This window comes from Synechococcus sp. BIOS-E4-1 (assembly GCF_014279995.1).
Lineage (GTDB): Bacteria > Cyanobacteriota > Cyanobacteriia > PCC-6307 > Cyanobiaceae > Synechococcus_C.
Genome location: NZ_CP047935.1, coordinates 1,073,370 through 1,126,199, shown reverse-complemented (window position 1 = coordinate 1,126,199; position 52,830 = coordinate 1,073,370). Strand labels below are relative to the sequence as shown.

General features: G+C 55.4%; 62 protein-coding genes, 4 pseudogenes and 1 riboswitch (2 of these 67 running past the window's edge). Of the genes and pseudogenes, 33 read left to right on the top strand and 33 right to left on the bottom strand.

Annotated elements, in window-relative coordinates; translation table 11 throughout:
* Window positions 1-178, top strand: partial view of a hypothetical protein gene (locus tag SynBIOSE41_RS05695; RefSeq protein WP_066907954.1) — the 3' portion only. It extends 17 nt beyond the left edge of the window; only the last 178 of its 195 coding nucleotides appear in the window; its start codon lies off the left edge, out of view; it ends in the stop codon at window positions 176-178.
* Window positions 179-249: 71 nt separating this feature from the next.
* Here the strand turns inward: SynBIOSE41_RS05695 and SynBIOSE41_RS05690 are convergent, their stop codons facing one another.
* Window positions 250-672, bottom strand: a complete 423-nt coding sequence (locus tag SynBIOSE41_RS05690) for a DoxX family protein (protein WP_186539963.1) — start codon at window positions 670-672, stop codon at window positions 250-252.
* Window positions 673-741: 69 nt separating this feature from the next.
* On the opposite strand from SynBIOSE41_RS05690, the gene SynBIOSE41_RS05685 reads away from it, so the two are divergent.
* On the top strand, window positions 742-1,218 hold the full coding sequence (locus tag SynBIOSE41_RS05685; RefSeq protein WP_222930581.1) for a cupin domain-containing protein: 477 nt from the start codon (window positions 742-744) through the stop codon (window positions 1,216-1,218).
* Window positions 1,219-1,330: 112 nt separating this feature from the next.
* Window positions 1,331-1,648 carry a hypothetical protein gene (locus tag SynBIOSE41_RS05680; protein WP_186539961.1) on the top strand — a complete coding sequence of 106 codons (318 nt, stop codon included), beginning with the start codon at window positions 1,331-1,333 and terminating at the stop codon, window positions 1,646-1,648.
* 51 nt (window positions 1,649-1,699) lie between these two features.
* Here the strand turns inward: SynBIOSE41_RS05680 and SynBIOSE41_RS05675 are convergent, their stop codons facing one another.
* Complete coding sequence (locus SynBIOSE41_RS05675; RefSeq protein WP_186539960.1) at window positions 1,700-2,218, bottom strand: cupin domain-containing protein; 519 nt, start codon at window positions 2,216-2,218, stop codon at window positions 1,700-1,702.
* A gap of 96 nt (window positions 2,219-2,314) precedes the next feature.
* Between SynBIOSE41_RS05675 and SynBIOSE41_RS05670 the strand changes: the two genes are divergently transcribed.
* Window positions 2,315-2,704 (top strand): putative quinol monooxygenase, encoded by a 390-nt coding sequence (locus SynBIOSE41_RS05670; protein ID WP_186539959.1) that lies wholly within the window; start codon window positions 2,315-2,317, stop codon window positions 2,702-2,704.
* A 490-nt stretch (window positions 2,705-3,194) separates the two neighbouring features.
* The gene (locus SynBIOSE41_RS05665) at window positions 3,195-3,959 is read left to right on the top strand and encodes a GAF domain-containing protein (protein WP_186539958.1); all 765 of its coding nucleotides are present in this window, start codon (window positions 3,195-3,197) and stop codon (window positions 3,957-3,959) included.
* Here the strand turns inward: SynBIOSE41_RS05665 and SynBIOSE41_RS05660 are convergent, their stop codons facing one another.
* The 4 genes from SynBIOSE41_RS05660 to SynBIOSE41_RS05645 form a co-directional block, all read right to left on the bottom strand.
* On the bottom strand, window positions 3,960-5,165 hold the full coding sequence (locus SynBIOSE41_RS05660) for a glycosyltransferase family 2 protein (RefSeq protein ID WP_186540858.1): 1,206 nt from the start codon (window positions 5,163-5,165) through the stop codon (window positions 3,960-3,962).
* 101 nt (window positions 5,166-5,266) lie between these two features.
* A complete protein-coding gene (locus SynBIOSE41_RS05655) occupies window positions 5,267-5,449 on the bottom strand; it encodes a hypothetical protein (RefSeq protein WP_186539957.1) in 183 nt (60 codons plus the stop codon).
* A 103-nt stretch (window positions 5,450-5,552) separates the two neighbouring features.
* Window positions 5,553-5,720: a hypothetical protein gene (locus SynBIOSE41_RS05650; RefSeq protein WP_186539956.1), complete on the bottom strand. Its 168-nt coding sequence runs from the start codon at window positions 5,718-5,720 to the stop codon at window positions 5,553-5,555.
* Between the two features lie 289 nt (window positions 5,721-6,009).
* Complete coding sequence (locus tag SynBIOSE41_RS05645) at window positions 6,010-6,465, bottom strand: hypothetical protein (protein WP_066907997.1); 456 nt, start codon at window positions 6,463-6,465, stop codon at window positions 6,010-6,012.
* A 245-nt stretch (window positions 6,466-6,710) separates the two neighbouring features.
* Here SynBIOSE41_RS05645 and SynBIOSE41_RS05640 point away from each other — a divergent pair, with 245 nt between their 5' ends.
* Window positions 6,711-7,055: a hypothetical protein gene (locus tag SynBIOSE41_RS05640; RefSeq protein ID WP_186539955.1), complete on the top strand. Its 345-nt coding sequence runs from the start codon at window positions 6,711-6,713 to the stop codon at window positions 7,053-7,055.
* A 64-nt stretch (window positions 7,056-7,119) separates the two neighbouring features.
* On the opposite strand, the gene SynBIOSE41_RS05635 is transcribed toward SynBIOSE41_RS05640, so the two are convergent.
* From SynBIOSE41_RS05635 to SynBIOSE41_RS05620, 4 genes and pseudogenes are all read right to left on the bottom strand, one after another.
* Window positions 7,120-7,359 (bottom strand): hypothetical protein, encoded by a 240-nt coding sequence (locus tag SynBIOSE41_RS05635; RefSeq protein WP_186539954.1) that lies wholly within the window; start codon window positions 7,357-7,359, stop codon window positions 7,120-7,122.
* A 52-nt stretch (window positions 7,360-7,411) separates the two neighbouring features.
* The gene (locus SynBIOSE41_RS05630) at window positions 7,412-8,221 is read right to left on the bottom strand and encodes a VanW family protein (protein WP_186539953.1); all 810 of its coding nucleotides are present in this window, start codon (window positions 8,219-8,221) and stop codon (window positions 7,412-7,414) included.
* 25 nt (window positions 8,222-8,246) lie between these two features.
* Window positions 8,247-9,296 (bottom strand): WD40 repeat domain-containing protein, encoded by a 1,050-nt coding sequence (locus SynBIOSE41_RS05625; protein WP_186539952.1) that lies wholly within the window; start codon window positions 9,294-9,296, stop codon window positions 8,247-8,249.
* Window positions 9,284-10,108 (bottom strand): annotated as a pseudogene (locus SynBIOSE41_RS05620) (GTP-binding protein); the annotation flags it as partial. The pseudogene SynBIOSE41_RS05620 and the gene SynBIOSE41_RS05625, both read right to left, overlap by 13 nt.
* 58 nt (window positions 10,109-10,166) lie before the next feature.
* On the opposite strand from SynBIOSE41_RS05620, the gene SynBIOSE41_RS05615 reads away from it, so the two are divergent.
* Window positions 10,167-12,026, top strand: coding sequence for a recombinase family protein (locus tag SynBIOSE41_RS05615; RefSeq protein WP_186539950.1), 1,860 nt, complete (start codon window positions 10,167-10,169; stop codon window positions 12,024-12,026).
* A gap of 155 nt (window positions 12,027-12,181) precedes the next feature.
* Here the strand turns inward: SynBIOSE41_RS05615 and SynBIOSE41_RS05610 are convergent, their stop codons facing one another.
* Window positions 12,182-14,893, bottom strand: coding sequence for a DUF3854 domain-containing protein (locus SynBIOSE41_RS05610; protein ID WP_186539949.1), 2,712 nt, complete (start codon window positions 14,891-14,893; stop codon window positions 12,182-12,184).
* A 541-nt stretch (window positions 14,894-15,434) separates the two neighbouring features.
* On the opposite strand from SynBIOSE41_RS05610, the gene SynBIOSE41_RS05605 reads away from it, so the two are divergent.
* Entirely contained in the window at window positions 15,435-15,920 is a 486-nt protein-coding gene (locus tag SynBIOSE41_RS05605; RefSeq protein ID WP_186539948.1) for a hypothetical protein, read from the top strand.
* A 134-nt stretch (window positions 15,921-16,054) separates the two neighbouring features.
* Here the strand turns inward: SynBIOSE41_RS05605 and SynBIOSE41_RS05600 are convergent.
* Window positions 16,055-17,621, bottom strand: a pseudogene (locus tag SynBIOSE41_RS05600) (iron uptake porin).
* Window positions 17,622-17,688: 67 nt separating this feature from the next.
* Window positions 17,689-18,324 carry a HupE/UreJ family protein gene (locus SynBIOSE41_RS05595; protein ID WP_186539947.1) on the bottom strand — a complete coding sequence of 212 codons (636 nt, stop codon included), beginning with the start codon at window positions 18,322-18,324 and terminating at the stop codon, window positions 17,689-17,691.
* A 6-nt stretch (window positions 18,325-18,330) separates the two neighbouring features.
* A riboswitch (cobalamin riboswitch) is annotated at window positions 18,331-18,480 on the bottom strand.
* A gap of 131 nt (window positions 18,481-18,611) precedes the next feature.
* Between SynBIOSE41_RS05595 and SynBIOSE41_RS05590 the strand changes: the two genes are divergently transcribed.
* A complete protein-coding gene (locus tag SynBIOSE41_RS05590; RefSeq protein ID WP_370594225.1) occupies window positions 18,612-19,499 on the top strand; it encodes a metal ABC transporter substrate-binding protein in 888 nt (295 codons plus the stop codon).
* 652 nt (window positions 19,500-20,151) lie between these two features.
* A complete protein-coding gene (locus SynBIOSE41_RS05580; protein WP_370594224.1) occupies window positions 20,152-20,904 on the top strand; it encodes a recombinase family protein in 753 nt (250 codons plus the stop codon).
* A gap of 182 nt (window positions 20,905-21,086) precedes the next feature.
* Here SynBIOSE41_RS05580 and SynBIOSE41_RS05575 read toward each other — a convergent pair.
* Window positions 21,087-21,584, bottom strand: a pseudogene (locus SynBIOSE41_RS05575) (GTP-binding protein); the annotation flags it as partial.
* 152 nt (window positions 21,585-21,736) lie between these two features.
* Between SynBIOSE41_RS05575 and SynBIOSE41_RS05570 the strand changes: the two are divergent.
* The 6 genes from SynBIOSE41_RS05570 (at window position 21,737) to SynBIOSE41_RS05545 (ending at window position 27,981) form a co-directional block, all read left to right on the top strand.
* Window positions 21,737-22,768, top strand: a complete 1,032-nt coding sequence (locus tag SynBIOSE41_RS05570) for a metal ABC transporter solute-binding protein, Zn/Mn family (RefSeq protein ID WP_186539944.1) — start codon at window positions 21,737-21,739, stop codon at window positions 22,766-22,768.
* Window positions 22,769-22,774: 6 nt separating this feature from the next.
* Window positions 22,775-23,545 carry a metal ABC transporter ATP-binding protein gene (locus SynBIOSE41_RS05565; RefSeq protein WP_066908019.1) on the top strand — a complete coding sequence of 257 codons (771 nt, stop codon included), beginning with the start codon at window positions 22,775-22,777 and terminating at the stop codon, window positions 23,543-23,545.
* A complete protein-coding gene (locus tag SynBIOSE41_RS05560; RefSeq protein WP_186539943.1) occupies window positions 23,538-24,395 on the top strand; it encodes a metal ABC transporter permease in 858 nt (285 codons plus the stop codon). Before SynBIOSE41_RS05565 ends, SynBIOSE41_RS05560 begins: the two co-directional genes overlap by 8 nt.
* A 39-nt stretch (window positions 24,396-24,434) precedes the next feature.
* The gene (locus SynBIOSE41_RS05555) at window positions 24,435-25,697 is read left to right on the top strand and encodes a cytochrome P450 (protein ID WP_186539942.1); all 1,263 of its coding nucleotides are present in this window, start codon (window positions 24,435-24,437) and stop codon (window positions 25,695-25,697) included.
* Between the two features lie 385 nt (window positions 25,698-26,082).
* Entirely contained in the window at window positions 26,083-27,069 is a 987-nt protein-coding gene (locus tag SynBIOSE41_RS05550; protein ID WP_186539941.1) for a GRP family sugar transporter, read from the top strand.
* A 9-nt stretch (window positions 27,070-27,078) separates the two neighbouring features.
* A complete protein-coding gene (locus SynBIOSE41_RS05545; protein ID WP_186539940.1) occupies window positions 27,079-27,981 on the top strand; it encodes a ribokinase in 903 nt (300 codons plus the stop codon).
* A gap of 61 nt (window positions 27,982-28,042) precedes the next feature.
* Here SynBIOSE41_RS05545 and SynBIOSE41_RS05540 read toward each other — a convergent pair whose 3' ends face one another.
* Window positions 28,043-28,267 carry a hypothetical protein gene (locus SynBIOSE41_RS05540; protein WP_186539939.1) on the bottom strand — a complete coding sequence of 75 codons (225 nt, stop codon included), beginning with the start codon at window positions 28,265-28,267 and terminating at the stop codon, window positions 28,043-28,045.
* A gap of 1,266 nt (window positions 28,268-29,533) precedes the next feature.
* Between SynBIOSE41_RS05540 and SynBIOSE41_RS05535 the strand changes: the two genes are divergently transcribed.
* Entirely contained in the window at window positions 29,534-29,833 is a 300-nt protein-coding gene (locus tag SynBIOSE41_RS05535) for a Nif11-like leader peptide family RiPP precursor (protein ID WP_186539938.1), read from the top strand.
* Between the two features lie 208 nt (window positions 29,834-30,041).
* On the opposite strand, the pseudogene SynBIOSE41_RS05530 reads toward SynBIOSE41_RS05535, so the two are convergent.
* The 5 genes and pseudogenes from SynBIOSE41_RS05530 to SynBIOSE41_RS05510 all read right to left on the bottom strand — a co-directional run.
* Window positions 30,042-30,119, bottom strand: a pseudogene (locus tag SynBIOSE41_RS05530) (Nif11-like leader peptide family RiPP precursor); the annotation flags it as partial.
* A 178-nt stretch (window positions 30,120-30,297) separates the two neighbouring features.
* Window positions 30,298-30,540, bottom strand: coding sequence for a Nif11-like leader peptide family natural product precursor (locus SynBIOSE41_RS05525; protein WP_186539936.1), 243 nt, complete (start codon window positions 30,538-30,540; stop codon window positions 30,298-30,300).
* A 206-nt stretch (window positions 30,541-30,746) separates the two neighbouring features.
* The gene (locus tag SynBIOSE41_RS05520) at window positions 30,747-31,022 is read right to left on the bottom strand and encodes a Nif11-like leader peptide family natural product precursor (RefSeq protein ID WP_186539935.1); all 276 of its coding nucleotides are present in this window, start codon (window positions 31,020-31,022) and stop codon (window positions 30,747-30,749) included.
* Window positions 31,023-31,075: 53 nt separating this feature from the next.
* Window positions 31,076-32,182 carry a carbamoyl-phosphate synthase gene (locus tag SynBIOSE41_RS05515; RefSeq protein WP_186539934.1) on the bottom strand — a complete coding sequence of 369 codons (1,107 nt, stop codon included), beginning with the start codon at window positions 32,180-32,182 and terminating at the stop codon, window positions 31,076-31,078.
* Window positions 32,183-32,526: 344 nt separating this feature from the next.
* Window positions 32,527-32,790, bottom strand: coding sequence for a Nif11-like leader peptide family RiPP precursor (locus tag SynBIOSE41_RS05510; protein ID WP_186539933.1), 264 nt, complete (start codon window positions 32,788-32,790; stop codon window positions 32,527-32,529).
* Between the two features lie 1,446 nt (window positions 32,791-34,236).
* Between SynBIOSE41_RS05510 and SynBIOSE41_RS05505 the strand changes: the two genes are divergently transcribed.
* Both SynBIOSE41_RS05505 and SynBIOSE41_RS05500 read left to right on the top strand, forming a co-directional pair.
* Complete coding sequence (locus SynBIOSE41_RS05505) at window positions 34,237-35,490, top strand: alpha-hydroxy acid oxidase (RefSeq protein ID WP_186539932.1); 1,254 nt, start codon at window positions 34,237-34,239, stop codon at window positions 35,488-35,490.
* A gap of 62 nt (window positions 35,491-35,552) precedes the next feature.
* Window positions 35,553-36,173 carry a DUF3598 family protein gene (locus SynBIOSE41_RS05500; protein ID WP_186540856.1) on the top strand — a complete coding sequence of 207 codons (621 nt, stop codon included), beginning with the start codon at window positions 35,553-35,555 and terminating at the stop codon, window positions 36,171-36,173.
* Window positions 36,174-36,194: 21 nt separating this feature from the next.
* Here SynBIOSE41_RS05500 and SynBIOSE41_RS05495 read toward each other — a convergent pair whose 3' ends face one another.
* Window positions 36,195-36,575: a hypothetical protein gene (locus tag SynBIOSE41_RS05495; protein ID WP_186539931.1), complete on the bottom strand. Its 381-nt coding sequence runs from the start codon at window positions 36,573-36,575 to the stop codon at window positions 36,195-36,197.
* A gap of 11 nt (window positions 36,576-36,586) precedes the next feature.
* Window positions 36,587-36,778 (bottom strand): hypothetical protein, encoded by a 192-nt coding sequence (locus SynBIOSE41_RS05490; protein WP_186539930.1) that lies wholly within the window; start codon window positions 36,776-36,778, stop codon window positions 36,587-36,589.
* Window positions 36,779-37,082: 304 nt separating this feature from the next.
* On the opposite strand from SynBIOSE41_RS05490, the gene SynBIOSE41_RS05485 reads away from it, so the two are divergent.
* Together SynBIOSE41_RS05485 and SynBIOSE41_RS05480 are read left to right on the top strand one after the other, a co-directional pair.
* Window positions 37,083-37,283 carry a chlorophyll a/b-binding protein gene (locus SynBIOSE41_RS05485; RefSeq protein WP_186539929.1) on the top strand — a complete coding sequence of 67 codons (201 nt, stop codon included), beginning with the start codon at window positions 37,083-37,085 and terminating at the stop codon, window positions 37,281-37,283.
* Between the two features lie 144 nt (window positions 37,284-37,427).
* A complete protein-coding gene (locus SynBIOSE41_RS05480; RefSeq protein ID WP_186539928.1) occupies window positions 37,428-39,353 on the top strand; it encodes a DUF4114 domain-containing protein in 1,926 nt (641 codons plus the stop codon).
* Window positions 39,354-39,373: 20 nt separating this feature from the next.
* Here SynBIOSE41_RS05480 and SynBIOSE41_RS05475 read toward each other — a convergent pair whose 3' ends face one another.
* Window positions 39,374-39,577: a hypothetical protein gene (locus tag SynBIOSE41_RS05475; RefSeq protein ID WP_066908056.1), complete on the bottom strand. Its 204-nt coding sequence runs from the start codon at window positions 39,575-39,577 to the stop codon at window positions 39,374-39,376.
* Between the two features lie 123 nt (window positions 39,578-39,700).
* Between SynBIOSE41_RS05475 and SynBIOSE41_RS05470 the strand changes: the two genes are divergently transcribed.
* From SynBIOSE41_RS05470 to SynBIOSE41_RS05460, 3 genes are all read left to right on the top strand, one after another.
* Entirely contained in the window at window positions 39,701-39,889 is a 189-nt protein-coding gene (locus SynBIOSE41_RS05470; RefSeq protein ID WP_186539927.1) for a hypothetical protein, read from the top strand.
* A gap of 153 nt (window positions 39,890-40,042) precedes the next feature.
* The gene (locus SynBIOSE41_RS05465) at window positions 40,043-40,144 is read left to right on the top strand and encodes a DUF4278 domain-containing protein (RefSeq protein ID WP_186539926.1); all 102 of its coding nucleotides are present in this window, start codon (window positions 40,043-40,045) and stop codon (window positions 40,142-40,144) included.
* Window positions 40,145-40,192: 48 nt separating this feature from the next.
* The gene (locus SynBIOSE41_RS05460) at window positions 40,193-40,516 is read left to right on the top strand and encodes a hypothetical protein (protein WP_186539925.1); all 324 of its coding nucleotides are present in this window, start codon (window positions 40,193-40,195) and stop codon (window positions 40,514-40,516) included.
* 43 nt (window positions 40,517-40,559) lie between these two features.
* Here the strand turns inward: SynBIOSE41_RS05460 and SynBIOSE41_RS05455 are convergent, their stop codons facing one another.
* The 3 genes from SynBIOSE41_RS05455 to SynBIOSE41_RS05445 all read right to left on the bottom strand — a co-directional run bounded on the left by SynBIOSE41_RS05455 (window position 40,560) and on the right by SynBIOSE41_RS05445 (window position 42,827).
* Window positions 40,560-41,621, bottom strand: coding sequence for an NAD(P)/FAD-dependent oxidoreductase (locus SynBIOSE41_RS05455; RefSeq protein WP_186539924.1), 1,062 nt, complete (start codon window positions 41,619-41,621; stop codon window positions 40,560-40,562).
* A gap of 5 nt (window positions 41,622-41,626) precedes the next feature.
* On the bottom strand, window positions 41,627-41,884 hold the full coding sequence (locus tag SynBIOSE41_RS05450; protein WP_255475968.1) for a Nif11-like leader peptide family RiPP precursor: 258 nt from the start codon (window positions 41,882-41,884) through the stop codon (window positions 41,627-41,629).
* A 112-nt stretch (window positions 41,885-41,996) separates the two neighbouring features.
* Complete coding sequence (locus SynBIOSE41_RS05445) at window positions 41,997-42,827, bottom strand: J domain-containing protein (RefSeq protein ID WP_186539922.1); 831 nt, start codon at window positions 42,825-42,827, stop codon at window positions 41,997-41,999.
* A gap of 119 nt (window positions 42,828-42,946) precedes the next feature.
* Here SynBIOSE41_RS05445 and SynBIOSE41_RS05440 point away from each other — a divergent pair, with 119 nt between their 5' ends.
* On the top strand, window positions 42,947-43,612 hold the full coding sequence (locus SynBIOSE41_RS05440; protein ID WP_186539921.1) for an SDR family oxidoreductase: 666 nt from the start codon (window positions 42,947-42,949) through the stop codon (window positions 43,610-43,612).
* Window positions 43,613-43,696: 84 nt separating this feature from the next.
* Here the strand turns inward: SynBIOSE41_RS05440 and SynBIOSE41_RS05435 are convergent, their stop codons facing one another.
* Together SynBIOSE41_RS05435 and SynBIOSE41_RS05430 are read right to left on the bottom strand one after the other, a co-directional pair.
* Window positions 43,697-43,858 carry a hypothetical protein gene (locus tag SynBIOSE41_RS05435; RefSeq protein ID WP_156486629.1) on the bottom strand — a complete coding sequence of 54 codons (162 nt, stop codon included), beginning with the start codon at window positions 43,856-43,858 and terminating at the stop codon, window positions 43,697-43,699.
* Window positions 43,855-43,992, bottom strand: coding sequence for a high light inducible protein (locus SynBIOSE41_RS05430; protein ID WP_186539920.1), 138 nt, complete (start codon window positions 43,990-43,992; stop codon window positions 43,855-43,857). The genes SynBIOSE41_RS05435 and SynBIOSE41_RS05430 overlap by 4 nt, the downstream gene beginning before the upstream one ends.
* Before the next feature lie 179 nt (window positions 43,993-44,171).
* Here SynBIOSE41_RS05430 and SynBIOSE41_RS05425 point away from each other — a divergent pair, with 179 nt between their 5' ends.
* Window positions 44,172-44,378 carry a hypothetical protein gene (locus SynBIOSE41_RS05425; RefSeq protein ID WP_186539919.1) on the top strand — a complete coding sequence of 69 codons (207 nt, stop codon included), beginning with the start codon at window positions 44,172-44,174 and terminating at the stop codon, window positions 44,376-44,378.
* 7 nt (window positions 44,379-44,385) lie between these two features.
* Window positions 44,386-45,222, top strand: coding sequence for a PhzF family phenazine biosynthesis protein (locus SynBIOSE41_RS05420; RefSeq protein WP_186539918.1), 837 nt, complete (start codon window positions 44,386-44,388; stop codon window positions 45,220-45,222).
* Window positions 45,223-45,245: 23 nt separating this feature from the next.
* Here SynBIOSE41_RS05420 and SynBIOSE41_RS05415 read toward each other — a convergent pair whose 3' ends face one another.
* From SynBIOSE41_RS05415 to SynBIOSE41_RS05400, 4 genes are all read right to left on the bottom strand, one after another.
* Entirely contained in the window at window positions 45,246-45,422 is a 177-nt protein-coding gene (locus SynBIOSE41_RS05415) for a hypothetical protein (protein ID WP_186539917.1), read from the bottom strand.
* 71 nt (window positions 45,423-45,493) lie between these two features.
* Entirely contained in the window at window positions 45,494-46,318 is an 825-nt protein-coding gene (locus SynBIOSE41_RS05410) for an N-acetylmuramoyl-L-alanine amidase (RefSeq protein WP_255475967.1), read from the bottom strand.
* A gap of 233 nt (window positions 46,319-46,551) precedes the next feature.
* On the bottom strand, window positions 46,552-47,223 hold the full coding sequence (locus tag SynBIOSE41_RS05405) for an N-acetylmuramoyl-L-alanine amidase-like domain-containing protein (RefSeq protein ID WP_186539915.1): 672 nt from the start codon (window positions 47,221-47,223) through the stop codon (window positions 46,552-46,554).
* Window positions 47,224-47,513: 290 nt separating this feature from the next.
* Window positions 47,514-47,768, bottom strand: a complete 255-nt coding sequence (locus tag SynBIOSE41_RS05400; RefSeq protein WP_066908087.1) for a hypothetical protein — start codon at window positions 47,766-47,768, stop codon at window positions 47,514-47,516.
* A 137-nt stretch (window positions 47,769-47,905) separates the two neighbouring features.
* On the opposite strand from SynBIOSE41_RS05400, the gene SynBIOSE41_RS05395 reads away from it, so the two are divergent.
* Together SynBIOSE41_RS05395 and SynBIOSE41_RS05390 are read left to right on the top strand one after the other, a co-directional pair.
* Entirely contained in the window at window positions 47,906-48,064 is a 159-nt protein-coding gene (locus SynBIOSE41_RS05395) for a hypothetical protein (RefSeq protein ID WP_186539914.1), read from the top strand.
* A 213-nt stretch (window positions 48,065-48,277) separates the two neighbouring features.
* On the top strand, window positions 48,278-48,538 hold the full coding sequence (locus SynBIOSE41_RS05390; RefSeq protein ID WP_186539913.1) for a hypothetical protein: 261 nt from the start codon (window positions 48,278-48,280) through the stop codon (window positions 48,536-48,538).
* 44 nt (window positions 48,539-48,582) lie between these two features.
* Here the strand turns inward: SynBIOSE41_RS05390 and SynBIOSE41_RS05385 are convergent, their stop codons facing one another.
* On the bottom strand, window positions 48,583-49,074 hold the full coding sequence (locus SynBIOSE41_RS05385; RefSeq protein ID WP_222930580.1) for a hypothetical protein: 492 nt from the start codon (window positions 49,072-49,074) through the stop codon (window positions 48,583-48,585).
* 726 nt (window positions 49,075-49,800) lie between these two features.
* Between SynBIOSE41_RS05385 and SynBIOSE41_RS05380 the strand changes: the two genes are divergently transcribed.
* From SynBIOSE41_RS05380 to SynBIOSE41_RS05365, 4 genes are all read left to right on the top strand, one after another.
* Window positions 49,801-51,252, top strand: coding sequence for a glycosyl hydrolase family 57 (locus SynBIOSE41_RS05380; protein WP_186539911.1), 1,452 nt, complete (start codon window positions 49,801-49,803; stop codon window positions 51,250-51,252).
* A gap of 825 nt (window positions 51,253-52,077) precedes the next feature.
* Window positions 52,078-52,263: a hypothetical protein gene (locus tag SynBIOSE41_RS05375; protein ID WP_186539910.1), complete on the top strand. Its 186-nt coding sequence runs from the start codon at window positions 52,078-52,080 to the stop codon at window positions 52,261-52,263.
* A gap of 24 nt (window positions 52,264-52,287) precedes the next feature.
* A complete protein-coding gene (locus tag SynBIOSE41_RS18320) occupies window positions 52,288-52,617 on the top strand; it encodes a Nif11-like leader peptide family natural product precursor (protein WP_186540854.1) in 330 nt (109 codons plus the stop codon).
* 58 nt (window positions 52,618-52,675) lie between these two features.
* Window positions 52,676-52,830 carry the 5' portion of a Nif11-like leader peptide family natural product precursor gene (locus SynBIOSE41_RS05365; RefSeq protein ID WP_186539909.1) on the top strand. 94 nt of this gene lie beyond the right edge of the window, so 155 of the gene's 249 nt are visible here — the first part of the coding sequence; it begins with the start codon at window positions 52,676-52,678; its stop codon lies off the right edge, out of view.

The following is a 52,830-nucleotide window of genomic DNA, read 5'->3' as shown; positions in this document are numbered from 1 at the left end:
CAAGTTCGAGGAGTATGAGCTCCCTTACGGAACCAACGAGAAGCACTCATCCGAAGAGTTCGACCCCAAAAAGGATGCGGGTGTGAACAACCCCGACAGCCGCCACCGCGACAAGGTGCTCGACGAGATCTGCGACACCCATCCCGGCTCACCGATGTGCAAAGTCTTCGACGAGTGAGCATCTGAACACCCATGGCGACCCCCACCCTCGGGTGGGGTTTTTTTCATGGCCTGGAGCTCAGAGCAAATTCAGCGGATGCTGTCGAAGGCTCTGGCGCGCACCCTGCGGAAGCTTGGCGCGGCATTGGCCGTTGAGCGGGTGATCGCCAGGATCAGAGCGCCGATCAGCGCCAGATTCATCAGAAACGGGATCGTCTCAAACGGGAAGGCGTGGAAGATCAGGGTGGTGGGCACCAGGAACACCAGAAGCAGCGACGCCCCGAGAATTGTGTCAGCGCCGAACACCAGCAGGATCGAGCCGGCGATCAGCACCAGGATCGCAGCGAGCAGCAGGATGTTCGCCAGCGGCTCGGGAATGCCTTTGGAGGCAATGCGTGCGGCGTTGCCGGCGAAATCGGTGATCTTGCCCGGCGCTGCATTCACAAACACGGCCGCAAGACAAACGCGGCCCAGAAAATCCAGAACCCAGGCGGGCTTGACGGGGGTGCTCATAACGATCAAGCGGTGACAGGCACCGCTTTGGTAGTGGTTGGAACAATAGTGACCAATTCCGGTGCGGCCATGCGAGCTCCTGTCCTGTCGCTGATCACTCTCGCCGGCCTGCTGTTTCCGGGCGCAGCGGCTCTGGCGCACGGGAGCCACAGCCCCCAGACCGTGACACCCGCCAGCGAACAGCGCAGCGCTCCCCGTGATGCACCGTCCAGAACAGAGAAGGTGAGCGTGGAACCGCTGGGCAGCCTCGATCTCTCCAGGGAATTCGCAGCACTGCAAGGTCGAGTGCTGCGCACCCGACGGATCACCATTGCCCCCGGTGGGTCGGTGGCCTGGCATCAGCATCAGCAACGGCCCGGTGTCGCCTACCTGATCAACGGCTCCCTGATCGAGATCCGCGATGACGGATCCGGGCCACGTGCTCTCCGACGCAAGGCCGGAGATGCCGTGTTCGAATCCAGCGGTGTGCTGCATGGCTGGAGAAACGACTCGGATCAACCCGCCACCGCCGTGGTGATCGATCTGGTGCCGCAAACCCAACCATGAATGCCCTGATCACAGCATTGATTGGCTGTAAGCCCGCCGATTCGGCAGCCTGAGCAACGATCAGGGACATGCCGCCGACGATCAGACAGCCAAACGACCGGGAGGTTGGTTGGTGGCCCTCAACAACAAACCGGAGGATCGCCCCTCGAACTTCGAGGCAGGTCGACCCTACGGAGACAGCAAGAGCATCGATGGCCTTCTGCTGGAGGGAGCGGCGATCCATGACCGCTTCGCGCTGGAGGACGGCGGCGTCTTCGAACTCACCGACTGCTACATCAGCCGCGAGCTGATGCAGGACTGCGGCCTGCAACAGGTGCGCTGGCCGCAGCCGGTTCTGGCTGCAGAAGGGGTGGAGGCGCTGGGAGCCGTCTGCTGGACAGCCATCATGGCCACACCTCCGTTCTGCCTGATCGAAGCCACCCGGGCCTGAACGCCTCGTGGCGAACAGCAGGTGGCGAACACACCAAGTGGTGTCAGCGCATCATTGACCCCACTCCGTGGTGGGCATGCCCTCCACCGAGGCCACCATCACCCACACGATCGTGGGCTTGTCGCTGTTGTTCTGCACGAAATGGGGCTCTGAAGAGCCCTCGATGAAGCTTTCGCCGGGCTTGAACACGCTGCTCACCTCGGTGCCATCCGCCTGAACCCGGGTGTTGAGCAAATCCCCGGACTCGAAGTCCTGCACATGCACCAGCATCGGAGCGGGGTGGGTGTGCATGGGGATCTTGCCGCCCACGGGAATCTCTACCCTGTAGAGGCGGAGCTCAGGATTGCCCTCCGGATAGCTCAGAGCGGTGCCGTTGAGGGTCTTCGAACCGCTGAACACCTCTTCAACCTTGACCTCCGTCTTGTCCTCTGTTTTGACTTCCGTTGAAGCGGCCTCGGCGGTGGCAGGCGCGGCGGCCTTGGTGGTTTCGCTGTCGCGGTTCGTGCAACCGACAACACCCGCCATCAGAACGGAGGCTGCCGCCAGGGCGGGGAAAACAATCTTGCGCATGGATACGGAAGCCAGATCAGACACCTCGGTCAGTGTGACCTTGCTTCAGCCGCCAGTCTTGATTCAGGCCAGAATCAGTCTTCACTCTGGAAAGCGATGGCAAAATTCGATGCATCCACCCCGTTCATGTTGCTGGGGCGCATTCATGTGAAACCGGGCTGCGTGGATGACTATCTGAAGCTCGCCGAAGCCACCGATGCGGCAGTTCAGGCCAGTGAGCCGGGCATGCTTCATCACACCTTTGATCAGGATCCAGATGATCCGCTGGCCTTCGTCTGGTCCGAGGTCTATGCCAACGATGCAGCCTTCGCAGTGCATGTGAGCAACCCAACGGTTCAGGAGTACCTGCAGAAACATGCCGAACTGGGGGATGGCTTCAGCGTTGAGGTCTACGGCACCGTCGAAGCCGAATGCCGCACCCTGATGGAGTCGTTCGGACTGCCGCTGAAGATCTTTGAAAGCCGACTGGGCTACAGCCGTTTCTGAGCACCACCTTCAAACCGTTCAGACCTTCAACAGCTGCAGAGCTGAGGTCGCAGATTCTCTGAAATCGAGATGTTTTCACACCTCCAAGAGTGAGTGCTTGATGGATTGTTTTCATCCGCTTTCAGAGATGCAATTGAAAACTGCGACCGAACAACCCTCAGAACCTGACACTGATCAGGGGATGCAGCAAGAACGGATTAACCGTCGCATCAAAAGGCCAGAAGCCTGAGTGAAATTCTGAAGATTGAGTGCTGGAAAAACATCGGGTGCTGCCGAACAGAGGCTGAATCAATCCACAAAAACCCGAACGATTTCAACGTCGCCATACAACGCTTTCTCGCCATCAGGAATTCGGAGTTGGGCGAGAAAGCTCATCAATCAATCATTCATATTGAAACTTCACAGATGCATTGCAAAGGCGTGAACTTCCATTGCTGCATCAGCACGATTACGGAACAACACATACCTTGGGGGCCAACTGGACCAGGCGATGAAAACCGCTCTCATCCCTGAATTCGAACAGGAGCGCCTCAAGGCCCTGAGTGAATACAGGATTCTCGGTACGCGCCCTGAGCAGTCGTACGACGACATCACACACATCGCCTCACTGGTGTGTGAAACACCGATTGCACTGCTGAGCCTGGTGGACAGTGACAGGCAGTGGTTCAAGTCGAAGGTGGGCATCGAGGACGAGGAGACCCCCAGAGACTGGTCGTTCTGCGCCCATGCCATCCACACCAACCAGCCCCTGATCGTGAACGATGCGCTTCAGGATGAGCGGTTCGTCGATAACCCGCTCGTCTGTGGTGATCCCAAGATCAGGTTCTATGCCGGCTTTCCGCTCAACAACGAAACAGAGCACCGAATCGGCACCTTGTGCGTGATTGACCGCACGCCCAACCAGCTTTCAGCCAATCAGCTGCAGATCATGGAAGCCCTCTCCCGCCAGGTGGTGGCGTTCCTGGATCTGAGAAAACGGTCGATGAATCTGCTTGATTCGTTCTGCCTGGAAAGCAAGCCTTCGGGAATCATCTCCACGTGCAGCTACTGCCGCAAAGCCAAGGACGAGCGGGGCGACTGGGTGCATCTCGATCAGTATCTGGCCAAACGCAGCACACTGAGCTTCTCCCATGGCATCTGCGACAGCTGCATCGAAGAGCACTTCCCTGAAGTCCTGGAGGCCTGGCAGGCAGAGAGCCGCGAGTCCGGACAACCCGTTCAGAAACCAGCGCAGGTGCTCAGTGATGAGGTCTGATCAAGCCAGCTGACGACCTTTCCAGGTCCAGCCGCGGCCGGTGAGCGTGCGCCACACCGACACCGGTCCGATCGCTCCCAGCAGCAGGCCGCCGGCACCCATCAGCCACCAGTAGGTGAGCGGCACATCAAAGCGCCTTCGCTGCCAGAAACGCAGGGCCAGCTGCTGCCCGATCCCCAGCAACGACAACCCCAGCAACAGCAGCCACCAGACCGACAACTGCGGCAACAGCCAGAGCAGCACTAGCGCCGAGGGCAGCAGCAGCCAGGGAACACTGAACATCAGCACAACCACGCCTGCGGCACCGAGAGCCTTGCCCACATTGCGATCAAGTCCGATCAACCAGTTTTTGGTCCACCCCTCCCAGAGTGATGGCAGATCGGCATACATACGCAGATCAACAGCATCCAGACCAAGCAGGTAACGCAAGCGGAAGCCACCGGCCTTGATGCCCCTGGCCAGGGCCAGATCCTCCACCACCTCGGAAGCGAGGGCGCGATGTCCGCCGATGGCCTCATAGGCACTGCGGCGGAAAAGCATGAACGGCCCTGCCGCGAAGGCCACCGCCGAATCAGGGTCATTGGTGGCCTCGATCGGAAAGCCCAGACCCAGCAGGCTGGCCATGATCGGCTGCACCATCCATTCGGCCAGGCAGCCGCAGCTAAGCCGCGGCGCCAGGCTGAACAGATCCGCCTCCTCCCGGATCGCCTGAGCGAGAGCTCGGCGCAAGGCTTGCGGCTGCAGACGCACATCGGCATCGATGAACAGCACCCAGTGGCTGCGCACCTGTTCCATGGCTTGAGTGCAGGCCCAGTTCTTACCGACCCAGCGCTCACCGACAGGGCGCGGACCGGCCCGGAGCAGCTCAAACGGAGGATCGTCAGCGTTGCGACCGGACGCTTCGAGCATGGCTCTTTCGGCGGTGACATCCGTGGAGTCGTCATCCACCACCAGCACCTGCCACTCATTGCAAGGAGGATCACTGTTGAGCACACTGCTCAAGCAAGGAGCGATGTTCTCGGCTTCGTTGTAGGCGGGGATGACGACGCACAGCGAAGTGTCCGGCAAATCAATCTCCGGAGCTGCCTCGAGGCAAGGGGCGATCGAAAAGACCCGCTGCAATCCGAGCAGGGCAATCAACAGACCAGAGCAGGAAGCAAAAGCGATGGCCACCAGCAACAGAGCTGCGATCAGCAGAGCTGCGATCAGCAGAGGGTCCAAGGCAAGATCCGGATCGGTCACTCCAGGAAATCACCCTGTGCTTCTGGACGACCGACGCGAGTCCACAGGCAGCGCCATCCAATGATTCAGTTCAACAGCACTGCACCTGTCGCCAGCAGATCACGGCGGTAGCGACCGAGGCTGGAGCGACTCACATGGGCGACCTGAGAGCAGCCATTCATCCAGAACCGGACGCAAACCGACTCCTCCGCAGCGCTGTTGATGGATGAGCCGGAGGAGGAGTTTTGAGGTCTGGGGACTGAACCCATGAATCGGCTGCAGGTGGTGGCATGACACCGCAACTGAACACAAGCTGATGTGTGATCGCTCACAGATCAGAGACGAAGAACCAATGGCTGTGAATCACTGGTATCAACTGCCACGAATCACAGATGTTGTCCAGGCCGCCAGTGGATTCAGCAAGCTGTCAAGGGTCCACAACGTGAACGGGATTGATGATTTTTTCTGTGAAAGGATTTCGCCCGTTTTGACCTGATCTTCTACAAAGCCACGCCACGCAAACTCAACAGAACCAGCCATCGTCACGACATCTGGCAGCTGGTGTCACGACATCGAAGTGAAATCAAACGGAAGAATCACTGGGCCAACAGGTCATCCATCAAAGTGACTGCTTATCTCGGGGCAAAAGCAGCGGCCAGTGTTGAGTGGCAAGTGCAACGAGAACTTAAGCCGGCAGCGCTTGGCCAGCGATTCAACCTGCCGAAACACTCAACACCACGACTGACAAACAACATCGCCACCATTTGAAATGGTCGCACATGCCATGGATGACAAGCCTTTATACACGTGATTCAAGACCACTCGAATGTTAATCGGACAATTTTTCAGCATTATCAAGCCAGATAGTCAAGGCACTTTTTTCCTGCTCCGTAAGGCTCATAACACGACTTAATATCTGAGCAATGCTTGCATCCACCTGCCAAAAGCTGTCAGCCACTGAGTGCTGGACTGTCAAAGGTAGTTTCATGAACTGTCGAATCAAAAATTCATCACGAAAGGGCTCATCAAGTTGATCTTTTCTGGCATGTATCGCCGCTTCAATCCCACGCAGAAAGCCATGAAGTTCACTGCTTGATTCTTCCAAGCTTTCGATAATGACTTCAGCATCTAAATATCGCTCCAGCTCACGTTCAGTCGATGCACTGCCGGCCAGCTCCATCAGCTCTTCCACTTGCAGAACGTGTTGGCGCTGCTCTTCAGGGAGGAGATCCAGCAGTTGCGCTTCAAAGACCTCAAGCTGCTTATTTTTGTTCGAATCGTCCATATTCAGAAGTCAATCACATCAACCTTCTAGCAGTGAGCGCAACCCACTGCATTGCCAAAACTGATGGCGGGCGACCAGACAAACCGCACTTTGTATCGTTCAGGAGTCGTCCCGACAACGCTCCAGGAACTGTTAAGCATGCAACATGCGCAAAGAACTGCCCACCCCAGGCATCCAATCAACGGATTATGGCCATCGTTCACATGTGGATTCATCCTAAGGGAGATCAAACTGGATGAGGTTTCATGAACATTGACAAAGACTTCCTGAGGATTGCGATGGACAACCTCGGCGAAGCCCATCCTGCAGTCAGGGATTATGTTGAGTTGCTTGAGCGTGAGATAAGAAAACTTCAAGGGGAAAATTCTCATTGGTTGCGAAATATTCAATACCTTTCGCAACGACTGGCTTTCGCAGCCAGTTGGCACAAGAGTTGGAGATCAAGCATGGCGAAGCTGCAGCCTGGGACTGGCACGCCGATATCAGCAGCAACTTCACCGCCGAACCTGACGAATCGCATTGATCAGCAAAAGCGACAGCCGGTGAAGCCGATGCTCCAATCCTCCCCCGCACTGGGCTTGCCATGGTGACATTTGGCAACCATTCGGCAACTGCATTCGCTTTGTCACGCCTAGACCTCTGAGTTTTCCAGCCTCATTTCTTCCCAGATACCCTTTTGTTTCTGTAGCCCTGGGCTTCAGCCAGATGGCGCAGATAAACAATCTGGTGACGATCGGGAAGACCAGCAGCAGCGATCAGTCCCAGCAGCCCGAACAGCAGGCCCGCGCAAAACCACATCCGGCTGTTGCGAGCCTTCTGCTGCGCAATCGTTGCAGCCAGGAAGGCGCTGGCCAGATGTGAAGCAGCAATCAACAGCAGCAGCATCCAGTCCATGGGCAGAGACACACGTCACTCCACCTCGATAGCCATAACCACCATCCACGTCTTAAGCCGCTGTCAACAAAGGCTCATACAGCATCAGAGCATGGTTCTCCACCAGCAACTTTTCCGAGCTGGAGCCATCCATGTTCTGTTGAATCTGGAAGATCTGATTGTGCCTGGAATAGCCACCCCAGACCTGTTGCTTGATCTGGTGATGACGTTCTTCCAGGACGTAAGTCGAGGAATAGTTGGTGTCACAGAAGAGCTCACCGTGCAGATGCGTCTCATCCAGCCATAAATGCAAGCGAAAGCAATAGGGCGTGTGATTGGTCAACTGAAGGTCAACATAGTTGTAAGCCAGTGTTGCTCCTGCCCCGAAAGGAATCGATCGATTCACATCAGGGAAAACATCAAATCCATGCCGCCAACGCTCGGTGAGCGTGAGAGGACTGTGCCCTGCAATCCAGAACAGGAGATTACCCAGCTGACAAAGTCCCCCTCCCGGACCTTGAGCGATCTTGCCCTGTTTTAAAACCAATCCATCCAGATAACCCTTGCTTCTGGAGGGACGACCAACCAGCTTCCACACTGAAAATGTGTCGCCAGGGCGCAAAACAACACGGTCCAATCGGGCAATGGCCAGCTCGAGATTCCTGCGTTTGTTCTGCTGAAGCTGCAGAGCAACCCCATGCAAAGGGCGGAGAATCAACGACTGATGGTGGAACTTCCGATGACGGATCACCAGGGAGTCCGAGCGAGCAGCCCAGGACTGGCCACCGATGAACCAGTGGATCTTTCTTTTGGCGATATGGAACTCACGCCCCAGCAATTGCCGGATCCTGTTGCGCTGAATGGGTGGGGACAGTTCAAACATTCCAAGCAGAGGGCTCGATCAGAGGTCAGCCACGAATTTTGAACGGCCACACTGAGACTCGTCCATCGGAATCGATTGCCGCCAATGCGGTGTCGTCCGACTTCCAGCACACCGCACTGATCTTCTCAGCGGTGAAGGCACCTCCCAGTGGATTGCCATCACCATTGTGATCAAGCAGCCAGACGAACACCGAACCATCTCGCGCACCTGAGGCCAAGATCAGTCCATCATGCGCAAAAGCCAGCGTCGAAATCGGCTCGGGATGGAGTACAAGCTGCCCAGGCAATGATCCTTCAGGTCCATCACCCTGAAAATTCCAGACAATGATCTGATCACTGCCACCGGTGGCCAGAAACTGACCGCTCTGATCAAACGCCAGTTGACTGGGCTTGCCTGGATATCCCGTCATCTCAGCATCCAGCCCGGTTGAACGACGCCAGAAATGCACGGAATTGTCCTGGCTGCCGCAGGCCACGATGTCTCCGTCGGGACTCAGCACCATGGAGACCAGCGATCCCTGCCATTTCAGCTCCTGAGCCACTTGTTGCCTGGTGATGTCAAAGAAGCTGACCTTTCCGTAGCAGGCTGTGGCGAGCTCATCAGGCTTCGACCAGGAGATCGCACTGACCGTGCTGGGGTGTTCCTCAGTACGCCATCTTTCAACTCCATCAGGGTGATAGATGTGAACGTTTTTTGATGCGGCAACAGCGAGCATGTCGCCGCTGACTGACCAGGCGAGATGTTCGACCCAGCCCTTCCCAGGCTTGATCGAATGCAGGATTTCTCCTCGCTGACTATCCCAGATCAGAACGCATCCATCTTGACCGGATGTGGCGAACAGGTCTCCTTTCGGATGAATCGCCAGAGCCAATAAACCGCCCTGGTGAATATTGTTTTTGCTCCAGATCAGTTCACCTGTCTTGCCTGCAAACAGAGACAGGCCACCGGCAACATCACCGACAAGGAGGTTGTCTCCATCGCCAGTCCATCCACAGGCCAGGGCATAGTCATCAACCTGGGCAGTCCAACCCTCATGAAGCATGCCCTGGGGGGCAAACGCCTTCAGATCAGGCATTGGTCAAAGTCCTTGCGCATCTGAGCCTCGTCAAGATTACGGCCGATGAACACGAGCTGATTACAGCGCGGTGCTTCTCCCCACTCCTCCCCAGGCTGAGCGGTGAACAGCATATGGACGCCCTGAAACACAACCCTCCGTGATTCGTTCTGATAGCTGATGAAGCCCTTGGTTCTGAAAATGTCCACCCCTTTTTCCGCCAGCAGTGTTCCGATCCACTGATTGAGCTTTTCAGGGTCAACATTGCCCTCACGCTCAATGGCAATTGAGCCGACCTCATCATCATGCTCATGCTCTGCAACCCAGATGCGCTCTTTAACCGGGCTCACTGATTGCCCCGCCTTGACGATCCGCAGGTCAAACTCCTCGGCCGTGTGCTGGGCATAGAAACCAATCGTTTCTTCGCTCTTGACATCGAACAGAAAAGATTTCGTGCCTTTTGAATCCAGCTCAAGACTGAGATGCTGATTGGGAGCAATCGAATCACCTGGCTTGAGGGATTGAGCTGACTGGGCGAACAACCGAACGCACTGCTCTGCACTCTGCTTCAGGGCATCTTCATCAGCTTTCTGCCCTGGGATGGCAACCAAAGACATCTCAGGATCAGGGCCCTCTTCGAGAGTCATCTCGTAGTGACCTGGCTCAAGTTGGTAAACACCGGTCCATTCAAAGGGGTATTCCGGCTCCAGGAATGTGGGACGACGCGCCAGGATCTGATCAAGGTCAAAGGCACTCAGGTTCAGAACAGTCTCGATCGGTACTTCAGCCTGGGTGCTGAGCACCACACTGGCCATCGTGTTCATGTCACGGAGGTGATGCGGCACTTTGCGGCATAGGTGACTAGCTTTTCTGTATCGGGCGAGCCTCTCCATGGCGCTGGCTTATTCCTATCGCCGCGTTTCCAGTGGTGGCCAGGCACAAGGCGATAAGTCAGGTCTTCAGCGCCAGGAGCAGGCTCTGAAGGATTGGATGCGCAGGCATCCCGAGTTTCGTCTTGCTGAGGAACTTCTCGATCCAGGCGTCAGCGCTTACACCGGTCGGAACCGCACCCAAGGGGCGCTGGGGCGGTTTCTAGCGGCAGCTCGCTCTGGTTCTATCCCGAAGGGGTCCGTGCTGGTCGTCGAGGATCACAGGCGCTTCTCCAGGCAAGAGCCTCTGGATGCACTGGAGTCTCTGATCCGGGATGTCTGGGGGCAGGGGCTTGGGTTTGCGGTCTGCAGCTATCAGGGTGGCTCTCCTCTGTTCAGAGAGACGACTGGGGCCCAAGACCTCGCCATGCTGTCGTTCCTCTTCGCACAGGCTCATGCCGAGAGCGACGAGAAGTCGAAATGGTCTCGTGGTGGTTGGCGCAAGATCTACGAAGCACAGGACCGTGGTGAGAGACCACGGCATCGCAATCCTTACTGGATTGACCGTGATGAGTCGTTGCCTGAGAGCCCATTTCGCTTGAACGGCCATGCCAAGTCGATCGAGGCCATGTTCAGAATGTGCCTGGCGGGGATGGGCCAGACGCAGATTGCCGACGAGCTGAATATGGAGGGCTTTGCAGCTCCTCCAGCCTCTAAGGACGGTCGTTGGAACCGTGGTCAGGTGAGTCAACGGTTAAGGGACCCCGCTGTCACCGGCTTGTTGCAGCGAAGAAACAGCCATGACATTCCGGGCTATTACCCCTCTGTTGTTGACCGGGAGACCTTCACAAGAGCCCAACGGGCCAAGGCAACGCGTGATCGGAAGCGTTCAACGACCAAGGCGCGGAAAGTTCATTTCCTGTTCAGTGGTTTGGTTCGTTGTGGGGGTTGTGGGTCTCTGTTGACTTACAGGGCGGCCGGTCGATACGCCAGACCCGGGCATCCCGGTTACGTCACCTGTTCTGACAGTGCTGGTGCGGTCGCAAAGCAGGGTGCGACGCGATGTCGTGAGCAGCTTGGTGCTTGGAGGAAGACGCCGACCATCAATCTTCCTTTAGATGAGGCCGAGGCGATGCTGATGGCGACCTTGTCGTTGGCTGATTGGCAGAACCTTTTCCCCATCCAGACGGGGCCGGAAGTGGAGGCCTTAGGCAGGCAAATCCGTGCTGTAAACGATCAGCTTCAGGAGCTCAGTGGGAGAATTCAGCGCGGTGAACATCGTCTTGCTGAAGAGCTGACGAAAGAGCAGCCCAACGAGATTCAGGTCTCTGTTCTGACCGATGCCATCTCTCAGGCTCGTGAGCAAGTTCCAGAGCTCGAGAGAGAGATTTCAGAGTTGAACTACAGGCTCAGCGAGTTACGTCCTCAGGACCCTGTTCTGAAGGCGCAGGACACAGTCGAGATTGTCTCCCAGTTTCTTCAGCATGGGCTTCAAGAGATTCCCATAAGGATGCAGTTCAACTCTTGGCTGCAGCAGCTCGGGATTTCGTGGGTCATGAGTGGAGCCTCGATTCAGCTTCACTACAACCGGCTTGGTCCCAATGGGTTTCCGACGGATTCCTGGGGGACTGCGCTTGGAGAGCTGCATGCCCTGCGAGCGATGGGTTACGAGCGCGGCTTTGCCTTCTTGTTTGCTGGCAAGACTTGGTTCAATCAACTCGTGACAGGACGAGGAGGGGTGATTAAGGAGCCTGGCAAGTTTCCGCGGCCTGTCTTCCCCCCAGAGGTTGTGGCTGGTCTCCAAGAGATTGCTCGCTTCCGTGCATCAGAGCTTGGTTACGAACTTGATCCTGCAGGTGACAGAAGTGAGGGACGACAATGAAAACAAGCGTGAGCTTCAGCAGGTCCCTTAACGCGCTGTGTTTGAGCTATTAACAGTCCTCTTTGGTTTGAGCTGAGTGTGGCGAGGATATGGACTGGAAAGATGCTGGACGTTGCCCCATTATTGTAGTGGGGTGTGTGGATCTATCTACCCCACTACAAGAACGGGGACAGCTCCAACGCGACCACCTCAAAGCGGTAGGTACGGACGCCATCAACCCGGAACCTCTGCCTCTGGGTGGTGAACCCCGCCACCTTGAGCAACGCCTTGGCGAACGTTGCGGGGACGTCGTCGTCTGGTCCAGGGATGGTGACGCGGCCACCGAGGACGTCTCGCAGCTGCCGTGCCTGGTGCTTGTCGAGGCTCTGCACCTCTGCTGCCATCGCGCGGAACTCAGCGCTATCGACAGTGAATGACCCTGCAGCGACCAGGTCATGCACCCTGACGCGCAGTAGCCACTCATAGGCATTGCTGGGGTCTACTGCTCCCAGGTCTACCCAGGTGCCTTCCTTGGTTTCCCTGTTGGCCTCTGAGCTGGCCTGGACAATTGTCTTCTGACCAGTCATGACCTCATGGATCAGCTGTGTCCGACGGCTCAGTTCATCCTGTTTTGTCTGTTTATCCCGCTGAGCCTTCGGAATGACAACGGCGTTATCGCTGACCAGCTCATCGAACGACCGGAGCGTGTAGCCCTGGTCCTTCAAGCGACAGGCGAGGACGTGATCGTTATGGATGGCCTCGTAATTGACTCGAGCTTCAAGGGCGACTGAATAGCGCACGGTCGCCGGGTCAACGCTCGATAGGTGCTCCCGGTACAGCTCCTGCATCGTCGGATCGATCGCAGCGAACCTGGCACGACTGACCTCTTCTGGTGATGTCCGCCCAGTTCCAGTGGTCGCCTTCGGTGTCCTGACAGGCGACAGCATGATGCGCCGCTCTGCGCTGCGTGCCCTGGCGACGGCCTGCATGGCGTCCTGAGGGCCCATCGCGAACTGCTGCACACATGCAGCGATGCCAACGGTTGAGGCCTCGTATGAGATGCCAGACACCACGGACGGGCTGTATCCGACCAGGGAGAACTGACCTGCGACGGAATTGGTGTTGGACATCAACTCAGCGACTTCCAGTGTCTTGGAGTTCTCGCCATGGATCAGGAAGCTGCGAGGGAAAGGAGCACTGAATTTCTTCAGTGATTCGGCCTCTCCCATCGAGAGCCAGACCTGTTGACCTCGATCGATGGTCTGTCCGCACAGCTGTTGGAGCTTGTCGATGTTGTCGGCAGTGGCGTCGCCACAGAAGAGCTCGGACCGCCGGCGGAAGGTCGTATTGATGACGTGGGGTTGCACGCCAGACAGCGCCTGCAGCCATTCCAGCTCGATGTCGCCGATACCAGCCTCAGCAGCGATGACGGTGACCTCTGGGTTGCGGATCAACCGTTCAATGGCCTTGATGGCCTCGCGTCTCACCTTCGTCATGGCGTCGGTGCCGGCCAGCAACAGGTGGAAAGCCGCCTGGGTGAGCTCATCAAGGAACAGCACGGCTGGCCTGAGGTTCTCCTCCAGCTCATGACTCCACTTCAAGAGGTCCCATTCGCCGCTGTCCTTCTTGATGGATTCACAGCAACAGAACAGACCGTCCCTTAGTGCGCCCCGTTCACGTTCAAACGTGCCGATGGGCGAGCTGAGATCCCTGACACCGAACTCACTAGAGCCTTTATGAACCAGCGACGCGCGGTGATACAGGCCCATCACGATGACCTTGCGCCCAAGGGCCTGCTCCATCAGGGCGATGGCACCAACTGAGGCCTTCGTCTTCCCGGTCCCTGTGGGTCCCTCAAGGGCGATCACACGGCTTTTCTTCTGTGCCCTGACCAGGTCCATCGGTTCGAACTCGCGATCGATGGTGGTTGTGCGCCAGCTGCCTTTGAGCCGCGCGTAGTGGCCCTTCTCGTCCTCGTTCGGATTGAAACTGTCGGTTTGATCCGTTGAGCGGTCGAAAGTCCCGGCGACAAGCGCCTTCCCTTTCGCAGCGAAGTAGTCGTCCGTCTTGGCCTTCCCTGGATCGAGCCAGGTGAACCAGTTGGCATCAGCTCCGGCTCGCTTTAGCTGCCCTGCCAGACGTTGCGCAGCGCGCTCTGAGTTGCTGCCGTTGTCAAACCTGACAATCATCCGACGGCCACCCTTGGCGAGCTCCCGCAGGGGCACACGTAGGCGATCTGAGCGGGTCTTCTGTCCTGCGGAGTTGATGCCGTTAATGCCGACGGCGAGCTGACCATGGGAGGTCGCCGAAATCGCCTTGAGGGCCGATTCCTCGACCCAGATGGGGACCGCCGGGTTGCTGAAGATGAACTGCCATGCCATCTCCGGGGTGTACTCCTCTCGAGTGCAGATGAACCCGTGATGATCCAGCAGGTGCATGGCGTACTCCCACGTCAGCGGCGGGAGGTAGACCTTCACCATGGTGCCGGTGCTGTCGAAACGAACTTCACCCTTCTCTCGGGTGCGGATGCTGGGGTGCTTGCGTTGACCTGCAAAGTGCAGGCCGCTCAGGAGTACGCCTTTGTTTGTCATCCCGACGCTGTAGATGTTCCAGTTCTCGGGCGGAGTTTCTCGGAACCTGTGGTTCGTTTTGCGAGTGATGGATCGTTCCTCGCATGCGACCTCGTTAGGGCGTAGGTCAGGGTTGTTCTTGGCCGCTCTTATACGTTCCCGCGCCTTGCGGTCGAGCGCTTCACGCCAGCCTTCATCAGCACCGAGGGTGATGGTCCCGCGGACGTAATCGTCTTGATCGATCAGGTGGTGGATAGCTAGCTCGGCTCTGAGCTGCTTAGTTGAGTGGGGCCTGTGACCCTGAAAGTTCTTGCGCATTGGGTTTGTGTGTGTGTGGAAGGTCCGGATCGACCACCTCGCACACACAGGGCCAATGAACCCAAACGAGGTGGCTATCCGGCTCAGGGAGCTACTCCTGAGGTTGTTTAAGTTCGCCACAGAAGTGGCAAGAGAGCAGTTGTTGTTCTCGTTGCAAGTGTTCCGAAGCGGTGACAACCACCTCGAAATGCCAACCCTTCAAGTTACCCGCGCTTGTTCAGGTTCATACGGAATATCGATAACAACCGGAAGCCTGGAGTAGTTACATCTCTCTATTGGCTTCCTTTAGAACCGATCTTGATTCCTCCTACAAAAGCCAACCCAATAGATCCTCAGGATGGATGGAGAGAAGGCGTAGAGCCTTCATCGAGAGGCAGTGGGAGGCGACTGGAGGACGTCCACTGCGCTGGGAATGCTGCCCGCTAGATCACTCTGAGCAGCTACAAAGTCACCACCGATCCGAAGGGTTTGGTTCTTCCGGATGAAGCTCGATGACGCTGCTTGAAGCCCGTTGGAAGCCTGTTGGAAAGCGCGCAAGTCGATGAACTCTTTCCCACAACTCCCTGGTGAGCCCGCAGATGCCTTCGAGCAGCTCCTGCTCCATCGAGACTTCGGCCCCACTCGCCAGTTCAGTCAGACAGCAGATTTTGTGGGGTGTTCCGAATCGACCCTGCGCCGACGAGGAGAACAGTGGAACTGGGTCGAGCGTCTGGCTGACTACGACTCAGGGATGCTTAAGCAGGCATCAGAAGCACGAACGAAGGAGGATCTTGAGCGCTACAAACACCAGCTTGAGACGTTCCGTCAAGAGCAGCTCGCACGAGCTCGCTCCGTTGGAGATCGAGCTGAGGAGCTACTGGCGATGGTCGAGCGCAGCGTCAGGCATCACCTGGAAGCCGGCACCGTTCTCCAAGGGCGTGAGCTTTCTTCTGTAATGGCCGCGGCTTGCAAGGCCTTGGAGGGTGCCATGAACATCGAGGCGACGGCTCTTGGGGTCGCAGGGCTACTTGAAGATCTTTCGAACTAACGAAGGCTTTTGACGGGAAGCTGGAGTGAACACAGCATCAGAGGTTCTTGAAGCTGGTTCCCGTCGGCGCCATCTGGCTCCAGAAAACCTCCGGCGTTCTGCCCTGAAGTTCTCTGGAGCCGAGGCTCCCTAGTTCAGAAGACGAATGTCGTCTTGATCAGACCGCCCAGTTGCTGGAAGGTTGAACCGTCCGGTGTGAGCTCGCCCATAGGTCGCGACAGATAGAACAGCGCCGGGGTGACGCTGATGTTGTCGGTCACCTGGAACTGGTACCACCACTCCCAGATGAACTGACCATCGGCCGGGGTATCGCCACCGCGCAGATCGGTCGCAAAGACGGGTTGGCCCACAGCCATACCTGCATTGTTTCCCGCCATGAACACGTCGTTCCACTCCAGTCCCACCGTCCAGGACTGACTGCTGCTCACCTCACCGCTGTTGTCGGTCTCACTGCTGTTGAATCCCCAACCGACGCTCACCGAAGGAACCCAACCACTCTCTTCCGGTGCCCAGGATCCACCCAGACCAAAGGCGTGAGTGACACCTCGGGGGCTCAGCGATTCCTGCGTAAACGGGGTGGCATAGGCGATCAAGTCATGCCCGTTCTGGATCTGGGAGTAGATCGCGGCGAGATTCCAACCTTCACCCTCCCAGCCCAATTGAACCGTGCCGGTACCCGCTGCGTTGTCAGTCGCGAAACCACCTTCGCGCGTGTCGCTGGCTGCCCCATTGGCCGCAACGTAGTTAGCGGAAGCACGGAAGCCACTGGAATCAGACCACGAGATGCCTGCCCCTGCCCCCAGGTTCTTGTTGTAAGCGCCAGGTGCTCCATTGAGCGTCACCGCATCGAGAATCGGATCACTGAGATACACGCTCGGCCAGATCGCGAGCATGTCTTCCTGCCCGACGTAGGGACCTGCGGTGATCGTGAGGGACTCCCCAATGGGGAAGGAATAGAAGAGCTTGTCGATCACCAGTTGATTCGGTTGATCACCCTCCTGGAACGCGGTATCCAGGGTGGCCAAACCCGACGGCCCCCCACTGCCGAAAACGTTGCCGTCTCCGTCGAAATTGCCAGAACGCAGCACGGTCGTCAGCTGATCCTTGCCGGTAAAGGATGTCTCCAGGGCCAACTGCAGGTCGTAATTGAAAACTGTCCCGCCGAACTCGGCATTGCTATCTGCGCGAAGCGGGGTCGCGGAACCCATGAAACGATTCGCTCCGACAACCCAAGTCGCCAAGCCAGAGAGCTTGGTGGTGGTGGAGAACTGGGTTGCTGCCAGTTCACCCACGCGAGCTTCCAGACCGTCCACACGGTCCTTGACGATGGCGAGTTCCTTCTCGAACTCCTTCATCAGGCGCTTCAGCTCGTCGGTCACTTCGGTGATGCGATCGAGACAGGCGTTCAGCAGTGCGGCCGCTTCAAAGCGGGTCATCCCGGTTGCCGCGGTAGGTGCCGTTGGGGTAGCCAGCGACGCAGCCGTAGCGCTCGATCAGGTTGCTCAGAGCCTGATAAGCCCAGTCCGTCGGATCAACGTCAGAAAACTGGGTGATGCTGGTGACCTGCTCGAGGCTGCTCCTTGAAGAGCTTGAGGCGTAGTCAGCGACACCGGCAACGTTGACTTCAGTCGCACCGGCAGCCAAAGGATCCAGAAGGCCCAGGGCGGCCGGAGCAACCAGCAGTTTCTTGAAAATTTTCATTTGTACAAATAAAAAAACCCCAGAGGTGATCTCTGAGGTCAGAAGCTGTGAAACGACTTGCTCGTGATCAGTCGATCAGGGCCACCCAGGCAAAGGCCATGCCGATGCCCATCCAGATGCCGGCACCAAGGCGTTGCCCCTGTTCACCGATGCGCTCCAGCAAGGACTGGGACCAACTGGTCACCACCAGCAGCAATGCGCCTTGGCCAATCAGAAGACCCAGGAAATAGGTCGCCAGAGGGGTGGGTTCGGCACCCACAATCGTGCTGCCAAGCAGAAAACCGTGCAGGGCCACTAGTGGCAATACAAGAAATGAAGGGATGGCGAACAGAGCCATCAACCCCTCTGCCGCAAGGGTGAGAGACACCAGCGCCTCAGCCCAGGGAGCCACGGCATCCGGCAGGGGGATGAACTGCGACAGAACACTCCCCCCTAGGCCAGCGGCCAGCAAGGGGAGCACCCATGTGCGAGGTCGCGGCAGGCCGATTAAGGCGATCGCCAGCAGAAACAGCAGATGGTCAGGTCCCAACAGGGGGTGACCAATGCCACTCAACAATCCCTGCAGAGCCGAAAGGTCTGTGCTGTCTCCCATCCCGAAGGGGTGATGGGCATGGGCTGGACTGAACAGGGAAAGGCCGACTAATCCCGCTGTGGAAATCACACCAGCCCGCAGCAGGGGGCTGGCTTTCGTCAAAGCATTCATACGATCCGCGTCGTTTGGAATCCTGGCGGGCGTTCTGACTGACGTGGGCAGCGAGCCGACGTTTCACAGCTGCGGGACAGCGACGGATTCTCACCGTTCTTTCCCCGTTTCCTTCAGCGGCTGATCCCCGCTGAAACCAGACCCCTCATACTACTGATCGCTGCAGCAAGTGCTACCAACCAATGGAAAAGCTGCTAACTGCACGCTCCATCTCATAAGGTTTCAGCCTCTCCGCCAAAACTCTCTTGCTTCGCATCGGCGCAGGTCTAACCCTTGTATTGCTGGCGCTGATCAGTAGTGGATGTCGCCAAGGCGCCAACCAAGACCAAGCCAACACTGGAAAGCCTGTTGTACTCACCACCTTCACGGTGCTGGCCGACCTGGCCCGCAACGTGGCGGGAGATCGCCTGACCGTTCGATCCATCGTCAAGCCGGGGTCGGAAATTCATGGCTACCAGCCCACGCCCAGTGACATCGAACGGGCCAGTGATGCTGATCTGATCGTGGAGAACGGGCTGGGGCTGGAGCTCTGGGCGAGGAAATTCACCGCCAGCGCCGGCAACATCCCCACCCTGACCCTCTCCGATGGCATGGAGCCGCTGCTGATCGAAGAGGACGCCTACGCGGGCAAGCCCAATCCCCATGCCTGGATGTCGCCCCAGCGCACGATGGCCTACGTGGATCGCCTCGAGCAAGCGTTCCGCGAGCTGGATCCGGCAGGAGCTGATGAATTCGCTACCAACGCCTCCTCCTACAAGCAGAAACTGAATCAGCTCGACCAGGAGTTGCGGGCCGCACTCGCAACGCTTCCAAAAAAGCGCCGTGTGTTGGTGAGTTGCGAGGGAGCCTTTACCTATCTAGCCAGCGATTACGGCCTTGATGAGGCTTACCTATGGCCTGTAAATGCTGAAAGCCAGGTAACACCAAAACGCATGGCGCGTTTGATCGACACCGTGCGCGATCGTCAGATCCCAGCGATCTTCTGTGAAAGCACAGTAAGTGACAAAAATCAGAGACAAGTAGCAGCCGAATCTGGTGCTCGTTTTGGCGGGACCTTCTATGTGGACTCTCTCTCAACTGAAGATGGACCAGCTTCATCACTGCTGAAGCTGCAGCGTCACAACGTCGACCTTTTGATTCGGGGGTTGTCGGCAAACCAGGCAGTGGGCAACTGAACCTTTACACAGCAAATCCGAACATTGGCTTAGCCGCATAAAGATGCTTCCCCAACTCCAGAACCTTCTGATCGGGGCGTGTTTAGGCCTGCCGTTGTTATGCGACGTTGACCGCGTGCACGCCTGAGTCGAAGGTCCTGCTAAGGGAATGCCGTTCGAGCAAGTGGCGATCCATCTGGGTGAAGGCCAAACCCTAAACGAAGAGTAGGCCGGTCGTTATGACAAACGAGATGTGTTTCTGGATCGACTCCCCGTCTCACAAGCCACGTTCGAAGTCGACCCAGAGAAAGGGCTGAAGAACCTGGCTTATGAGTTCGCCATCGATGCCATGACGGAGGTGCTTGCGGGCCTGCGCTCAACATGGGCCACCGCTGAGCACAAGCCTCGACCACGACAGCCATAACGATCAGGTCAGGGTGTGGAACACGGGTGAAGAGCTGATTACCGCTGTGAAATAAGACAGTGCCGGCCAACAGGCCTTCCTGATCTCTTAGAGGCCCAGCCGGTTGCGCCCCGCAACGCTTTAAGGAGTCCCGAAGAGAGCCCATTCATTGCGGAAAGTTCTTCAGAAGCCTCTCGACAACACCGCCGTGGCTGGAGCTGCTGTTACAGGTTCAACCACCGTAGGCTTGTGGAACAAGCGGCTCGATGCGTGTTGTCTTTGCCTGAACGCCCTCTGAGTCCGGTTCGTTGGCTTGCCTACTACCGGGTCAGTACAGATCGCCAAGGACATTCCGGACTGGGCCTTGAAGCGCAACGGGCCAAGGTGGAAGCCATGGCCTCTGAGCGGGGGGCTGTGATCGCTGCTGAATTCGTGGAGGTCGAAAGCGGTCGCAAGAACGACCGCCCTCAGTTGACTGCGGCTCTGGCTCAGGCTCGTGAGGAGAAGGCCGTCATTGCTGTCGCCAAGATCGACCGCCTGGCTCGTGACGCTGGCTTTGTTTTAAAGCTCGCCAATGAGGCTGAGAAGAACGGGATGGGTGGTTTCGTCTTTTGCGACCTCCCAGACATTGATGCCACCACCAGTGCTGGTCGGATGGTGCTCACGATGATGGCCAGCGTGGCTGAGTTCGAAGCACGTCGGATCAGCGAGCGCACTAAGGAAGCGTTGGCCGCGGCCAAGGCCAGAGGTGTTCGCCTGGGGGGATACCGGCAAGGTGCGGCTGAGCGGGCTTCAGAGCGCAAGCAAAAGGCCATTGCTGAGGCGGAGGGTCTGCGTGGAGTTTTCGAGCCAATGGTTCGTGCAGGCTTGAGTTACAGGGCCATGGCTGATGCGCTTGCATGTGTTGGCAAGCTCAGTAAGTCAGGGCGTCCTCTCGCACCGGCCCAGATCGGTCGGATCCTCCAGCGCTTGGGTTTGTCGGGAAAGCTGCTGGGCAGTGACCAGGCCGGGGTCGCTGCCTGATGGGTCAACGAAGCAGCGCTGAGCATCGCGACTTCAGTCCTCTAGCGGCTGAGCTCAGTCAATCCCTGTTGGCCTGGTGGGCAGTTCATGGTCGGAAGGACCCTGCGCTCAAGCCGTGGATGTTCACCAAGGACGGCAGGTGGCCTGAACCCCACGAGCATCTTGATGTCCTGGACTGCTGGATCGCCGAGGCGGGACTCCAGCTTCACCAGTGATTCTTCAGGCACAAGATCAGACTTGTTGAGAATCAGCACATCAGCGAATGCCACTTGTTCAGAGCTCTCATTGCTCCGCTCAAGTTGTTGGTCAATATGGGCAGCATCAATGAGCGTGACAATTCCATCAAGGGTGAATTCGTCCCGGATTTCATCATCCATGAAAAAGGTCTGGGCAACCGGGCCAGGATCCGCAAGTCCGGTGGTTTCGACGAGGACGTAATCAAATTTGTCGCGTCGCTTCATCAGGTTCCCCAGAACCCGGATCAAATCCCCTCTAACTGTGCAACAGATACACCCATTGGACATCTCAAAAACCTCTTCATCAGCATTGATCACAAGCCCTTGATCAATGCCTACCTCCCCGTACTCATTCTCAATCACGGCAATACGTTTGCCATGTTCTTCACTTAGTATTTTGTTCAACAAAGTTGTCTTTCCAGAACCCAGATAGCCGGTCAAAATCGTGACGGGTACTTTTTAATACATCAGTCCTGAGCAGCGCGCATCCACACACTAATGAAGCTGATCAACTGCTGCGATAATGATTATCATTCTTGGGGACTGAGTTTCGCCGAGCTCAGGACCATCACTTTCGTTCCGGCTTTCACAACTGAATGGCTTCTGTTTTTTCGCGCCTGAGCGCCATCCCTCTCCTGATCGGCCTGGTGGCCTGCGGGACACAAAATGCAATCAACAACGAGACAAGCCAGGGCAAAGGCGTGAAAGTGGTCAGCACTTTCCTTCCGATCACACTGTTCACGGAAGCGGTGGCCGGCGACTGCGCGGAGGTCACATCATTGATCCCGCCCAATCTGGGGCCCCATGATTTTCAGGCCACACCCTCCGACCTGACGGATCTCAGCGGAGCGAATGTTCTGGTCAAAAATGGACTGGAGATGGAGGAATTCCTCGACGACCTGATCGACTCCGCTGACAACAAGGATCTGGTTGTGATCGATTCCAGCAAGGGCGTGGAAACGATCAAAGCGGCCGGTGGCGGCCACGATGATCATGACGAGCACAGTGATGATCATCACGACGGTGAACACCATGAGGGTGAACACCATGACGATGATGATGACCACGATCACGGCCACGATCACGGCCATGGACACAGCCATGGTGAATATGACCCCCACATCTGGCTCGACCCGGTTCGCGCTGCCCAGCAGGTCGAGAACATCAGAGACGGCCTGGTCAAAGCCGATCCCAGTTGCGCAGAGGGATACAGGAAGAATGCCGACCAATACACCGCCAAGCTCAAGGAGCTGAACACGGAGTTCACTGCCAAGCTCAAGCCTTACAGCGGCAAGACTTTTGTGGCCTTCCACGACTTCGCCACCTATTTCGCCAACCGTTATTCCCTTAAAGCGGAATTTCTGGTTGACCTGCCGGAGATGAATCCCAGCCCTGCCGATCTGCAAAGGGTCGCCACTCAGGTCAAGGAATCAGGACTGAAAGCCCTGCTCACTGAACCTCAGGAAGGCAACCGTTCCTTCAATGCCTTGGCGAAAGATCTTGGAGTGAATATCGTTGAGTTCAACCCTCTCGAGACCGGCTCAGCAGAGTCCGCCAAGAAGCCTGGAACTTACTTTGAGGTGATGCGCTCCAACGTCAACAATCTGACTCAAGCCATTGGGGACTGACGTTTGATGCCCAACCCGGTGGTGGTGGTGAGCGATCTGTCGGTTGAACGGTCAGGGCGCCTCGCCGTTGAACAGGTCTCGTTCGAACTCCCGAGTGAGAGCGAGACCGCCGTGGTTGGACCCAACGGCGCCGGCAAGAGCACTCTGGTGGCCGCTTTGCTCGGGCTGCTGCCAAGAAAGCAAGGAACGGTTCAGATTCTGGGAGAAAAGCTTTCCGCCAACGGCGACCTCCCCGGTGCCATCCGATCTCAGATTGCCTACGTTCCGCAGAGTCTGGCCCTGCAGGGACGTTTTCCCCTGACGGTGGCCGAATTCGTCGGTTTCGGATTTGATCCCCCAGGACCACGCTGGCCCTGGCATCACTACCGCAAACGCAAGGCCGCCGTTGAGAGGGCACTGGATCGCACCGGTTGCATCGACCTGAGGAACCGTCTTCTCAGTGAACTGTCCGGAGGACAGATCAAACGCGTGATGCTTTCCTTCTGCGTCGTGCGGGCCCGTCAGCTGCTGGTGCTCGATGAAGCCCAGGCAGGCCTTGATGTGCCGTCCAACGAACGCTTTCAGCAACTGCTGCTGGAGCTGCGACGTCAGGAGGGATGGACCGTTCTGCACGTCTCTCACGATCTCGACATGGTGCGTCGCAGCAGCGACCTGGTGCTCGGGCTCAATCGCCGCCTCTGCTGCAGTGGTTCACCCGATCACACCCTGACGCCTGAGCGACTCCTTGATCTGTACGGGCCCAACATGGTGCCTTACAGACACCAATGTCATGGTTGACACTCAGGCACTGGCGCTTGTCCTCGCCGAACCCTTCATGCAGCGCGCGCTGATCGGCGGCCTGCTCACCGGTGCGCTTGGGGGGTTGCTGGGCAGTGTTGCCGTGCTCAGGGAACTGTCCTTTTTCAGCGATGCTCTTGGGCACTCCGCCTTGCTTGGCATCACGATTGGAATCCTGATCGGCGTGAATCCCACACTGGTTCTGATCCCCTTTGCGGTGCTGTTCGCCATCCTGGTGAATCAGCTGGTGGAGAGAAGCTCTCTCCCCACGGATGCACTGCTCAACATTGTCTATTCCACCTCACTGGCAGCAGCGATTCTGTTTCTCAGCCAGGTGGAGAGCTATCGGGGCGGGATTCGCCAGCTGCTGTTTGGAGACATTCTCGGGGTCAGCGGTCTGGACCTGATCGTGATCGGCATGCTGCTGGCGGCAGCACTGATCTATCTGAGCCTGAGCCTGCGAGCACAGGTGTTGCTGACCCTGAATCAGGATCTTGCTGGTGCTGTCGGTGTCCAGACCCGATGGCACCGGCTGGCCTTCATCGTTCTGCTCGCCGTGGTTGTGGCGGTGTCGATCAAGGCGGTTGGCGTGCTGCTGATCAGCGCCTTTGTCGTGATTCCATCCTGTGCGGGCCGTCTGCTCTGTCGTCGTTTCCCGCTCTATGTGTTTGTCTCTTCGATCCTGGGAGGCACCTGTGCCCTGCTTGGCTTGCTGGCATCCGGACTCACCAACCTGCCGTCAGGGCCCTCCGTGGTGATGGTGCAGTTCCTCGGATTCCTGATCGCCCTGATTCTCAGTTCACGCGTCTTCAGACGGCCATCAACGACAGAACCTGCCCCCCAGCCCTGACATGGGCCGATAGGTTCTCGGAGCAGCAGAACAGTCTTGATGACCGTCGCGACATGTCCGAGCACCGGTGCTGTCACGGGCCTCAGGGAGACGCTCGAATTTTTCAGTGACCCTGGCTTCGCCAGCAAACGCTTTGCCGCCCATGGCGATGTCTTTGAGACCCGTCTGCTGGCCCAGCGCATTGTGTTCATCCAGGGTGAGCGGGCAATTTCCGATCTGCTGAAGCAGGGAGCAGCCCTCGAGGGCTGGTGGCCGGAGAGTGTGCGGCAGCTGCTCGGCAGCCGGTCGCTGGCCAACCGCAGCGGGTCGGCTCATAAAGCACGCCGTCGCGTGGTGGGGCAACTGTTCTCCAGCGGCGCACTCTGCCGCTACACACCATCGATCCAGGCTCTGATCGAGCAGCTGATCTTTGAGCTGCAGGAAAGCGCTGCTCCCCAGCCTCTGGCAGCCCAGATGCGACGATTTGCCTTTGCCGTGATCGCCAGCACCGTGCTGGGGCTCGATGCCAGCGATCGCGATGCTCTGTTCACTGACTTTGAGATCTGGACCCAGGCCCTGTTCTCCATTCCTCTGGCTGTTCCTGGGACCCCATTTGCCCGAGCACTGGCTGCGCGGGAGCGGTTGCTCGCTCGTCTGAAAATGGTGCTAAAACGCAGCGACTCCGGCCAGGGTGGTCTGGATCTGCTCAGCGGTGGTCTCGATGAGGTCGACATGCCACTGGATGACGACGACCTGGTGGAGCAGTTGTTACTCCTGTTGTTCGCAGGCTATGAGACAACAGCATCATCGTTGAGCTGTCTGTTCCGTGCTCTACTGCTCAACCCGGATGTGGAGCGCTGGTTGCTGCCGGAACTGCTGGCATCACCCTGGCCTTTCCAGGCCTCACATCGATCACCCCGTCTGGATGCAACGGTTCTGGAGGTGATGCGGCTCACACCGCCGGTAGGAGGCTTCTTTCGTCGCAATCTGCAGCCGATTCGGATAGCCGATGTGGAGATACCGAAGGATCGGGTGATTCAGGTGGTGCTGGGATCATTCAACGCAGAGGAAGCCAGTGACATCAGCGCATTCCGACCACAGCGCCATCTGGATGGATCGTTCAATCAGACCCTGCTGCCTTTTGGAGGCGGTGAGCGGGTCTGCCTCGGCAAGGCCCTGGCCGAACTGGAGATCAGGCTGATGACCGTGGGGCTGATCCAACAACTGCAGCTGCGTCTGGTGCCAGATCAGAACCTCTCGTTGAAGCAGATCCCCAGTCCGACACCGCGTGATGGACTGCTGGTGAGCGTGGAGCCTCGCTGAAAACGGAACCGGCGCAGGAGGATCTCCGGCAGTCAGCAAGACCAATCACAAACAGTGTGCTTGAACTGAACCGGATTGACATCGTCTCAACCAATCGATGCATCGACAACAACAGAACAAAGCAATCTTCAATCACTCTGACAAAAACGATCAATAACTCGAACACATCTGACTGTTTTAATTTGCTCAGTGCAAGTCTCTGCAAAGTCTAACCAGACAAGACCACATATCTGATCAATAAACTTTTGAACAAGAAAAGATGACAGACAACAGCAGCCACTGCAGCGAATACCCCTTCAAGTGACATCGAGCACTTCAGCAGTGATAGAGACTGGACAGAGCCGCAAACCGACAATACAGTAAAGAATGGAAAAGAATATGAACAATGCTCGCCAATCAAAGCTATTCAGTGATCATCGCAATGATGATCCTGACCCTGGTGTGCTGGGGCTCATGGGCAAACACACAAAAACTGGCAGGCAAAATCAGATTTGAATATTTTTATCTCGACTACTCCATCGGTGTCACATTATCAGCATTTTTAATGGGCTTTCTTGCAGGAAGCAGTACACCTACAGGCAAATCTTTCCTTGAAAACATCGCCAATGCAGACTTCAAACATGTCGCCTACGCTCTGATTGGAGGCATCATATTCAATATTGCGAATTTTCTGCTTGTAGCAGCAATCGAAATCGCCGGCATGTCAGTTGCATTTCCCATCTCAATTGGCATTGCAACAATTCTCGGTGGAATTCTGAACTATATGATTGATCCTCAGGGTTACCTTCCGCTGTTCTCAGCTGGAATGATCATGATGGCTCTGGCGGTGATCTCGGCGTCTCTGGCCTATGGATGCATCAAAACCGCCAGCACAGATCAAAAGCCTAAAGGACTTGTTATTGCTCTGATCTGCGGGTTGCTGATGTCACTGTGGTCTCCACTTGTAACCTTCTCTTATTTACCTGGTGAAGCATCTCTTGATGTATTTGGAGCCTTTGCAATGATGGGAGTGGGCATCATTGCTTCATCCATACTTCTTTTCCCATATGTCATCAAGAACCCCATCATCCCCACAAGAACTGATGATCGAACTCCATTCACAAAGCAACCTGCTGCTCATCATAGCGGAGGTGTATTAGGAGGAATAATATGGGCTGTAGGCACAATGAGTTTTTACCTGGCGTCGACTCGCGCAGGGGCAGCCGTTGCATACACCTTCGGCCAGGGAGCTCCCCTGATGGCAACCGCATGGGGCCTATTTGCCTGGAAGGAATTCAAGGGCGCGACAGGATCCGGCAAATACTTAATTGCTCTTTTCGCCTTTTACATCGCTGGACTGACTCTGCTTGCCAACGCAGCATCTCAGGGATAAAATCAAAAAATGAAAAGTCAAATCCATAGGCTGAAAAATTCGCAAATCATTTGCTACGGCTCTTTAAATATTGATTATGTTTATCAGGTCGAAGAAATCGCTTCTCCCGGAGAAACAATCAACAGCAAGTCGCTAGAAATCTTTCCTGGAGGCAAAGGCGCCAATCAAGCATTGGCTGCAGCTCGTGCAGGCGGACGTGTACACCATGCAGGAAAAATAGGTCATGACGGAGAATGGATGTTGTCTGGTCTGCAAAACGATCAGATTGACACCAGCAATGTCGTGATCTCAGACGGCGTCACAGGTCATGCCGTGATCCAGGTGGACAGCTCCGGAGAAAACACCATCGTTCTTTTTGGTGGCGCTAATCAAAACATCACCAAACAAGAAATTGAAAAGACTCTCTCAAAATTTGATCAAGACTCGATTCTGATGATTCAGAACGAAACCAGTGAAATTACACATATCCTGAATACAGCAATTGAACGGGGGATGTTTGTTTGCCTGAATCCATCACCCATTTCCAATATAATCCAGACACTTGACATCAGTCGCATTGGTCTGTTGGTGGTCAATGAAGTCGAAGCTCAAGCACTTGGCGGCGACAGCGGCGATCAGATGCAGAATTTAAAAAATAAATGTCCGAACGCCATCGTCGTTAAAACTCAGGGCTCCCAAGGAGGAGTCGTATCGCTACCCGACAGCGAAGAAATCATCACCTACGAAGCCAGGGATGTGGTTGCTGTTGACACCACTGCAGCTGGAGATACGTATTTAGGATATCTCGTTGCAGGACTCAGTAACGGCAACGAGATCAGCGAAGCGATCAACACCGCTTGCCGTGCAGCTGAACATTGCGTCACAGTGCAAGGTGCGCAGTCATCCATTCCGCATCGAAAGCAACTTGACTGATGCTCTGGAGATCAATTCCACTCTTGATCAGTAGAAACTCAAAAGAGAGCAGAGCATGGCTTCATGCGATCCAACGATCGGCGTCCATAATCGTTTTGATCAGCAATCCAAGACGCTTGAATTCAGCGAAATTGAGATCCTTCACAGCTTGATCGAGGCCACAATCGACCCATACACCATCTCGTTTCTCGTAGATCGTGAAGTCCTGATCCAACAACTCACGCCTGATGCAATAGGTGAGGCCGTCGTCATGCAGGAAGTCGGCAGACTGGAGTTGCAGGCCCATGCCCTCAGCCCCATGAAGGCAAGGTGCTGATCCGGTGATTAAAAGCCCGCATGGATCAGCTCAGACAAGAGAAGCTTGTAACCACTCATCAATAGGTGGCGTCGGATCATGTCCACGCAGTTCCAACTCTCGGTCTCAACCACTGCAAAGGCAATGCGCCTTCATGCTCATTGCCTTTGCGGTTGCGGGCGACAAAACTATATGTATCGAGATCGGAGGCGCTGATGACAGCCGACACTCCACCAAACCAGATCCCAGAAGTCTTCTGACTTTACGGCCCCCTGCTCCAACAGTTTCCACCCATCCGTGAGGCTGGTCCTTCGACAGGCAGTCATCAGGTGCGCCACGTCGATCGACACTCCATTGCATCGCCACAGGTGCCCCGGAACCGCATCAGCCCCACCTCTGGACGTCATGGCCCCAGGGACGCCGCAGCCAGTTACTTCGCACTCCTTCTTTCATCCCGACGTGATGGAGTGAAACCATGCGCGAACGAACGAGCTAGGCCGTCTCTTCCAACCGGAGGGGCGGCCTCCTTTCATGGAAACGACTACAGCGCCATTAAGCCTTGTTTGGACATAAGCGCGAAAGTCAGCAAATAAGTCAGATCCAAAGTCCGCAGCGTACGGACAACAGGCGCGATTCACTCAGGGACGGGTGCAGGATCGGGGAAAGGGTTCCCGTCTTAATCGAGCACCTCAATGAAGTCCACATGTCTTAGGAACTGGGTCTGAACGTTCTCTTCATCAAAAGCAGCAAACCCCAGTTATTTGACGTAATGAGCTGCGAACGGCATTCAAATCAAAGCTGTCAGAGCTCTCAGAGGAAGAATTGGATGCTGTTAGCTGAGGCAAAAATTACGGCTGCGCACCCAACAAGGTAAACAATGCTTTGGGAACGCAAGTAGGCCTTATACCGCCAAATGTCTTTTAGATGTAGATATCTTTGGTGGTACTTAGACACCCGTAAACATTTGGATTTTTGCAAGCAAACTAATTCGCCTTCCGGCCTCAATACGCTTGCCTTGCAATGGGGGAGCGTCGAATCTCCATTGATTTAATGAGATAGATTGATTCATCCGAGCTCAACGCAAGGGTTTCAAATTCTTATCTTTGTTCATAAGCTTTTCAGGCGAAGGCGAAACAACTACTGCAGTACATGAGTCACAAATACAATAGATACAAGTATCGTGTTGATATTGTTTAAGTCTTGACGCAGTGAATTCCTCAATCTGTATGATCGATTTATATAAGCCATTGTTTTATCATGTCAGCCCAAGAAGATCTCTTGAACACCTTAACAACGAATCCTGAATTCAGGGACTCTCTTACAGCAGCCACAACTCCGGAAGAGGCTGTTGAACTTGCTGCGAACTTTGGGATTCAAGTCAGTGCTGAGGATCTTCTTTCAGCATTCCAATCAAAAATGTCAGAACTATCTGCCGAGGAATTAGAGGCAGTGGCCGGAGGGAAGACAGCCAACTTGAATGGTGCAAATCAGTGCACAACACCTGTCATAATGCGGTTACATGATCATGGACCCGCAAAAAAGAAGCCAAACATTTAGTCGTCCGCAGGGTAGCCTAGGATTACAAGAGAACTGAATGTATTTGATTCGCGAATAACCGCCAATAAAATCTGACCATTTAAAACTAAAAGTTCATTCAGGTTTTATAAACTTCAGACTATTGTTGAGTGTGTTGAATGATTAAAAGATTTAACTTTCTGCGGCCCCACTTCAGCCCTATAGCCTAATACATTTAGCTATGAGCTTTAGCAGCTCTCAGTTTCTCTTGAAGGCTGGTGTCGCTTTGCACCTTTTCAATAAAAGTTCTGAGTTGTTCTTCTGACATGGGTAGCAGATCTGTTCAGCAGTCATATCAACGGTGTGCTGCAGAGGCTTTGGTCAATACTTATAGCGCTCAATCATGCCAGGTATTGGATGCAATTTGGGGCTGATTTGTGGGCTGTTTGGGGTGATTGAAGGAATAAAAAGCCCCTGCCGTTGCAGGGGCTTTGATGAGTAAACTTTTAATATCCTTCATATTCCTCACACATGAAATCAGTCAACGTTTCATCATCTGAACCGCCAGCCGCGCCTTCCAGCTCATCATCTGAAACTGACGTCCGAACGTCATCAGCAGAAATCATGAACCCAGTCTCTTTCGCAATTGTAAGAGCTGCGTCAACATCAGCCGCAGCTTTAAGCTTTTCCTGGAGACTGGTGTCAGCTTTTACTTTTTCGAGAAAGGCTTTGAGTTGCTCTTCTGACATGGGTATCAAGTCTGCTAAGTAATTATAGCAACGCTCTAAAGCAAAGTCTTTGACCAACAATTACTGTGCTCAATCGTGCTAATTGATGGATGTTGATTTGTGCTCTTTTTGGAATGATCAAGATAAAAAACCTGCCAATTTAATGGCTTTGAGTGTGTAGCCTGCTCTGCAATGACATTAGTGCCAACTTTACAAAAACCAGAGAGTTAGTAACTGGGATATCCGCCACACCCACAATCGCAGGGCCCAGACAGTGGGTAGGTGTTGGGGTGATTGCCGCCAGCCGCACTCTCAAGCTCCCTATTAGATGGGTCTGGCTGGGCTTGATGATGCTCTTTCAAGTCTCCTGTGGTGATGGAGAAGCCTGCAGCTTTGGCAACAGCAACAACAGCATCGTAATCATCAGCAGCTCTCAGTTTCTCCTGAAGGCAAGTGTCACTTTTGACTTTTTCAAGGAACGCTTTGAGTTGCTCGTCGGACATGGCTAACGGGAGTCTTTGCCAGTTATAACAACGGTCTGATTCAGTGGCTTTAGCTAATAATCAGTGCGCTCAAAGGGTTCCCAACCGCCAGCAGTTGCGTTGGGCGCGCCAGGGTTACAATGAAAACGTTCAAACGTAGTTATTCCTGTACGAATAGTCACAAGATCACTTTTATAATGTTTCCGTCGGGGTGTATCGAGAGAACTGCACATTGCATTTATATTGGATTGCAAATCATGAACGCGGACACTCCTGTTTTTAACGCTTTCAGACAAACCTTGAATGGTTGGTTTTTGCCATGCTTTTTTCTTGATTTCCGCAGCAGTAATATTGCTACCAAAGCGATAGCTGATGTTTCCTGAAACTCTGGTTTCAAAAGCTTCGTCATAGGAAACATTGATGCCAGCAGTTAAACCATCAGCGATCTGATAATCCAGCTCCACCTGTACGCCTGAACCATCTGCTTCTCCTAGATCTCCGCTTTGGTAGTAGTAACCAACAGAGGCATTGAGTTCAGGGGTGATGAAATAACCAACATTCAGGCCATAGGTATCAAGTGCTCCGCCGAGATAACGGCTATTGAGGCGCTGCTCTGTATCACCGACAGGGACAAGAGCGTAGGCATTGAAGTTCCAGGTATCAGAGACTGCTTCTAACCCAGCGGCGATTTGCTGGAAAAAAGCACTTTCCTTGTCGTAGAGCGTGACACCTGAGTCAGCATTGCCTGTATTCATTGGCCTGCTGTCATAGCCAGCATTCGCCCCGAACATCCAGGAGCGGTCGCCATTCAGCCAGCGGTAGCCAAGTCTTGATGAGGTGCTGAGTGTTGTACCAGCGACCTCGGTGTTGACGATGCTGCTGGTGCCGCCGTAATCAGCAAAGTTGGCATTGAGCACTACATCAGCAAAGAACACACTGTTCTCGCCCACAGCAATTGGCAGAAACCCGCCGATACCGGCTTGATTGGGTGTGCCTGCGCCCTGGAGTGCACCTTGAAAACCCCAGTTGAACTTGACTGCATCCTTGAGATTGATCTCCATGACCCCGAGATCTTCTGAGCTGCCTGCCTCTTGAGCAGCAACAGGGAGCAGAGGTGTATTAGCGAGTACCAGTGCAGCAGCTCCGCTCAGCGATAACGACAGGCGCAGAGAACGCTGCATGGATCAGACGTTAATCTGCGAATGATGCCGGACTTTGCTTAGCTGCGCCCGCTACTGCAATGCTGGTCAATATGAGCAGCACTATGGGACCAAGGCCAAGGGGGCGAAGCTGATCGCTGCCGCTGAAAAGGTATTGGCCGCAGTTGCCAGTTGACAGCAGGATTAGTTATTACTCATGTCCTAATTATTTCTGCTTAACTGCACTCAATCGTGCCACGTATTGGAGTCTGATGATTGAGACTTTGAGAGAGGTTGAAGCAATAAAAAGCCACTACGAAGGGGACTCTCAGTATTCAGGCTCAATCCATTCCAACATGCCAGACACTCAACAAAGACACACTCAATCACTGCACCCTACCCTTACAAACCACCTCCCCCAGAGTACATTTGACGCCCCCAGAATAATAACCTCCCCCAGCCGCTCCTTCCAGCTCCTCTTCAGAAAGCTCTGATTGGGCGTTCTTCAACTCGTCAGCAGAAACCATAAAACCTGCTTCTTGAGCAATCGCAACAACAGCATCAGAATCAGCTGCAGCTTTGAGCTTCTCCTGAAGGCTGACGTCACCTTTGACCTTTTCCAGGAATGCTTTTACTTGCTCTTTGGACATTGAATTAGCGCATGTCTATCCATGCTAATCAAACGTCCAATAACGGACCACAAAAGGCTTTTACTGATTTTTTGATGACATCTAAGCGAGATTCAAACACATTACAGCGACCTCTCGAGTATGCCTAAGACGATATCAATAGAGTTCAAGGCACTCAATTCAGACGCCTTTCTACTCTTCCATCTCGCATAGAAAGAACCACCAGCCGCAGCTACGCCACAGTTATAGTCGAACTGCTTTTCCGGCCAACTGAAGGTTGCTCTTCGAATAGCTCTTTCAGTCAATTCACGCTCACTTTGTGTCATTGGTTTTAAGTTATAATTTTCCACTTTTTTGCAAGTGCTATACACTTTGGGCAGCTGAAGCAATTCCGTAAAACAAATTGCTTGCCTTACGGAATCACTTCTAGCGTTGGCTTTTATCCCTTTGTCATCCCTGCCTCCATGGCGGCAATGACACCTGGGCAATCTTTGAGAAGTTTCAATCCTTTTTAAGGCACAGAGTTATCGGTTAGTCGTTTCGCCGGGGAAACTTTTGATTTACTGATTCCAGGCGTGATTCAACGGGCAATACTTTGAACAAACCTATAACAACTTGATCTCTCTAGGTCTTGCATCATCTGTGGACTATCCATACTCCTGCGCAGTCTTTGAACCTGTCTCTATGAGTGCCCTGCCATGGCTTCGATCGTTGGGATGTCACAGCCAGTCCTTCTGGTCAGTGTGTAGCAGGAGTGAAAACAGAGTTGGCTGTGACAGTTTCATCACCAAACAATCACTTGATCTTCTATTTCAGATGTTTTTTAGTCTTAATTGCCAGCCTTGGGTTAGTCAACTTAAAACCTTCAGAGATGGAAGCTCTTCTCCAAGAGGTTCAACCCATTCTTTTTGGTTAAGACCCAAGACAGTGCTCTCTTCCCAGCAGCTGACTGCTTCAACTTGTTTCCTGAGATTCTTGGGCTTTCGTGGTTCCTTTAACTCCTTCTCCATCTCTGCATCAACCCTGGAGTAACGGGTCAGGGCAACAGCGTGGTGAGACGTGCCCAGAGAGCAGACCAAACGTCTCTTACCAAACTGTTCATATCTAGCAGGTTGAACAGTCAAAAGGGCAATCCAGTGTCAGAACGACTGGATGCTTTGACAGGACCTTGACGCCTTTTACCCACTCATCAGTCGGAAATGTAGAAGTGAGACTGAGTTACACCAAGCGATAGAAGGCCTAAAGCGTGTCTTCCATGCGCATGGGGCATCCTTCCGCCTGGATCAGGCTGCCTATCAGAGTGCCTGATCAGATTGAAGTGTCTGCATAAAGCCTGCTTCGACCGGGATCACGGCAGCAGCCTGTCGATAAGGATTCCAAACGACTGACCGGATGCTCCGATCTGCATGCAACAACGCTTGTACTCTTCGCTGATCGAACAACAGCTGGGGCTACCGCATCAACGTCATGACAGTCAGCTCTGAATTGCGGGATGCGCTGTGTACTGAGGACCTCTGGAGACGGATGCGCAAACGGGTGCCTCCGATCGTTTCTGAATATTTCGTGGGTGGCGCCGATGAGGAGATCACCCTCAAAGGCAATGTGAAGGCCTTTCAGCAAACGGTTCTCAACGTGCGCGGCGCCACACGCTTCGAGACCCTCGACACCAGCACGACCGTTCTGGGCCATGAGCTGGCGGTTCCCTGGTACATCTCTCCCGTTGGAAGCCTGCGAACCATCTATCCCAAAGGTGATGCGGTGGCGGCCCGCGTCGCCGGCAATTTCGGCACTGTGATGGGCCTTTCAACCCTCTCCGGGACACGCATGGAGGAGGTGGCCGCAGCATCATCGAAACAGTGCTGGTTTCAGCTCTATCTCTGCGGAGGACGGGACACTGCCCTGCGTGCGATCAACCGCGCCAAAAAGGCGGGTTTCACCGCACTGTTCCTCACCATCGACACGGGTGTCTCCGGCCAGAGGCGGGTCCATGAACGGATGAAACCACTGCAGGCCCTGCATCCCTGGGAAGGGCTCAGCGGCAATGAACGACTGCAATGGATCCTGCGACGGCTGCAGCTGGCGCCTCAGATGTCCACGCGGCTGCCCTGGCTCACGGACCTTCTCGGCGATGAGGGTGTGATGCGGTTCGTGAACATCATCGATGACAAAGGCGAACCGATGCCCTTCACGGACATTGGGTCTCAGCTGGCCTCATCCGCCGTGACCTGGGCAGATTTCGAGTGGATTCGCGAGGCCTGGGGGAGGGATCGTCCGATCATCATCAAAGGCGTTCACTGCGCCGACGATGCCAAACGTGCCGAGGACGTCGGAGCCAATGCCGTGGTCTGGTCCAACCACGGGGGCCGGCAGATGGACCGGGTTCCACCGACACTGCACATGGTTCAGAGCGAAATGCCCAAGCTGAGCGGCTCCGGGCTCACGTTTCTGATGGATGGAGGGATCCGTTGCGGCACCGACATCCTCATTGCCATGAGCCATGGAATTCAGGCAGTGGGCATCGGTCGGGCCATGGTTGCCGGTCTCGGAGCAGGCGGAGAGGCAGGTCTCACACGCAGTTTCGAGATCCTGCGGGAAGGGCTTGAGAGAGGGATGCGTCTGACCGGGGTGGGCTCAGTCGATGAGATTCGCTCCATGGGCGCAGATCTTCGTTGTGAATGCCTGCTCCAGGGAGACAGCCATTTACCTCCCTTCGTGTACTGAACCTGGTCGCGACCGTGGCGCAAGACCGCCACGATTGATGACTGATCCAGTTGTCCGAAACCATGCACGACCCACGCGCCGCTCTGCTGCAGCACAACAGCGGACACTGGCAGGGTTGCTTCATACGGCTGGGAGGCAGCGGCACAGAGGAAGATCGTTTCCCGACATCGCTGCAGGTGCAGGAGCGCGGTGGTGTGATTGAAAACTGCCTCACCTACCGCTCCACCGGTCAGCAGCGATCGATGAATTTCGAAGACGTGCCCTTCACCATGCAGGTGGATTCAGATGGAAGTTGGTCACTCGGCCCGAGTGCGATCACTCCACTCGCCTGGGTGGGAGAACTGAGCGTCGTCCATGGCGAAGAACGGCGGAGAGTTGTTGCTCGCCATGGATTCCATGGTCTCGATCAGGTGGTCTACATCGTTGAAACGAAAGCAGGTGGCGAACCCACAACACCATCCCAACCACTGCAGTGCATAACAAGGACCAGCGGCAACTGGATGATCTGGCAACCAGAGCCGAATGTTGAGCTGTTGCTCGATGCAAGAGATCGGCAGATGGGAGATGCCACGGCCTGTGGCCTGCGCTGGATCAGTCCTCAGGGTCAGACCCATCAGATCGTGCGGCGCTACGACGCCAGCGGATACCTCGAGAACCTCTCGGAAACAGAGCTCTGGGGATGACGGTGCAGAGGCTATCTGCTGCTATTTGCTGCAGAAATCATCGAGCATGGATTGTTTGCACTCGGAAAGCGTCATGCCGTAAACGATGGAGTTTCCGTTGGCTGGATTGCGCAGACCGAATGAACCTGCAAATCCCCGCAGCATCCACTCTCCACCGCGAGTGTCCTTGTAAAAACCCACATTGCGAGCAACCCCGTCCTTGAAGCGCGTAAAAACATCACTAGCGCCGTCTTTCCACTCCAATCGGAACACGCCGCAGGGAGCTCCAGGACAAAGAAAAGTCCGCCTGCAGTCAACACTTAGATTGTTGTAAAGGCAGCTCGCCCACTGATTGCCCCTGGCCGGCCCGAGCGAGCCAAGAACCATCACAGGTAAAGCAAAGGCAATCAACAGAGAGCGCATGTTTGATGAGCTCAATCCAGTTCCCAGCATTCACTGCCATTCCTGGTCATCAGACAAACAAGCCCCGATTCCCTGCTGATCACCCGATAGGTATGACCATCTGCGTCACTTTTGGATCGTGCATGCCATAGAGCATGATCCTTGGTGTCATGCAGGTCGGTCTGATGCCAGCCAGCGTCGGTTAGTTCTTGAATCTGAAACACAACATCCTGATCAATCTGTTATCAAGATGTGCACTTCAAACAAAGTTCTTGAGAAGCAACTAAAAGATCTCGGGATTGGTTCATCTCAAGTCGCAGTTGATCATCGCTGCAGGCTGAAAAGCCCTGGTCAGCAGACGATCCAGGTTTCAGGCTGCAAGGAACAGATGCATTGCCCTGCAGCTGATCTCAGCGAGCCACGCATCATTGATGCCTGACCTCACCTCCAGCCGCTCGCCCCAACCAGCTCAAACGCTTTGCACTCCGTTACAAATTGGCGTAACATTGCTTTACAAGCAAAAAATTCATGAGCTCCTCAGCCTCCGCCCAGGATCAGTGGTACCAGGAAGCAGCCGCTAGCCAGATCAAGGGAGAGCGTCTGGTTCGTGCAGAACTGCTGAATGGTCGCGTTGCCATGCTCGGCTTCGTTGTCGGTGTACTCACCGAAGCACTGACCGGTCACGGCATCGTCAGTCAGATCACCTTCGGTGTACTGGGCCTCAGCTGAGCCCTGACAACTCATTTCTCAATCAACGAAAAGCACCTTGATGGCATTTGCTAACGGGGTACTTTTTTGATGGAACCCTTCAGATCTGAGCTTTGAAAAGATTCGTGAGCTTCCCTAAATTTCAAGGGAACGGCTGCGGAAACGATGGCGCTTGTTTACAGCGAGTGGGCCGGTCCGCTGCTCGACACCATCAACGCCGACATCGCCAACACATCGACACTGGCGTCGAGTCTGCTCACAGCAATCGTCTACGGAGCTGATCTGTTCGGGGACGAAGCCAAGTTTCTGACCGGCAACTTCGGCTTCGACGGATACATGGGCGTTCCAGGGCTGATGGGTGCCAATGCAGAACAGGCGGCTGCGGAATTCAATGTGGCCTGGCAAAGCGTTGATCCGGCTCTGAACCCATCACTCAGGGCACTCACATCCGCCGCGAGCCTGGTGGGTGCAAGCGGCACCTTCTCCACCAAAATGCTGCTCGCTGACACCATGCCACTGGTGTTCAGCTTTCCCGTTCTGCCCTCGTCCCTGGATGCCGACGGCAGTGACTTTGAGGTGACCCTCAGTGACGGCACAACGGTGACTCCCCAGATCGCAGGCCTGTTGCCGAACCTCGAGCACAACGAGCGCCAGACTGTCGTGATCGAAGGTGATTTCGGCAATCGAACCACCCCTGGAAGTCCCGGTGCCCGGTACCCGACATCGGTGACGATCGTCAACGACGGCACACCGCTGCAAATGATTGGCAAATCAGGGCCGGTGAACGCCGTTGGGCTGTCGATCGACAGCAGCAACTCCTACATGGCAGGCAACGGTCCTCGACTGGTGTCCGCGAAGCTCAATCGGTACAGCGATCTGGGAGAGGGCGGACCCGTCGGTGTCGGTGCTTCATCACAACACAACAGTGGCTCAGATTCCTACGGCGATCAGGCTCAGTATCGGTTGAGGCTGTACACCAGCGCGGGTTTTTCACCCGACGGCATCGCGAGCCTGATGCCGGATGACTTCAGCCGGTTTTTCCAGCTGAAGGCAACCACGCAAAGCGGTGAGAACATCACGATCACTGAAACGGGAGTGACCTACGCCATCGGTGGTCGGGGCACGATCAGCGTGGTTGGCCTTGCTGATCTGGCACCGGCAGGCACTCCTGTGAATGCGGCTTATGTCGAGGACCATGACAACTACTACGACGTCATTCTTGAAGGTGATCTGAATGCCATCAAGGCACTCAGTGCCGTGCGCATGCCATCCGGGAATGGCTACAGCGCTGTGTACAACCCGGGTGGGCCCGGCAACAGTCCCGATGCGCCCGGTGCCGCTCCGGGACCCTTCACCGTGCCCAGCCAGGACCACAGCATTCCGATCAGCTTCGATCTGGACGGTGCCAGACAGGTCACCTTTGTGGAGACCGATGGTGCTGTGCTGCGCAATCCCTGGAATCTTCAACCGGTGGGTCGGCTGTTGGGAACGGCTGTCGAAGACACGCTCACAGGACAAACAATTCTGGCTTACATCGATCCGCAGGACCGGCGCTTCTACAGCAGTTTCGAGGCGTCATCCTCAACATCAACGGATCTTCCAGGCCGAAGAACCCAGCTGTCAGCCATTGATCTAGTCGATATCAGGGAGGTCGATGCGCCGAATGGTGTAACTGTCTCAGGATCATTTAGTCGATCAGCTGCAGACGACTCCATTCTTCAGTGGTATTCCGTCAGCGACGACGAGGGCACGGTGGTGGATCCACTGAGAGGATCAATTCTCAAACCCGGCGAGCCTGGATATGCCGAAGCAGCAAGCCGCCGCGCCGATCTGATCAGCGACAACACCCTGGAGTTGGCCAACTCCAAGATCGCTCCCTTCAGCATCACCCTGGAGAGCGGCTCAATTTATGCACCGCTGATCACCAACCAGACAAGTGGTGATCAATACTTTGCCTTTGCCGCGGCCAATGCCGACGGGTTTGCGCACTACACCGGATTCGGCGCCAATGGATGGGGCATGGAGGATGGCTACGGAGGCGGTGATCGCGACTACGACGATCTGGTTGTGCGTTTCAGCCTGGGAGTCTGAACAACACCGTCATCTGCCAGTCAATCGTCCTTGGTCTGGCCTGATGCAGCAATCCTGGCGTCCGCCCAACGGGCAAAGAAATACACCCCTACAAACAAAGGCGTGTAAGCCAGCCACATCCGTTCAGGAGCCAGACCACTGTTGTTGATCACAGTCAGTCCGCCATATCCCACCAGGAAATAGATCAAAGCCCGTCGAAGGGCGCCCACCTGCTTGGGATTCATGTCACCCTCCGCGATGAGCTCATCCTAAGGAGCTGAGTTAGGCCACAGAACTCCCAGACTGTCGCGATTGCCACGTCCAAAGCCGGTCTGGACGTCAACCATGCACCCAACTGATCGGATCCCATGACCAGAGAACAAGCGATTGCACTGATTGGAGCCGCGGTGGATTACAGCCGGCAGCGCTGCAGAGTTCTGCACAACAGCGACCGTCGCTTCGACGCCGATGCCGTTCGCCGTGAATTCGAGGAATGGCTGAACCCCTCCGGGGATTGCCTGCCGGTGATGGCCTGCCCACTTCCGCAAGACCGTTGAACGCGCCATGTAATGGCACGAACAACATTACTGTTGCCAAGCCTGCTATAAGAACTGAGTTGATGCTTTCAACATCGTTCACCTCGTCTCTGACGAGGCGCAGTTCGACTCAGGCCATGGAACGGGGACCTGAGCTTGCTTCGAGGAACCACCATGACACTGACCTATCGCGGCCAGAAGTACACGCAGAACACCGTTGCCAAAAGCACCGTGCGTCCTGAACTCGTGTACCGGGGCCAGAAAGTGACCAGATGAGTTCCGCCGACTTCCGGCACAACGCCCTGCTCGATCAGGGCTTTTTTCATGCCTCTGCACCATCCTCTGAAACTCACCTGCAGGCTTCTGCTGCTGAGCCTTGGCTTGGCAATCCCTGAACCGGGCACGAGGGTGCATGCCGACAGCACGATCGCCCATTGCCAGCTGAGCCATCACAATCCCTCGGTTCCGGTCGAATCAGGTCCGTGCCGGTTCAGCCAGCGCCAGGGCAACGTAACCGTCATGTTCCGCGAGCGGACTTTCAACTTCCCTTACAGAGAAGCGGGATTGCGGTATCAGCGCAGCAACAGCAAATCAGGCATCCGCTTCGACATGTCCGACGAATCCACGATTGAAGTGCTGTGGCGATGAGGCGATAACAAGGATGGGCCTGATCTGATCAAGCGATTCCAGATCAGGCCACCTCCTGCTCTTGTCGACTGAGTCTTTGCTGCTGCTTCACAACCGGGAGGCGTCGCTGCTGAAAATCACCCAGAGCCGCTTCCAGATCATGCCTGTGCCGATCAAGACTGTCAGCCAACACAACCGCATCCTCGAATCCACTGCTGACACCACGCGCCTGAGTGGGGGCCATTGGATGAGCCGCATCACCCAACAGTGCAACGTTCCCGTACACCAGCTGGTCCAGCGGTTCAGCATCCATAATCCTGCCTGTCGTAATGCTGCTGGGATCTGTCGACTGGATCATCTGCACGATGGACTCAGGCAATCCTTGCAAGGCACCAGGCGGAAACGATCGCTGAGTGACTGATTCCAACCTCTCCGATCTCCGAACGGCTGGAGATGCAACGAACAGGCACCAATGGGTCTGCTCGCAGCCACAGGGATCCGGTCCGACATCAAAGGCAGTGAGTCGAAGGGTGTCATGACTGCCGTAGCGATGAAACACACCACCACGCAGCACTGAACCGTCGTCCGCCAGAGCTCGCCAGAAGCGTTGCCCCAGATCGATCAGAGGCCGCTCGACCTCGAGGAGATCCAACGTTCTGGAATGCAGTCCATCGGCAGCAATCAGAAGCTCACCTTGCCAGCCGCGACGACCTGCAAACTCCAGTTCAATCCGCCCACGTTGCTGATGGACCCCTTGAAGAACAACATCGGGAATGATCGTCTGCGGCTGGAGACTGGATCTCAACAACCCCAGCAACATGCTGCTGCGAATCTGCAGCGGAGTGATCAACCCACTGCTTGACTCTTCTGTGTTGCCATCAATCGAGTCAGCATCAAAAAACAGGGTTTCTGACTGGCTCAGCCCAGCCGTCAACAGTGCCTGGGTGAAGTCGACCAACCCACACAGAAGAGGTGTGAGCTGCGCAGCAGGCGAGAGACAGAGTCCGTAGTCAGCCGAATGAGGCCTGGTGGTGGTGTCAAACACCGTGACCCCATAACCACGCTGCTGAAGAACAAGCGCCGTGAAAAGTCCTGTTACTCCGCCTCCAACAACAGCAATGTGCACCGCTTTCAGACACCGAACTTTTGAGTAAGCCCGGCGCCACCCTGGAGATCTCCACCTCCGCTGATGCCCTCCAGTTCCTTCTCGCTCAACTGAGGGCCTGCTTCGAAGACATGAGACACCTCGAAGCTGAATCCAGCCTCATCGGCAACAGAAAGCATTGCCTCCTGGGTTTTCTCTTGACCGAGACGATCCTTGAGTGTCTGCTGCAGCTTGGTGTCACTCTTCAGCGCAGACACAAAACTCCTGAAATTTTCTGCAGACATCATGATCGCGACGAAAACAACTGAAACCCTGCTTAGCAGCTGAATCACCTGAAAGCTTCAACTCGTTAGACAACACAGGAAATCTTCGTGGCCGACAGCGTTGGGCACTGCTTTAGGCCATCAACAACTGATAGGCGTCATTGACACGGTGAAAGGCATCCGCCGATCCACCCAGATCGGGATGATGCTGTTTGACCAGCATCCGGAATGCCTGCTTGATTTCCTCCTGTGATGCGTTCGTCTGCAACCCCAGGATTGACAGGGCTGCCGAACGCGCATCGTCCGATCCTCTCTGAGCCTGTCCCGTTGGCTCTCGATCCGTCGCCCGTTGATCGCTTCGGGTCCGCCGACCATGACTGCCGCCTGCCCGCTGATGATCCTGGCGCTGCCGATGGCGTTGGCGCAGTTCCTCCACCACACGGCGTGGATCTTCATCAAGCCATTCACTGGCCCGCACCCCATACAGCGCGAATGACGCCAGCACCGCCGCTGTTTTCTTGGTGGGCTTTGACCCAACGGCAGCCAGCAGATCAGTGCCAAGACCACTGACCACGCGGTCGAGCCTCTGGCTCAGGCTGAGCTGAGAGTGAAAGCTGCTGCGATTGAGCTGATCAATCAGCAGTTCAAGGCCATGCTGACGCAGCACGCTCCAACCCGGCTGCATCGCCAGGGAATCTCCCCAGCGCTGAACCTGCTCTGAACTCACGAGGGCCGATGGTTGCTGCCGGTTCCAATCAGGATTGTCATCGTGCTGGGGTCGCTGCCAGTGCTGCCGGCGCAAGCGATCGAGCTGCTGATGCAAGCGCTGCACCTCCCTGCGCAAGGCATCGTTTTCCCGCAGCAAAGCTTCCACATTGCTGGTGACCCGTTCAGCATGGTTCTGACGGTTCCGATCGTCACGGGTTGACGATGAGGACGACCACTGGCGCGGATCAAAGCCCATGAGAACCGCGCGACGGCGACAGATTCAGCGAATGCCAAGAGACTACGAGCCAAGGCAATGGGCGAGGACACCATCCGTCAGTGCTGAAGGCAGGATGGTGCTCTCCAGCAGCCTGGCGATTGGTGACTCATCTCGTGACCGGTGCCAACAGGGGCATTGGTCTTGCCTATTGCCAACAGCTCCACGCCCGTGGAGACAGGGTGATCGCGGTCTGTCGTCAGTCCAGCGGTGAACTGGATGCCCTTGGCGTGCGTGTGGAATCAGGGATCGAACTCACAAGCCCAGACTCCATCGCCGCACTGGTCAATGGATTGGCAGGCCAACAGCTGGACACCGTGATTCTCAATGCAGGGATGCTTCAGTCGATGGGACTGAGCGACCTGGACCCGGCTGGCATCCGCCAGCAGTTTGAAGTGAATGCTCTTGCTCCTCTTTTACTTGCCAGGGATCTGATTCCGTTGATGCCTGAGGGTTCGAAACTGGTGCTGATGACCAGCCGGATGGGTTCGATCGAAGACAACAGCTCTGGGGGCTCCTACGGCTACAGGATGTCAAAAGTGGCACTGAACATCGCTGGAAAATCGCTTGCGGTTGACCTGCAGAGCCGAGGCATTGCCGTGGCGATTCTTCATCCTGGACTGGTGAAGACTCGCATGGTCAGATACAACCCCAACGGCATCAGCCCCGCTGAATCTGTCAAAGGACTGCTTGCCCGAATTGACGAACTGAATCTCAAGAACAGCGGCGGTTTCTGGCACGCCAATGGTTCAGTGCTGCCCTGGTGAAGAACCAGGGCGGCAACAAAAAACCCCTGCCCAAGGCAGAGGTTGACTGAATCAGCGGCTCATGGAATCTGCTGAATCAATGAGTCAGAAATAATTGCTGAGAGCGTCCAGCGATGACCAGAGGTACTTCACAACGATGTTGGCACCTACTCCGAGGGTCGCGATGAATGCACCGAAGAGAATCAGTTGGACATAACCAACCCGATCTTCCGGTGCCCAGACATCATGCTCCTGGATGGATTTCAACCCAGACCAACCTGGGAAAGAATTCCCTGACCGGTCAGAAGCTCAGTACCCAGGCCGATTACGAAGCCCATCATGGCAAGACGTCCGTTCCATTGCTCAGCGAAGGCGGAGAAGCCAAATTTTGAGTTGTCCATCGGGAAAAATCGCGAGTGCACCCTTTGTAACAGATTGTGTCGTCCTTGTGTGAGTCGGCGTGCAAATGAATAGCCGCTCAGCGGCCTGAGCAGTATCAGACGCCCCGCTGACATGGCCGTCGCAGCCTGATGCAGCATGGGCCCAGGGCAGGCAATATGCCAATCCAGCCAGGCCGTCGATGGACCAGCCAACGCCTGCGAAACCATCGCTTCAGGACCTTCTGCTGAGAGCTCTGCGGATTGCGGCAAGCACGGTTGCGGTCGTGGAACTGCTGCGCAACAACTGGACAGGTGCAGCCCTCGCCGCCATGGCCTGGCTTCTGTTCACGCAGGTCGAGAGATTGCGCGGCTCTGCAGACGAAGACAGCCCAAACGGAACCCGCTGAGCGTTTCATGACAGGGTCGATTCCGATCGAACAGGTCGCCGCCTTTGCTGAAGGTCCGTTTCAGGGCAACCCTGCCGCTGTCTGTCCTCTGCAGACCTGGCTACCGGATCGGCTGATGCAGGCGATCGCCTCTGAGAACAATCTCTCCGAGACCGCCTTTTATGTGGGCAGTGAAGGGCACTATGACCTCCGCTGGTTCACCCCCACCTGTGAGGTGGATCTGTGCGGACACGCCACTCTGGCGGCGGGGCACGTCGTGTTCCAGCGTGAACCCGACCTCGAGATTGTGCAGTTCAGCTCCAACAGCGGACCACTGACGGTTCGCCGCAATGGATCGCAGCTCACTCTCGACTTCCCGCTGCAGCCGGGGAAAGCCTGCGCCGCCCCAACCGGACTCAACCGGATCCTCGGCATCAGCGCCATTGCCTGTCTGCAGGCGGTTGATCTGATGGTGGTGGTTGCAGATGAGCGTGAGGTTGAAGCGATCAAGCCTGATTCGAAGGCTGTCGCCGCCCTTCCAGGTCGGGGGCTGATCGTCACAGCACCAGGGTCAGATGTCGATTTTGTCAGCAGGTTCTTCGCACCGTCATGCGGAATCGAGGAAGATCCAGTCACCGGGTCAGCACACTGCACCCTGGCGCCTTACTGGGCTGGTCGACTCGGCCGCTCAAGCCTGGTTGCCCGTCAGCTTTCGGCTCGAGGGGGGCTTCTGCACTGCGCATTGACGGATGAAAGAGTGTTGATCAGCGGCCGCGTGATCCCTTATCTCAGTGGAGTGATTCACATCGATAAATCATGCGTTGATCCACTAAGCAACGACGAACTTCCATCGACATCGACTTAAGAGATGTCGACTGGCACCGCTAATCAACGGCGTGCAAACCAAGACCAGATGAACCAGGCAATCACGCCGAGCAACACCCATGGCAGCAGTGCACGCAGCACAATCACGGCGATGAACACAACCAGCAGACTCACAGCACCACGCTTGACCAGCGCCTTGCTGTCATCGGTCATGTACCGCCAGCGGGGAATCAGCGGCACGGCATCAAGGAAAGAGCAGCAATGAATTTAGAAGATGCCGGCGAAGCCCACTCCTCCGAGGCTTCGTTCACTCACGGCCCTGCCTGTTCGTTGTTGAACTGATTGAGACCACAGAGCTCTGCAGCGTCGTTGTAGTGGGCGTCAAAACGATCCCAACGGAAGCTGCGCGGGTCATATCGACTACGACTGCGATCAACGGCTGCATGCGTGGTCAGGCGCGTGATCGGAATCCCGAATGTCGCTTGCCAAAGCAACACCTGTTGTGCAAGCGATTTGTACTGCGCGTTGGTGTAGCCGGAATGCCCGTCGGCGTCCCCGCGACCATCCGATGGGGTTACCAGGCTGATGTGCAGAGCAATGTTGTTGATCGATCCCACGCTACCGGGACGATCCCGCATTGTGACGTCACCGAAGGCCGACATGCCGCTGCCATAGGCACGCTTCTGATCAGGAACAATCCGCACTCGACGACCATCCCGGCCAATGATCATGTGATAACTCACCTGTTGATCATCATCCGGGTGATTGGTCTTGAACAGGCCAAGAGCCTGAGGTTCACTGATCACAGTTTCGTGCAGAACGATCACCATCGGCTTCACCTGCAGCTCACGTCCCCACGAATCCCTGGACTTGCGTTCTCCGAAATTGGTTGGGTGAGCCAACTGAACATCCTCCGCAGCAAGACCCAGACGCTGTTCACAGGCCTGAATCACCTTCAACGACGATGCTCCGACACGGCTGTCTCCAAGACGCATGAGAGGGGGCCTATCCGCAGACGGCAGAACCCCACCAGCCGTGTCAGACCCACCCTCTCCGCCGGAATTGCCGTTCAAAAGCGAACATCCGCAAAGACCAATCAACAGCGAAATGGCCAGCTGATGGGGGACCGATTTCATCACAGCATCTGGCTGATTCAACGCATGATGAAACATCGCATGCTTCCCCGAATTCTCAACAAAAACGACATCAACAATGTTGCCGAGAAAGCAAGGCATAGCATCTGCATAAAGTCGATCAATATGTCAACGGATCAGTCAAAATAATCATAAATTCACCGAAGTAAATTCGGCGATCAAAACAACAGGCTCCGGCATTACACATGAAACCTCAATCAACGCAGGAATGTAGGTTATTGGACCATTTGCGGCCTCACGATCACTGCACCGATCGCATCAGGCACTGAGCTGAGATAACGAACGAACGAGCGCGAACGCATCACGCCTCGCCCTGGAGCAGCATGGATGGCATCCAGCCGGGAACCCTCTCGGACCAGAACCCCCATGTGGCTCACATCAAGACCATTGACCCGCGTGGCCACCGCAAAAATATCGCCAGACTGAAGAGTGGGAAGTGCAGCCTCGAGCGAAGCAAGCGGCAGGTAATGCTGTTCGATACGCCTTCCCTGCTCCCGTGCACGAATGCAATCAAACAAACCAGGCGCCTGCAGGGCGGGGTAACGATCACGATGGCTCGACATGAAATTGAGAGGCAGATTGCGCGTGGCCTGTGCGGACCAGACAGGTTCCGACTCGATCAGTCCCTGAGCCTGAGCCGAGCCCACCCAGTCGTGAAAATAGTGCTGCCGTGTGCAATATCCGATTTCGCCGTTTCGATAGCGAAGACTCCTGGTCCGATCAGCGAAATCGACAAAAGAATCCGCAGACACCATCGCGAGCAGTTGTTCAACAAACAACATGCAATCGAATTGCGTGAGGTCCAGACGCAACTGTTCTCGGCCGGGTTGATCGAGAGACTTGGCCAGATACGGACTGCCGACAAAAAACTCAGCAAGACGGGCCATGGCCTCATTTATAGGCAATGTTCGGATCAGTGCTTGAGCCCATTTGAATCTCGACCTGGTTCCCTCAACAACATGAATATCTTCAATGGATCTAGAGACCCTGGAGATGGAACCACCGCCAACAACCCAATCAGTGTCGACTGACTGAATCCCTCCTGCGCCCTGCTGAACAAGAACGAGAACTATCGACGTGAGTCCGGCAATCAGAGGCGCATTGTGATCCACATGGGCTGATCAGCAGCATTCACACTCCCACGATCCGGATGGTCCTGAGGGGGCTGAGCATCAAATCAAGCTTGCGTCGCATGACGCCGACGGCCGAGCGGCTCAATCCAATGTTCAACCACATCCCGATGCTGGAACCACTGAGGGGGCACCCGGCAACCGAGGTTCACTACACCATCGTCCATCAAGCGACCGAGACGGACTGCGGCAGCCTCTTCGGCACGCGAAAAGACGTGTTGATGAGAAGCAAGCCAATCGACTTCATCTTCCGTGATCACACCTGTGGAAAGGCTTTCCAGAAACAGTTCGCCAAGAGTCATCGGAGCTTTGTAACGAAGTCGTTACATCATGACGCTCGTGTCGGGCTATCGCGAGCGCAGCCACAGATCGGCCCCACGGGCAAGCTCGCGACCAGACATGACATTTTTTTAAGATCTCCACATTGATTGGCAATTTCATGCGTGTCAACCTCTCTCAGCAATTCGAAGCCGAGTCGCTTAAGCGGATGATCGATGCCACCACTGATGTGCATGAGCTTCAGTCATTGGCACGTGAACTGACTGATCTCTACATCCGTCAACGGGCTGCAACCGCCTGGGTGGTGTCGGAACAGTGATGACAATTCCTCTGCACTACAGACGAATCAGCACCCCCATCGATTGATCGGCGCGTGCGCAAGATTGAGACCGTTGTCTTTCGAGTTGAAAGGCCATGACGGCGTACGCAGAAAAACGGAGAGCTGACAAAACAGCCAGGCAGATGCACAGCGGACAGTGAAGCAATCCCATCGTTCAAGCCTGGGATCAATCAGGCACATTCAGGCAATTGCTTGCCATTTCTTGACCTGAACGCATCAAAAACGGAGGATCAACGACTCAGCACCCTGATCATGCGCCCATTCAGCATCGCTCTGGTCACAGCCACTGGATTGCTGGCCGCCACCATTGCGGTCGAGGCCAAAACAACCAGAAGCTTCAGCGGTTCAAGCCCGGCGGAAGTTCAGAGAAATGCCCGCAAAGCTGGTTACAGCTACCCGGACGGGGACATGAACTGCTCCAGCAGGTGCAACCAGCGCTGGGCCAAGGATTGAAACAGCTGCAAGCGAAACGCTGAACGAGTCCTCATCGAGGCAGTTCACTTTCCAAAGGCCACCGTGCAAACCGCGTTGACCAACTGAGCCTGGCCACGATTTTCAGCGGAATGCCCGTTGAGATAACCGCTGGTGCAGTCCGCACTCATTGGCGCTCCGTCAACGTTGAACATCACGGTGGATCCATTCACCCGGATACTGTCGTAATCAAGTTGATAAGCACTGTTCGGCACAGCAATCGTTCGATTGTTCGAATGAAAAGCCGAGCTGATCAATCCACCGATCACAGCAGCCCCCGCCAGCTCACCGAAGCTGTTCCAGTCCCAGCGGTTGTGATGGTGATGCCCATACCACTGACCGTGGTGGCCATACCAGGCACCACCTGCATAACGGGGGTGGTAGTGGAACTCAGCGTGTCCTGAGTGATGGTGATGTCCACCGCCATGGTGATGCCCAGCCCAGGCGACAGGAAGAGCCAGTGGCTGGAGAGCGCAGAGGGCACTCACCAACAGCTTCATCACTCTGGGGGAAAGCATCAGCGCAGCCTCAGTGAATTGATTCACTGAATGCTTAGCCACGCAGAAGCCACGCTGCATTCAGCCTTACTCAGTTCTCAACGCAGAACAATGCGTGATTGCACTGATTGCCGAACAGCCCGCAGAACATCAACACTGGAGATATCCAATCGGAGGCACCGGATGACGGCAGACACTCCACCTGAGCAGATCTGAGCAGCGATTCGGCTGTAAGTCACTGCTCCAGCGTTTCCCTCAACCAACATGAGGTGCAATTGATCGGTTCATCAAGACGAACCGATCAGCCAAACCTCAGAGAAACCTGGCCCCAGTGGCTTGCCGCAGGATTGTTCGCTTCTACTTTCCTTCGCTTCAAAACTGTCCTTCGCAACGAATTCAACCAGGATTCACGTTCAGATTCAGACAGGAAGCCAATGAACAAACGAGCGATTTAGGCCGTTCCATTCGTCCGGATGGTGCGGTCAACAAACCAGCGAATTGCTGGAAAAAACCCCCGGGATTCAGCACTAATTCTGAATTCCGGGGGTTCATTCATGCATACTAAAATCAACATTGCTCAGTAGGATCGGCAGCTCAGATTCCAGAACGTATTGCGAAACGGCTTGCAACACGATTTGCAGCACTGTCTGTCAGCTCGTTTGCACAACCATCGGCGAGGAAAGCGTGCACGGCATCTGCTGATCATGGCCAGCATCAATCACACCCTGCTCAACAAGCGAAGCGTTCATGGCGGTCCAATCAGCACACCAGCCTGCGATCTGTGGAAGAGAGCAGGAGCTGCGCACTCTGATGCAGAAATCAAGCCGGAACTGGCCATCATCAACCGAGTGCGCTCTGCAGGATCTGAAATCCGCCTTCGCCTGCGCGCTGCACATGCACCAGCCAACGGTGCCCGCAGGTCCCAATGGGGCTCTGATCTCACACCTGCAGTACATGCTGGAACACCCCGATGAAGGTGATAACCACAACGCTGAGCCTTTCGCTCAGTGCTACAGGCGCATGGCCGATCTGATCCCGGAGCTGATCCGAGAGGGGTGCGATCCGCGGATCATGCTCGATTACTCCGGAAATCTGCTCTGGGGTGTCACGCAGATGGGACGGCGGGACATCACCGAAGCTCTCTATTACCTGGCCTGTGACGAAGAAATGAACAGGCACGTGGAATGGCTCGGCACGTTCTGGAGCCATGCGGTTGCACCCTCAACACCCATTCCTGATCTGGCTCTGCAGATCAGCGCCTGGCAACACCAGTTCGCAGACCTGTTCGGCGACAGCGCGCTCCAGCGGGTGCGGGGTTTCTCACTGCCGGAAATGCACCTGCCCAATCACCCGGACACGCTTTTTGCTCTGGTGAACAGCCTGCTCGAAGCCGGTTATCACTGGCTGCTTGTGCAGGAGCACAGCGTGGAGCAGCTGGATGGTTCGCCCCTCTGCAACCAACAACGCTTTGCTCCCAACAGGCTGGTGGCCCGTTCCTGCTCAGGCGAGGAGATCAGCATCACAGCCTTGATCAAGACCCAGGGATCTGACACCAAACTTGTCGGGCAAATGCAACCCTGCGAGGAGGCATTAGGGCTCAGTCGCCAAACGCTTGGCACCACTGAGATCCCCTCTCTCGTCAGCCAGATCGCAGACGGCGAGAACGGCGGAGTAATGATGAATGAATTTCCGGAAGCCTTCCGTCAGGCCAATCGCCGCATTCGAGACAGCAACCCTGACACAGCCGCGCTCAACGGATCGGAATACCTGGAACAACTGGAAGAGCTGGGACTGAAGACGAGCGACCTTCCCCGCATCCAGGCCGTGCACCAGCATCGTCTGTGGCAGAGGGCGGGTGAGTCGGGTGACATCGAAGACGTTGCTGCAGCCATCCATGAGCTCAGCTCAGCCAACGATGGTTTTTCAATGGAAGGCGCCTCATGGACCAACAACCTCAGCTGGGTTGAGGGATACGACAACGTGCTCCAACCGATGCAGCGCTTCAGCGCAAGCTTTCATCAGCAGTTCGATCAGCAACTCTCTGAGCAGCCGCGCTTCTCGCAGTCGCCAGTCTTCCGAGATGCATTGATGCATCTACTGCTGCTGGAAACCAGCTGCTTCAGGTACTGGGGACAAGGCCAATGGACTCAGTATGCAACTGATATCTACGACCAAGGGATGGAAGCTTTGGATCGATAGCTTGATCTTTCAACAGGTCCAGTCACTGACGAGAGGCAAGGGTTGCAACCCTTGCCCACAGCACTGCGTCGACTCACACCGCTTGACTTGGCACGTGCGGTACTAGAAATGAAAGAGAACAGATCGCGAACAACGCAAATTCCTTTCTGATTGGAGAGAAGCGACACGGGGGCTTCCAGCTGCGTGGAGGTAAATCATCAGGAGTTAGAAATTTCCGATATTTTTTGAACGATCACAACAACATTGCCAATGCAATGCACTCGTAAAAAGCTGCATTGCGCTTGTGAAGGAGCTGTTCCCATCAGCATCGACGCCACCGGCTTCCGCATCAGCTGAAACAGCCCCACTCATGAGAGCGAGGCGTTGCTTTGAAGCGGCGTGACTCAGAAGGCGAAGCCCTCCCCACCGCTAAGAGGACTGATCATCGGTTCATCAGCTTTGCGGCCAATGCCCCATATAAGGCAATGCAAACAATGCGGCTGATACTGCAAAGAGTGAAAAGCCAGCCAAAAGGCTGTAAGTGAATGTAGTCATTTTGATGATCCAGACCCTATTTTGGTTTTAAACAAGCTCGTGAATTCTGTCGGTAGATAATCGATGACCACCATGTGCCTCTTGCGCCTTTTCTTGCGAGCAGTCTTGTCGTGCCGATGTTTCATTTTCTTCAACACTCGAGTCTCATCGGAAAGCGTCCGGAACCCACTCGCCCCTCCCATCATCGTGGCTTAGTGCAGCTTTACAACAGCAGTGAGGGGCGATAGCGAAGTGGATTGTTTTGGATGAGCGGTAGCTGCAGAACTGACAAGCAACCTGAATCCTCCTGACATGTCAGCACTGCAACCATGGCGTGGATGGTCGATACAGATCAATGGAGGCCTGCCCTCTCAGGCTGCAGCAGCTTCAGCGCGGCGATCACTCGATCAAGCGCTGCCACCACTGAAGACCCACTTGGCAGGACCAAGCCAGGATGGTGTTCGCAATACGGCTGGCGCTCCTACTGGCCATGGCTGAGTCTTCTGTACTGACCAATCACCCATATCTTTAAAACAACTCAAGGCATTCCTCGCCAAAGCCAAAAGCGAATCCAGTCTTCAAAACGAGCTAAAAGCGGCCAAGTCACCTGATGAAGTTGTTTCTATCGCTCAAGAACATGGTCATGAATTCACTTCTGTCAAGCTTGATCTACTCAGCGAAGAGGAGCTGGAAGGCGAGGCTGGTGGGTGGAATGCACATTTGTCAACACAGGCGTTTGACTGTGCAAGGGGAGCAGCAATGACAACTGATTTTTCACCGAATCGAAGAGCTTATTGCTTTTGTGAAGCGTTTGCATCTCATTTAGGTGTCATAGGATCAAAGCGACAGTAAAGACAGAGCGTAAGCCGTTTTAGAGCTTTAACTAGCCTGGAAGATATGAGCTGATTCAATGTCAGAAGAACAACTTAAGGCATTCCTGAAAAAGGTAAAAACTGACACCAGTCTGCAAGAAAGGCTTAAAGCGGCTACTGATGCTAATGCTGTGGTATCTATTGCAACAGAGTCTGGTTTTACGATTTCTGCAGGCGACTTGAAAAACGCTCA

Bases quoted from the DNA above. Each gene is read 5' to 3' on its own strand.
- SynBIOSE41_RS05400 (WP_066908087.1), bottom strand. From the start codon at position 47,768: ATGACTCTTGGCGAACTGTTTCTGGAAAGCCTTTCCACAGGTGTGATC.
- SynBIOSE41_RS05535 (WP_186539938.1), top strand. From the start codon at position 29,534: ATGTCAGCCCAAGAAGATCTCTTGAACACCTTAACAACGAATCCTGAA.
- SynBIOSE41_RS05505 (WP_186539932.1), top strand. From the start codon at position 34,237: ATGACAGTCAGCTCTGAATTGCGGGATGCGCTGTGTACTGAGGACCTC.
- SynBIOSE41_RS05545 (WP_186539940.1), top strand. From the start codon at position 27,079: ATGAAAAGTCAAATCCATAGGCTGAAAAATTCGCAAATCATTTGCTAC.
- SynBIOSE41_RS05405 (WP_186539915.1), bottom strand. From the start codon at position 47,223: ATGGCCCGTCTTGCTGAGTTTTTTGTCGGCAGTCCGTATCTGGCCAAG.
- SynBIOSE41_RS05475 (WP_066908056.1), bottom strand. From the start codon at position 39,577: ATGAATCCCAAGCAGGTGGGCGCCCTTCGACGGGCTTTGATCTATTTC.
- SynBIOSE41_RS05615 (WP_186539950.1), top strand. From the start codon at position 10,167: ATGGCGCTGGCTTATTCCTATCGCCGCGTTTCCAGTGGTGGCCAGGCA.
- SynBIOSE41_RS05375 (WP_186539910.1), top strand. From the start codon at position 52,078: ATGTCAGCACTGCAACCATGGCGTGGATGGTCGATACAGATCAATGGA.
- SynBIOSE41_RS05555 (WP_186539942.1), top strand. From the start codon at position 24,435: ATGACCGTCGCGACATGTCCGAGCACCGGTGCTGTCACGGGCCTCAGG.
- SynBIOSE41_RS05500 (WP_186540856.1), top strand. From the start codon at position 35,553: ATGCACGACCCACGCGCCGCTCTGCTGCAGCACAACAGCGGACACTGG.
- SynBIOSE41_RS05495 (WP_186539931.1), bottom strand. From the start codon at position 36,575: ATGCGCTCTCTGTTGATTGCCTTTGCTTTACCTGTGATGGTTCTTGGC.
- SynBIOSE41_RS05665 (WP_186539958.1), top strand. From the start codon at position 3,195: ATGAAAACCGCTCTCATCCCTGAATTCGAACAGGAGCGCCTCAAGGCC.
- SynBIOSE41_RS05550 (WP_186539941.1), top strand. From the start codon at position 26,083: ATGCTCGCCAATCAAAGCTATTCAGTGATCATCGCAATGATGATCCTG.
- SynBIOSE41_RS05510 (WP_186539933.1), bottom strand. From the start codon at position 32,790: ATGTCCAAAGAGCAAGTAAAAGCATTCCTGGAAAAGGTCAAAGGTGAC.
- SynBIOSE41_RS05520 (WP_186539935.1), bottom strand. From the start codon at position 31,022: ATGTCCGACGAGCAACTCAAAGCGTTCCTTGAAAAAGTCAAAAGTGAC.
- SynBIOSE41_RS05630 (WP_186539953.1), bottom strand. From the start codon at position 8,221: ATGTTTGAACTGTCCCCACCCATTCAGCGCAACAGGATCCGGCAATTG.
- SynBIOSE41_RS05450 (WP_255475968.1), bottom strand. From the start codon at position 41,884: ATGTCTGCAGAAAATTTCAGGAGTTTTGTGTCTGCGCTGAAGAGTGAC.
- SynBIOSE41_RS05445 (WP_186539922.1), bottom strand. From the start codon at position 42,827: ATGGGCTTTGATCCGCGCCAGTGGTCGTCCTCATCGTCAACCCGTGAC.
- SynBIOSE41_RS05610 (WP_186539949.1), bottom strand. From the start codon at position 14,893: ATGCGCAAGAACTTTCAGGGTCACAGGCCCCACTCAACTAAGCAGCTC.
- SynBIOSE41_RS05690 (WP_186539963.1), bottom strand. From the start codon at position 672: ATGAGCACCCCCGTCAAGCCCGCCTGGGTTCTGGATTTTCTGGGCCGC.
- SynBIOSE41_RS05565 (WP_066908019.1), top strand. From the start codon at position 22,775: ATGCCCAACCCGGTGGTGGTGGTGAGCGATCTGTCGGTTGAACGGTCA.
- SynBIOSE41_RS05395 (WP_186539914.1), top strand. From the start codon at position 47,906: ATGCGTGTCAACCTCTCTCAGCAATTCGAAGCCGAGTCGCTTAAGCGG.
- SynBIOSE41_RS05670 (WP_186539959.1), top strand. From the start codon at position 2,315: ATGGCAAAATTCGATGCATCCACCCCGTTCATGTTGCTGGGGCGCATT.
- SynBIOSE41_RS05470 (WP_186539927.1), top strand. From the start codon at position 39,701: ATGACCAGAGAACAAGCGATTGCACTGATTGGAGCCGCGGTGGATTAC.
- SynBIOSE41_RS05685 (WP_222930581.1), top strand. From the start codon at position 742: ATGCGAGCTCCTGTCCTGTCGCTGATCACTCTCGCCGGCCTGCTGTTT.
- SynBIOSE41_RS05485 (WP_186539929.1), top strand. From the start codon at position 37,083: ATGAGCTCCTCAGCCTCCGCCCAGGATCAGTGGTACCAGGAAGCAGCC.
- SynBIOSE41_RS05675 (WP_186539960.1), bottom strand. From the start codon at position 2,218: ATGCGCAAGATTGTTTTCCCCGCCCTGGCGGCAGCCTCCGTTCTGATG.
- SynBIOSE41_RS05460 (WP_186539925.1), top strand. From the start codon at position 40,193: ATGCCTCTGCACCATCCTCTGAAACTCACCTGCAGGCTTCTGCTGCTG.
- SynBIOSE41_RS05525 (WP_186539936.1), bottom strand. From the start codon at position 30,540: ATGTCAGAAGAGCAACTCAAAGCCTTTCTCGAAAAAGTAAAAGCTGAC.
- SynBIOSE41_RS05605 (WP_186539948.1), top strand. From the start codon at position 15,435: ATGAACTCTTTCCCACAACTCCCTGGTGAGCCCGCAGATGCCTTCGAG.
- SynBIOSE41_RS05560 (WP_186539943.1), top strand. From the start codon at position 23,538: ATGGTTGACACTCAGGCACTGGCGCTTGTCCTCGCCGAACCCTTCATG.
- SynBIOSE41_RS05570 (WP_186539944.1), top strand. From the start codon at position 21,737: ATGGCTTCTGTTTTTTCGCGCCTGAGCGCCATCCCTCTCCTGATCGGC.
- SynBIOSE41_RS05625 (WP_186539952.1), bottom strand. From the start codon at position 9,296: ATGCCTGATCTGAAGGCGTTTGCCCCCCAGGGCATGCTTCATGAGGGT.
- SynBIOSE41_RS05645 (WP_066907997.1), bottom strand. From the start codon at position 6,465: ATGGACGATTCGAACAAAAATAAGCAGCTTGAGGTCTTTGAAGCGCAA.
- SynBIOSE41_RS05430 (WP_186539920.1), bottom strand. From the start codon at position 43,992: ATGGACAACTCAAAATTTGGCTTCTCCGCCTTCGCTGAGCAATGGAAC.
- SynBIOSE41_RS05380 (WP_186539911.1), top strand. From the start codon at position 49,801: ATGGCGGTCCAATCAGCACACCAGCCTGCGATCTGTGGAAGAGAGCAG.
- SynBIOSE41_RS05420 (WP_186539918.1), top strand. From the start codon at position 44,386: ATGACAGGGTCGATTCCGATCGAACAGGTCGCCGCCTTTGCTGAAGGT.
- SynBIOSE41_RS05385 (WP_222930580.1), bottom strand. From the start codon at position 49,074: ATGCTTTCCCCCAGAGTGATGAAGCTGTTGGTGAGTGCCCTCTGCGCT.
- SynBIOSE41_RS05540 (WP_186539939.1), bottom strand. From the start codon at position 28,267: ATGGGCCTGCAACTCCAGTCTGCCGACTTCCTGCATGACGACGGCCTC.
- SynBIOSE41_RS05465 (WP_186539926.1), top strand. From the start codon at position 40,043: ATGACACTGACCTATCGCGGCCAGAAGTACACGCAGAACACCGTTGCC.
- SynBIOSE41_RS05635 (WP_186539954.1), bottom strand. From the start codon at position 7,359: ATGGACTGGATGCTGCTGCTGTTGATTGCTGCTTCACATCTGGCCAGC.
- SynBIOSE41_RS05640 (WP_186539955.1), top strand. From the start codon at position 6,711: ATGAACATTGACAAAGACTTCCTGAGGATTGCGATGGACAACCTCGGC.
- SynBIOSE41_RS05410 (WP_255475967.1), bottom strand. From the start codon at position 46,318: ATGAAATCGGTCCCCCATCAGCTGGCCATTTCGCTGTTGATTGGTCTT.
- SynBIOSE41_RS05595 (WP_186539947.1), bottom strand. From the start codon at position 18,324: ATGAATGCTTTGACGAAAGCCAGCCCCCTGCTGCGGGCTGGTGTGATT.
- SynBIOSE41_RS05515 (WP_186539934.1), bottom strand. From the start codon at position 32,182: ATGCAGCGTTCTCTGCGCCTGTCGTTATCGCTGAGCGGAGCTGCTGCA.
- SynBIOSE41_RS05425 (WP_186539919.1), top strand. From the start codon at position 44,172: ATGGACCAGCCAACGCCTGCGAAACCATCGCTTCAGGACCTTCTGCTG.
- SynBIOSE41_RS05650 (WP_186539956.1), bottom strand. From the start codon at position 5,720: ATGGCTGGTTCTGTTGAGTTTGCGTGGCGTGGCTTTGTAGAAGATCAG.
- SynBIOSE41_RS05655 (WP_186539957.1), bottom strand. From the start codon at position 5,449: ATGGGTTCAGTCCCCAGACCTCAAAACTCCTCCTCCGGCTCATCCATC.
- SynBIOSE41_RS05480 (WP_186539928.1), top strand. From the start codon at position 37,428: ATGGCGCTTGTTTACAGCGAGTGGGCCGGTCCGCTGCTCGACACCATC.